The following is a 53,652-nucleotide window of genomic DNA, read 5'->3' on the forward strand; positions in this document are numbered from 1 at the left end:
TCCTCATGGCCGACAGCCCCGACCTGGCGGTGGTCGGCGAGGCGGGCACGGGCGAGGACGCGGTCCGGATCGCCCGCGGCCTGCGGCCCGACGTGGTGGTGATGGACGTCCGGATGCCCGGCATGGACGGCATCGAGGCCACCCGGATCGTCACGGCCGGCCCCGGCGCACCCCGCGTCCTCGTCCTCACCACCTTCGACGACGACGAGTACGTCTACGGCGCGCTGCGCTCCGGGGCGAGCGGCTTCCTGGTCAAGGACATGGCCCTGGACGACATCCTCGCGGCGATCCGGGTGGTCGCCGCCGGGGACGCCCTGATCGCGCCGGGCGTCACCCGCCGGCTGATCGAGGAGTTCGCGGCCCGCCCGGAGCCCGGCGTCCCCACGCCGCCCCCGGCGCGCGCCCTCGCCGGGGTCACCGCGCGGGAGCGCGAGGTGCTCGCCCTGGTCGGCCGGGGCCTGTCCAACGGGGAGATCGCGGAACGGCTCCACATCAGCTCGGCCACCGCCAAGGCGCACGTGGCACGCCTCTTCGCCAAGCTGGACGCCCGCGACCGGGTGCAGCTGGTGATCCTCGCGTACGAGGCGGGCCTTGCGCCGTGACACCATCGGTGACGTGCTCGACATCGGCTACTCCCTCTCGCGTCGCTTCCCCGACCCGCCGCAGACCGACTACCGCCACGCGGACGTCCACGCGCTGCGCCACGACCTGTTCTGCGGGGACGTGTACCTGGCCGACACCAAGACGGACCGCGAGGTGTCCACAGCCTGGGGATGGGTGCCGGTGCTCGACTTCGCGTGGGCCCTGTGCGACATCGTCGAGCAGCTCGACCAGGACCCGCGCGGCAACCGCGCCTCCCAGCCGCAGTACGCGGAGCTGGACTTCACCGAGTCCAGTGACCGCATGCTCTTCGAGCGCCGCTTCGGCTGGGTGGACGTCGAGGCCGACTGGATGCCGGGCGACGAGCCGCCGGTCACCTTCAACCACAAGCTGCTGCGCCGCGAGTCCCGCGACTTCCTGCACGACCTGATCGCCGACCTCACGGACATGCACGAGGGCCTCGCCGACAACCCGGCGATCTGGTCCCTCCAGGCCCGCTTCCCCCGTCTGCCGTAGCCCCCGCGCAGGCGCACCGTCCCCCTACTCCTCCACCCGCACCCCCAGCTGCGCCGCGAGCACCGGCGCCAGGTCGAGCAGCTGGGCCGTCGAGATCACGGCCCCGGACAGCGAGTCCAGCCCCCGCGCGATCTCCAGCCGCTGGACGCCCCGCAGGTCCACGTCCTTCAGCCGGGCCCCGCTGAAGTCCGCCCCGGTGAGCACGCAGTCCACGAACTCCACCCGTTCGAGCACCGCGCCCCCGAAGTCGGGCTCGCTCAGCACACACCCCTCGAACACGACGTCCTTGAGCTTCGCCGCCCGCAGGTTCAGGTAGTCGATCTTCCCGCCCCGCACCACGACCCTCTCCAGCACCGCCCCGTGCAGCTGCGCCCCGCCGAGCCGCGCCTCCACGAGCTCCACGTCCCGCAGCTGCGCCCCGGCCAGGACCGTGCCCACCCCCCGTACCCCCGTGAGCACCGAATCGAGGAACCGCGCGCCCGTCAGCCGCGCCTCGTCGAGCCCGCAGTCGCGCAGCGCGCAGTCCAGGAACCGCGCGCCCGCCCCCGACTGCCCCGCCAGGTCGAGCCCGGCCAGTTCGAGACCGTCGTAGTCCCCGTCCGCCTCGATCCCGCCCTCGTACGCCTCCAGGGGAGGCAGTCGCACCTCGGGCCGCCGCGCCCCCGCCACGGCCGCCTTCTTCTTCCGATTCGTCGCCATGACCCCATGGTGAGGTACGCCACTGACAACGCCCCGATGTCACAAACGCACCCCCGCTCCCCGTCACGCCTACGGGACCGTACGGAACGGGTCACCACGAGGGAGACGGACATGCGGAAGCTCACGATCATCGGCGGCGGCTTCGCCGGACTCACCGCGGCGATCACCGCCGCCGAGGCCGGACTCAAAGTGACCGTGCGCGAGGCGCACGACACCCTCGGCGGCCGGGCCCGTACCGCCGAGGGCCCGTACGCCACCAACGAGGGCCCGCACGCCCTCTACCGTGGCGGCCCCCACTGGACCTGGCTCCGGCAGCGCGGCCTGCTCGGCCCGCTCGCCCCGCTGCCGGCCGCCGACGCGCTCCGGCTCCGCTTCCACCGGGCGGGCGCCCTGCGCCGCACCCCGCCGCCCGGACTGCTGCGCCAGTCGCTCCGTACCGCCGACCGGGCCCCCGCCGACCTCGACTTCCTCACCTGGGCCACCCGGCTCGCGGGCGAGCGGACCGCGCGCGAGGCCGCCGCCTACGCGGCGGTCGCGCTCTTCCACCACGACCCCGGCGCGCTCTCCGCCCGCTTCGTGCAGGAACGCCTCCACCGGGCCGCCGCCCTGCCGCCCGAGGCGCGGTACGTGCGCGGCGGCTGGGGCCGGCTGATCGAGCGGATGGCCGCCCGCGCCTGGGAGACGGGCGTACGGATCGAGACCTCCTCACGCGTCGGCGGCATCCCGACGGGCGAGGGCCCGGTGATCGTCGCGACCTCCCTGCCGGCCGCCGCCCGCCTCCTCGGCGACCCGGCGCTGACCTGGGAGAGCGGCCGTACGGTCCTGTTCGACCTGGCGCTGCGCACCCGGAGGGGGGACCCGTTCGCGATCTCCGACCTGGACGCACCCGGCTGGATCGAGCGGTTCACGGCCCAGGACCCGTCGCTCGCCCCGGCCGGGCAGCAGCTGGTCCAGGCGCAGCTGCCGATCGCCCCCGGCGCGACGAAGGCGGACGGCGTCGCGCACGCGGAACGGCTGCTCGACCTCGGTTTCCCGGGCTGGCGGGAGCGGACGGTGTGGCGGCGGGAGGCGGTGTCCCAGGGGCGTACGGGAGCGGTGGACCGCCCCGGCACGACCTGGCGCGACCGGCCGGCCGTCGACCGGGGCGACGGCGTGTACCTGGTGGGCGACCAGGTGGCGGCGCCGGGCGTGCTGTCGGAGGTGTCGTTCACGAGCGCGGTGGAGGCGGTGTCGCTGGCGCTGCGCACGGAACGCCTTGACCTCAAGCGCGCTTGAGGTCGGAGGCCCGTCGGCGGAGGCGGCGGACGCCCACCGCGCCCTGGAGACCAGGGGCACGAAGGGCAAGGCGGTACTGATCCCCCGAGCGTGATCCCTGAGCCGGAATCCCTGAGTGCCCTGAGGGTCCTCGGGGTCCTCGGGGCGCGCCCCCAGGGGCCCGGCCCGGCCCTCAGGGTCCTCAGGGCCGGGCCCTCAGACCCCGATCACGTCCCAGGAGTGCGCCTTGTACTCCTTCAGGAAGTCGGGGTGGTCCTCCCACATCCGGGCGACGGAGCGCAGCACGTCCCAGTTGTGCTCCAGCGCCTGGTCCACGACCTGACGCAGCTCCGGCGCCGACTCCCGCTTCTCCACGAGCCCGTTGACGGCGGACGCGGCCTGCACGGTGTAGCGGGTGGCGCGCAGGGCGCGGGAGGTGTCGTCCATCCCGAAACCGTGGTCGCTGCCGTTCGCGGGGTCGAAGAGCGGGGTCAGCCGCGCCTCGATGAAGGCCGTGATCCGCTGGAAGCGCTGCTCGATGTCCTTGTCCATACCCCCTTTCCTACACCCCGTGCGCACCGAGCTCCGCCAGGGCCCCGTCGGTCAGGCGATAGACCGTCCACTCGTCCTGCGGACGCGCGCCGAGGGACTCGTAGAAGTCGATCGAGGGCTTGTTCCAGTTCAGTACGGACCACTCCAGGCGCTCGTAGCCGCGCTCGACGCAGATCCGGGCCAGTTCGGTGAGCAGTGCCTTGCCGTGGCCGCCGCCGCGCGCCTCCGGGCGGACGTACAGGTCCTCCAGGTAGACGCCGTGGACGCCGCGCCAGGTGGAGAAGTTGAGGAACCAGAGGGCGAAGCCGACCGGTTCGCCGTCCTCGGTCTCGGCGATGTGCGCGTAGGCGGCCGGGCGGTCGCCGAACAGGGCCTCGTGGAGCTGCTCGGGGGTGGCGCGGACCTCGTCGAGGGCCTTCTCGTACTCCGCGAGGTCACGGATCAGGGAGTGGATGACGGGAACGTCGGAAGCGACGGCTGTACGGATCATGGCCCAAGACTGCCCCGGGTCAGGCCCTTCCGGCCAGCAGGATCCGCGCGACGGCGACCTGATCGGGGGCGAGCGCGGGCTCCCCGTCCTCGACGTCCCAGAGCCCGTTCTGCAGCACCCGCCCCAGCGTCCACGCCACCGCGCGCCGCCGCTCCCCGACGACCTCGGCAAGGAGGTCGAAGCGCCACAGCACCTCGGCCGGGTCCGGGTCGAACCGGTCCATCAGCGCCGGCAGCAGCTCGAAGCCGGGGTCGCCGGCGAGGGGCTTGGGGTCGATCGCGAGCCACGGTTCCCGCTGCGCCGCGAGCACGTTCCCCAGGTGCAGGTCCCAGTGGAGCAGCCGGTCCCCGGGTTCGCCCGCGACCTCCCGTACGGCCGCCGCGCAGTCCCGCAGGACGGCCGCGTCGGCGGCGCCGAGGCGTTCCGCCGCGCCCGGCAGCGCGTCGAGCATCGCGGCGGTGAGGTCGCCGAGGCCGCGCAGCCCGGCGGGTGCGGGGACGGCCGAGAGCCGTGCGAGCAGCCCGGCGACGACGCCGAGCGCCTCGCGGGTGTCGGGGAGGGAGGTCAGCGGCCGGGCCTCGTCGAGCCGTTCGAGGAGCATCGTGCCGGTGGCGGGGTCGTGGTCGAGGAGGCGTACGGATCCGTTCCCGGCCCAGGCGAGAAGGCCGACCGGTTCGCCCTCGGTCTCGTCGTCGAGGATCTGCATCTTCAGCGCGGCGGGCGCGCCGTCGGAGGCCCGTTCGACGGGCAGGACCAGGGAGGCCACCCCGTGCATCGAGGGGCCGGTGAGACGCAGTCCCCACCGGCCGAGGAAGTCCTCGGCCAGCGCGGGCAGCCCGGCGACGAAGACCCGCCCGGCCTCCCCGTTGTACTTCGCCTGCGACCGGGCCAGTTCCTCGGGTACGTGGATCACGCCACGACCTTAGGGGGTGCTGGGCCCCCAGGGCTCAGGTGCCCCCAGCACCCTGGGAGAGTCCTTCCGGAGCAACGGAATCCGCACGTGGGACGCCACTGACACGCACCCTCGAACCCAGCGCCGGCCCCGTACGGGAAGCGCCGCCGAAGCGCCCGTATCCAGGGGCCCAAGGCCCCGGGTAACGTCCGGCCCACGAACCCGGAAGAGGGATACACATGAGTACGGTCAACGGCGGCATTTCGTTCTGGTACGCGCAGGAGGGCGCCCCCGCGCCCCGCGAACCGCTCCCCGGGGACATCACCGCCGACGTCTGCATCGTCGGCGGCGGCTACACAGGCCTGTGGACCGCCTACTACCTCAAGAAGGCCGTGCCCTTCCTGAACATCACCGTCCTGGAGGCGAAGTTCTGCGGGTACGGGGCCTCCGGCCGCAACGGCGGCTGGCTCTACAACGGCATCGCCGGGCGCGACCGCTACGCGAAGCTCCACGGCCACGAGGCCGCCGTCCGCCTCCAGCACGCGATGAACGCCACGGTCACCGAGGTCGTCGACGTGTGCGAGCAGGAGAAGATCGACGCCGACCTCCACCAGGGCGGCGTCCTCGAAGTCGCCCTCTCCCCCTCCCAGCTCGCCCGCCTCAAGGCGTTCCACGCCGCCGAGGTCGACTTCGGCGAGACGGACCGGGAGCTGTACGGGGCCCGCGAGACCGCCGAACGCATCCGCGTCGCCGGCGCCGTCGGCTCCTCCTGGAGCCCGCACGGGGCACGCCTGCACCCGGTGAAGCTGGTCCAGGGGCTCGCGGACGCGGTCGAGGCGCTCGGCGTCACCATCCACGAGTCGACCCCGGTCACCGAGATCAAGCCGAAGCACGCGCTCACCCCGTACGGGACGGTCCGTGCCCCCTACGTGCTCCGCTGCACCGAGGGCTTCACCGCCTCCCTCGCGGGCCAGCGCCGCACCTGGCTCCCCATGAACTCCTCGATGATCGCGACCGAGCCGCTGAGCGACGAGCAGTGGGCGTCGATCGGCTGGGACGGCCGCGAGACCCTCGGCGACATGGCGCACGCGTACATGTACGCCCAGCGCACCGCCGACGGCCGCATCGCGCTCGGCGGCCGGGGCGTCCCGTACCGCTTCGGCTCGAAGACGGACAACGACGGTCGCACCCAGCCGCAGACCATCGAGGCCCTGCGCGAGATCCTGGTGCGCTTCTTCCCGCAGCTGGCGGGGGTACGGGTGGACCACGCCTGGTCCGGTGTCCTCGGTGTCCCGCGCGACTGGTGCGCCACGGTCACCCTGGACCGCTCCACCGGCCTGGGCTGGGCCGGCGGCTACGTCGGCTCGGGCGTCGCCACCGCGAACCTCGCGGCCCGCACCCTGCGCGACCTCATCCAGCAGGACTCGGGCCAGTCGGGCCCCACGGACCTGACGGCGCTCCCGTGGGTGAACCACAAGGTCCGCAAGTGGGAGCCGGAGCCGCTGCGCTGGCTGGGAGTGCAGACGATGTACGCGGCGTTCCGGGGCGCGGACCGCCGGGAGGCGACGGGCCACACGGCGCGGACGGACCGGGTGGCGGTGGTGGCGAACCGCCTGAGCGGCCGCTGAGAATTCCGACCGGTCACCGGGGGCGGCCACCGCCACGCACCACCGATCGGCCGACCGCCCGGCCGCTCACCACCCACCGGACCCACCGTCCGGTGGCCGGTGGGTCCGGTGGCCGACGGTCACCCGCCCCACCACCGGGTGCGCGGCGGTCACCCGCCCCACCACCCGGTGCGCGGCGGTCACCCATCCCTCCGGTGACCGCCGCGTCACTCCACCTCGATCCCGAAGTCCCCCACCAGCTCCTCAAGACCGCCCCCGTACCCCTTCCCGCCGAGGACGAAGCCCCAGTCGCCCCCGGCGCGCCGCCGGAAGGACCCCAGGACGAGCGCCGTCTCGCCGGGGCGGCCGTCCGAGACGACGAGCCGTTCGAGTTCGACGCCGGAGTCGTCGCGCAGCCGGATGCCCGCATCGGTGAACTCCCCGAGATCGGCATCGGGGTTCACCTCGGGGTCGACGGCGGCGACGAGGACGAGACGGTCGGCGTGCGCCGGAAGCCGGTCGAAGCCGACCCTGACGGCCGCCCGGTCGCCGGGCGGGGCGGCCACGGCGGCGACCGAACCATCGGGTGTGGAGGGGGTGTTGAAGAACACGAACCACTCGTCGCCGAGGACGCGGTTACCGGCGCAGACGAGGGCGCAGACGTCGAGGGCGGTGGACCCGGACCAGACCATGCCGAGCAGGTTGAAGTCGGAGTCGGCCTCCACGGAGGCGGACGGGGAGGCGGAGACGGCGGCGACGAGTTCGAGGTTGAGCCGGTCGAAGGCGGCCCGCTCGACGACGACGGAGGCGACGCAGACGCGTCCGGCGCGCCCGGTGGCGGGGTCGACCCCGCCGATGTGTGGCCGTTGAGGGTGACGGTCTCCAGGGTGCCGAACCGGTCGGCGGCGAAGAGTTCCCGTACGGCGAGGAGGACGCTCTGGGCGAGGACGTCGCGGTAGAGGGCGCGGCGCTGGGTGACGGGCCGGGGAACTTCCTTCTCCTGGTCGGTACCGGGCGGGTACTTCACGCCCCTGGCGTCGGCGTCGCGCTGCTGCCGGTAGGCGGCCCGCTGCTCGTGAGCGACAAGTCTCCCGGACGGAGGGCGTGTTGTCCGCCGGCGGGGCGTACTGTCGGCGGGGTGGAGGAGACAGCCATGGGCCAAGCGCCGTACGTCCGGTTCCAGGGAACGGTGAGGCACCCACGGGGCCACTTCCCGGGCGTCTTCGTCCTCGCCAACGAACTGGCACGCCAGGGAAGGCTGTCGGAGGCGGAGTACCGCTTCTGGAGAACGAACAACGACTGGTACGACACCCACTACACGAACCCGACGGACGTGGACCCCCGGATCTACGCCCCGGAGGTGAACCCGGGAGCGGTGGCCTGGTTCAAACCGACGGCCCACCACCTGATCACCCGAGTGGACGGCTACCTGACCCTGCTGGCAGCCCACGGCATCGAATGCCACCGCCTGGAATCCAGGAACCCGGGGAGAATCCTGTACGAGGACGAACACCAGATCGTGGTGGCCCCTGCTTCCCCGTAGAACCGAAACCGAAGCTGCGGGGAGGGCTTGATGTGGCAAGGGGCCGTTGGTCGGCGCTCCCGGTTACGCCTGGTGGTAGTCGTCGATGGGAGCGCGTGCTTCGTCGAACAGGGCCGGTCCGTCCTGCGCCACCGTCGGCCAGGCGCCTGACTTCGGGTTGAGTTCGATGAGTTGCTCGGTGGAGAGCGCGTAGACGACCCGGCCGAGTCCGGAGCGGATGATGCCGCCGGCGCACATGGAGCACGGCTGGCAGCTGGTGTACAGGGTGGTGCGTACGGCGGTGTCAGGGGCGAGTTCACGCGCCGCCCAGCGGGCGAGTTTCAGTTCCGGGTGGGCGCTGATGTCGTTGTCGCGGCGCACCGTGTTGTGGGCTTCGGCGAGGATCGCGCCGTCCGGGCCGGCCAGCAGGGAGCCGTACGGCGCGTCGCCGAGGGTGGTGGCGCGGGCCGCGATGGCGATCGCGCGGCGCAGGAGAACCGCGTCGGCGGTGGTGATCACGATGGGTTCCTCCACTGGGTGGCCACGGCGGTGAGCGTCTGCCAAGCCGCGTGGGGCCGGCGGGTCTCCTCCGGGTCTCCGTGGTACGGGTCGAGCAGGACGGTGTCGGCGCCGAGCCGGCGCAGTTGGTCGAGGTCGTCGAGGATCTGCTCGAGGGTGCCGGTGCCGGCGAGCCGCTCGGGGTCGTTGATCGGTGTGGTGGTCAGCCGCAGGGCGATCCGGGGCGCGAGCGCCGGCAGCGAGTGGTTCGCCAGGGCCGAGCGCAGTTCCGGAAGGGTGACCCGCAGCGGGTGCCACGCGTCGCCGAACCTGATGGCACGTCGGATCGCCGCCTCGCTGTTGCCGCCGACCCAGATGGGGATCGCGGCGGTGAGGTCGTCGGCCTCCTCGCGCCAGGCCTTCCGCAGGGTGACGAGGTGCTCGTCGGTCAGCCTGCCGCGCGCGGTGAACGGCACGCCGAGCGCCTCGAACTCCTGACGCGCCCCGCCGATGCCCACCCCGAGCACGAGCCGGCCGCCGCTGAGCTGGTTGAGGTTGGTGGCCATGCGCGCCACCAACAGCGGATGCCGGTAGGGCAACACGAGCACGGTAGTGCCCAGCCGCAGCCTGGTGGTGATGCCGGCCAGCCAGGACAGTGTGGTGAACGGCTCGTAGAACGGCTCCGGGTACCGCACAGCCACGTCCGGGGTGACGGCCACGTGATCCGACACCATGAGGAGGTCGAAGCCGAGCCCCTCCACGATCCGGGCCCACTCGCGCAGCACACCGGGATCCGTTCCAGGCCCGAAGTTCGGTACGTTGACGCCAAGTTGCATGATCGTAGGCTATCCCTGCGATCACGGAGCATGGAAGCCACTTCTCCCGGCTACACCCGTGTTCTCCCGGTGAATTGCCGGTAGATTCGGGCCATGGCAGTGAATCTTGACGACGTCGACTGGGCGATCATCGACGAGTTGCAAAGGGAGGCACGCATCTCCCTCAGCGAGTTGGGGCGGCGTGTGAGCCTCAGCTCCTCGGCCACCACGGAACGGGTGCGGCAACTGGAGGCGATGGGCATCATCGTCGGCTATCACGCCGTGATCGACCTGGCCAAGGTCGGCTACCCCGTGCTCGCCGTCGTCCGGTTGAAGTACCCGGGCAACCACCACCAACCGTTGCGCCGGCTGCTCGCCGAGCGACGGGAGATCCTGGAGTGCCTACGCACCACCGGCGACGACTGCTACACCCTGAAGGTGGCCGCGACCTCCATGGAGCATCTCGAGACACTCATGGACGAGCTGGCCGGGTTCGGCAGCACGACCACGAGCGTCGTCTACAGCCAGACGCTCCCCTGTCGCGGACCCACCCGACCTGAGCATCGGTGAGGTGGCGCAGCGCAGTGGTCCGAGCGTCCACGCGGTGCGGTTCCACGAACATGGGGATCGGCTCCGTGAGGTCCTGGGCGACACCGACACCGACACCGACACCGAAGCTTGATCGACAGCTCCTGTTGCTGGGCACACGCAAACGGCCCCGGACGAGGAGTCCGAGGCCGTGCAGGGCGCCGCCCGGGGAAGAAATCCCACGTCGGCGACACCTCGCGCAGAGCCCCCTGTCGGGTTCGAACCGACGACCCCCGCTTTACAAGAGCGGTGCTCTGGCCAGCTGAGCTAAGGAGGCAGCCAGTGCAGTGTAACCAACGCGGCCGCGGCGACGGTCGGAAATCTCACGGGGCCTTGAGTGCTGACAGAACGGGCACCGGCAGGTAGCGTCACCTGCGGTTCACCCAGGTGGACTAGACCTCAATCCTTCCTTTACTCGGATCGTCCGGCACGTTCCTGCCGGTGAAGGGACACACCACCATGGCTTCCGTCACTTTCGACAAGGCGACCCGGATCTACCCCGGTGCCACCAAGCCCTCCGTCGACCAGCTCGACATCGAGATCGCCGACGGCGAGTTCCTCGTCCTCGTCGGGCCCTCCGGCTGTGGCAAGTCGACCTCCCTGCGCATGCTCGCGGGCCTCGAGGACGTCAACGCCGGCTCCATCCGCATCGGTGACCGCGACGTCACGCACCTGCCGCCCAAGGACCGGGACATCGCCATGGTGTTCCAGAACTACGCGCTGTACCCGCACATGACCGTCGCCGACAACATGGGCTTCGCCCTCAAGATCGCCGGCGTCAACAAGGCCGAGATCCGCGCCAAGGTCGAAGAGGCCGCGAAGATCCTCGACCTCACCGAGTACCTGGACCGCAAGCCCAAGGCGCTCTCCGGCGGCCAGCGCCAGCGTGTCGCCATGGGCCGCGCCATCGTGCGTGAGCCCCAGGTCTTCCTCATGGACGAGCCGCTGTCGAACCTCGACGCCAAGCTCCGTGTCTCCACCCGTACGCAGATCGCCGGTCTGCAGCGCCGTCTCGGCATCACGACCGTGTACGTCACGCACGACCAGACCGAGGCGCTCACCATGGGCGACCGCGTCGCCGTCCTCAAGGACGGTCTGCTCCAGCAGGTCGACTCCCCGCGCAACATGTACGACAAGCCCGCCAACCTCTTCGTCGCCGGCTTCATCGGCTCCCCCGCCATGAACCTGATCGAGGTCCCGATCACCGACGGCGGCGTGAAGTTCGGCAACAGCGTCGTCCCCGTCTCCCGTGACGCCATCGCCGCCGCCTCCGCCAACGGCGACACCACCGTCACCGTCGGCGTCCGCCCCGAGCACTTCGACGTGCAGGGCCCCACGGGCAAGGACGGCCTCGCCGTCACCGTCAACGTCGTCGAGGAGCTCGGCTCCGACGGCTTCGTGTACGGTTCCACCCGCGTCGGCGGCGAGGACAAGGACCTGGTCGTCCGCGTCGGCGGCCGTGACGTCCCGTCCAAGGGCACCACGCTGCACGTCGTGCCGCGCGCCGCCGAGCTCCACGTCTTCTCGACGTCGACGGGCGCCCGCCTCAGCGAGTGACCCCGTAACGAAGGCACCCCAGCCCCGCTGGCCGAACGGCCCCGCATCCACCCGGATGCGGGGCCGTTCGCCCATCTGCCGCGCAAGTGGTGGTTTACCCTGGAAAACCCCGGCATTCTGGGCCCACCCCCACCCTCCGCGTCAACACGGGATTCGAAAAGCCGCCTCGAACCATCCCTCGCGAGAGTGACTAAATGTCGCCATATCACTACCGGCCGCTACGCTCGCCTGCGTGACGCACACTGCCCGCCGTATCGGCCGCTCTCTCGCCCTCGTCCTGCCCGTCGTCCTGGTGCTCTCCGGAACGCTCGCGGTGTCCGCCGTTCCGTGGGCCGGCCAGGACTCCGGGACCCAGCTGACGGCCTCCTCCTCCGACGTCTCCGTCCGCGCCAAGCCCCGCGCCCCGCAGGACGTCCTGCGCGACCAGCTCCTCGCCGAGCTCCAGGAGAAGGACCCGGGCACGGCCCTCACCCACCTCCAGCGCGAGGTGGAGAACCGGCCCTCGCTCGCCAAGCACTGCATGTCCATCGCCCGTTCCCTCGGCCGGGCCGCCGTCGAGCAGTACGGCCCCACCCGCGCCCAGTCCTTCTCCCGCCCGGTCTGCGACACCTCGTTCGCGACCGGCGTGATGCGCGCGAGCTGAACCGCCGGACGCTGAGCGCCGTCGCGCGTCCGGACCTCGCGCGTACGGGGCGCCTATCGTTCCCCGTATGCACACCTCTCCGACGCAGGCCGTGGTCCTGGCGGGCGGCCAGGGCTCACGGCTCCGCCCGTACACCGACGACCGCCCCAAGCCGATGGTCGAGATCCCGGGCACCGGGACCCCGATCATCGGCCATCAGCTTTCCTGGCTGGCCGCCGAGGGCGTGACCGACGCCGTCGTCTCCTGCGGCCATCTCGCCGAGGTGCTCCAGGAGTGGCTGGAGGGCGCCGACCTCCCCCTCAAGGTGACCACGGTCGTCGAGACCGAGCCGCTGGGCCGCGGCGGCGGCCTCAAGTACGCCGCCGGGCACCTGCCCGCGCCCGACCAGCCCTGGTACGCCACCAACGGCGACATCTGGACCCGGTTCTCGCTGCGCGAGATGGCCGCCTTCCACACCGAGCGCGACGCCCTCGCGACGCTCGCCCTGGCCCGCCCCCGCATCCCGTGGGGCGCCGTCGAGACCGACAACTTCGGGCACATCACCGACTTCATCGAGGCGCCGCCCTCGCCGTTCCTCATCAACGCGGGCGTGTACGTCTTCTCCGCCGCGTTCACCGAACTCCTCCCCGACCTCGGCGACCACGAGCGGACCACCTTCCCCCGTCTCGCCCGCGAGCGGCGCCTCGCCGGGTTCCCCCTGCCCCAGGGGGCGTACTGGAGGGCCATCGACACCGCCAAGGACCTCACGGAGGCCGCGAAGGAGCTCGCCGCCCAGCGGGGCTGAGCCGGAGCCGCACAGACAGGCACCGGCACAGGGGAAGCCGGCACAGAGAGAACAAGAAGGCGGCACCGCGCAGAACGCGGTGCCGCCCTTTCCGTACGTACGGGGCCGGTGTCCTCAGCCCAGCAGGCCGCCGATCGGGTTCTTCGCCCCACCGGTCGTCGAGCCGGGCTCCGACGGCGTGTCCGTCGTCCCCCCGGACGAGCCGCCGCTCGACCCGCTCCCCGTGCTGCTCGGGGTGTCGCTCGTGGACGGCGGCGGCGCGGGCTTGGACTGCGCGGGCGTACGGGTGGTGCCCGTGCCGCTGCCCTCGGTGGAGGTCGGGCGCCGCTCCTGCGTCCGGGGCGACTCGCGGGTCGTCTCGGTGGGCCGGCTCGTCTCCTCGGTCTTCTCTCGCTTCGCGGGGGCCTCGCTGGTCGCGGCGGGCTCGGGCGCGGTGGACGCGGCCTCGGAGGGGGCGCGGCGGGTCGGCTCCGTGGGGAGCGGGCGGCCGGGGAGGTGGTTGATCGGGTCGTCGTTGGGGCCCGGGACGGTGATCATCTCGGTGGAGCGGACGGCGCCGCCGAGGACGGAGCCGATGAGGAGGGTGAGGCCGACGACCACGGAGGCGAGGAGGGTGCTGCGGCGCACGACGCGGCGGCGCAGGTCCCAGAGTTCGGCGCGGGGGCCGAGGGTGCGCCAGGCCTCGCCCGCGAGGCGGCCGTCGAGGGAGTAGACCGGGGCCCCGGCGATGATCAGCGGCGACCAGGCGGCCAGGTAGATGATGTCGGCGGAGTCGTAGACCGGGACGGTCTTCCAGCTGACGGTCAGGATGAGCGCCGCGGAGAGCAGGGCGCCGACGACGGCCGCGACGCGCTGCCAGAGGCCGAGGACGGTGAGGACGCCGACGACGACCTGGAGGAAGGCGACGGTGAGTCCGGCGCCGACCGGGTGCTGGAGGGCGAAGTCCCGCAGGGGTTCGGCGAGGGCCCAGGGGTGGAGGGAGTTGAGCCACTTCACCATGGAGCCGCGCTCGCCGCCGTCGAAGTAGACGGGGTCGCAGAGCTTGCCCATGCCCGCGTAGATGGAGATGAAGCCGAGGAAGACGCGGAGCGGGAGGAGGACGACGCCGAGGTTCATCCGGCGGCCCGGGTAGTAGGCGTGCCGGACGCTGTCCTGACCGTGGCGCTGGGCCGTCCGGCCGGGCGTCTCGCCGTCCTCGTACGCCTCCGGTCCGGTGGTCCCGGGCCGCATCTCGTACAGGTCGTCGTACGCGCCCTCGGCGCGGCGCATCGGCGGCAGCAGCGGGCCTTCGGCGGGCACCACGGGGGTGGGCATGGTGTCGTCGAAGCGCGGGACGGCCTGGGTGGAGCCGGCGGCGGGACCGCCCCGGCCGCCGTGGCCGACCGCGGGGTCGAGCGTGGAGACGGACGACTCGCGTACGGCCTGGAGGAGACCGGTCGCGCCCGGTGCGGACTTCCCGCTCCACACGACGGGGCGACGGCGCGGTCCGCCCGCTCCCGCCGCTCCGGACAGGGCTGCGATGCGGGCGCCGGCGCCGAACTTCGGCTGCGGGGCCGGCGCGAGCCGCACACGGAAGCTGGCGTGGTTCACGATCACCTGGGCGGGATCGGAATCCACCTTGACCATGCTCAACGCGGGCTGATCGTCGAACCCCGGCCGGGGCGTTCTGGTGTCCACACTCATCTAACCGAGTGATCTGGGTTTAGGACACTGCCTTGACGGATCGCAAATGTCCGAGACCCGTCAAGATCAACGCCGGAACGGGAACCTCCAGCAGGTCACGGGTCGTCACTTCTTCCTAGAATCAGAAGAGTTGACCCGGCCCACGCACGAGGGAGCGCAGCCATGACCGATCCCGCCCCGCGACCGGGGACCGAACAGAGCCCGGACGCCGCACTCGACCGCGTACCGGCGCCCCGGTCCCCCCAGGACTCCGCGCCCCCCACCGCCGCCGGAACCCCCGACACCCCCGCCGCTTCCCTCGCTCCCGTACGGGAGTCCCACCAGCTCGTCTTCGGGGACCTCCACGACTACCCGGTGATGGCCCAGGCCCTCGACAACCAGTGGATGCCCGCCGATCTGGCGAGCGCCCGCCAGCGCGCCTCCGCGCCCGCACGGCCGCCCGTGGAAGCCGTCGAAGCGGCCTCCGCCGAGCTGCGCCGCTCGCTCGTGAACAGCGGCACCCTGGTGGTCAACCGCGCCTTCTTCCTCAACAACGAGGCGCTGTACGCGAACTACCTGCCGTCCGCCGACCCGGTGGAGCGGGAGGCGTTCGTCCGGCTCCTGAACGACAAGGCGCTGATCCCGTACCTGTACACCGAACGGCACCCCGCCGAGGGCTTCGCCTGGGCCCACGACCGGTTCGTCGGCCGCGCCTGGCGCGAGCTGGTGACGAACGAAGCCGACCCCGCCCTGGTCCGCTTCGACTGGGACGACGAGTCCAACCGCGGCAAGGCCGGCCAGATCGGCAACTTCTTCTCCTCGAACCTCTCCCTCCTGCGCCGGCTGGAGGCCGGACAGCTCGCCAAGGACCTCGGCATCCCGGAGGAACTGGCCCGGTCCATGCGCGAGGGCGTCCTCAAGGACATGTACTTCTGGGCCGGCGAGCAGGACAACGACCGGGACATCACCCGCAACGCCGTCTACGAGCGGTTCATCACCCGGCCCGGCACCGATCCGTACCAGAACCTGCTGCGCGAGGGCGATCACGTCGTCCCCACCAAGCAGCTGGTGGACCTGCTCTACAGCCTGGGCGTGCCCCGGGCCGCCGGGGTGATCCCGCTGACCCCGCCGGACTCCCCGCCCCGCTCGACGCTCCAGGAGCTGCGCACCGACCTGCGCCCCCGCGACGACGACCCGGAGGCGATCGGCCTGCTGCTGCGCGATCTGTTCGCGGACGCGCTGCACCGGGCCGTGGACGGCCCGAACTCGTACGCCGGGCTCTCCCTCGCCGACATCAACCGGCTGCGGCGGGAGGAGGAGTGGCGGGCGTACGTGGACTCCCTCGACGCCTTCGTCCGGGGCGGCGGCTTCGACAACGGGCGGATCCCGTCCCCGGAGGAGTTCGCCGCGGGCACCACCGAGGTGGCACGGCGGCACGCGCGGATGCTGAAGACCGCGCGGGCGACGAGCGCCAGCGGCAGCGGCGGGTACACCCGGGACATCGTCACGGCCCTGGTGGTCGAGGCCGGCGGGGTCGCCCTGCAGATCACCAGCGGCGAGGAGGTGTCGCTCGTGGCGGGGCTGGTCCAGGGGCTGACCGCGGTCGCCGGCACGCTGACGATCCGGCTGGAGTTCTTCGACCGGGGCGCGAAGAGCCGGCGCGGAGGACTCGGGCACTCGCTGACATTGCCGTCCCTGCGGCTGGGCAACCTGAAGCGGGACTGGGAAGCGATCCTGGGGGCGTACGGCGGCCCGGTCGTCCGGACGGGGCGGCCGGTCGGCGGACTCCGCCAGGCCGACCAGCAGCGTCAGCCCGACTGAGCAGGGGCACGGGAGCGGGCACCCGCACCGGGCACCGGAACGAACCGGCCGGAGGGGCCGGGAAAGGCAGGGCCCATGAGCAGGGAGCCCGCGAACCGCTACGCGCGACTGCGCGCCGAGCGGCCGGAGCTGTTCCGCAACGAGCCGGGCGGCATCGAGATCCTCAGCGACCCTGCGGCGGTCGCGGCGGCCGGCGGGGTGCTCTACCAGGACCCGTACGTCCTGCTCGTCCGGGACCCGGTGCGCTTCCCGGACGGCCGGGAGGGCACGTACATCCGCTCGATGAGTGCGGCGCCCGAGCCGGGCTGTGTCGTACTGCCGCTGCTCGGCGACCGGATCGTGCTGATCGAGCACTACCGGCACGCCACCCGGTCCTGGCAGTGGGAGCTGCCCCGGGGCTTCGGCACCCGGGGCCTCACGGGCGAGGAGAACGCCGCGAAGGAGCTGGACGAGGAGATCGGGGCGCGGGTGCGTGAGCTCATCCCGCTCGGCGAGCTGCATCCGGACAGCGGGATGACGGGCGACCGGGTGCTGCTCTTCGCGGCCCGGATCGACGGGATCGGCCGGCTGGCGGAGTCGGAGGCGATCCGGAGTTCGCTGACGCTCCCGTTCGCGGAGGCGGAGGCGATGATCGCCGACGGCCGGGTCACGGACGGCTTCACCATCGCCGCGATGACGCGCGCCCGCCTGGCAGGCCTGACGGCCTGAGGCGGGCGCGGGTACGCATGCGGGTACCGATACGGCGGGTCGGGCGCTGAACCGGATCGGGCCGGGTCAGCGCCTGAGCCGGGTAGGGCGCTGAGCCCGGTCGGGCCGGGGCCCGATGCCGCGGGTCGGGCACCGAGCCCGGTCGGGCCGGGTCAGCACCTGTCGCGGCAGGTCAGCCCATGCGGCGGCGGGCCGCCTCGTACAGCACCACGCCCGCCGCGACACCGGCGTTCAGCGACTCGGCGCCGCCCGGCATCGGGATGCGGACGAGGTAGTCGCAGGTCTCGCCGACCAGGCGGGACAGGCCCTTGCCCTCGGAGCCGACGACGATGACGACCGGGCCGGACAGCGCCTCCAGCTCGTGGACCTTGTGCTCGCCGTCGGCGGCGAGGCCGACGACGGTGATGCCGGCCTTCTGGTACGCCTCCAGGCAGCGGGTCAGGTTGGTGGCGCGGGCGACCGGCGTACGGGCGGCGGTGCCGGCCGAGGTCTTCCACGCACCGGCGGTCATCCCGGCGGCGCGCCGCTCGGGGACGACGACGCCGTGACCGCCGAACGCGGCGACGGAGCGGACGACGGCGCCGAGGTTACGCGGGTCGGTGACGCCGTCGAGCGCCACGATCAGCGGGTCCTCGTGGTGGTCGTACGCCGTCGCGGCGAGGTCCTCGGGGTGCGCGTACTCGTACGGCGGGACCTGGAGGACGAGACCCTGGTGGTTGAGGCCGTTCGTCATCCGGTCGAGCTCGGGGCGCGGCGCCTCCATGATGTTGATGTTGCCGCGGCCGGTGGCGAGGTTCAGGGCCTCGCGCACGCGCTCGTCGTTGTCGATGAACTGCTGCACGTACAGCGTCGAGGCGGGCACGCCGTCGCGCAGGGCCTCGAAGACCGGGTTGCGGCCGACGACCATCTCGGAGGTGCCCTTGCCGCCGCGGCGGGCGACGGGCTTGCGCTTGGTCACGTTCCGGGCCATCGCGTTGGAGACGCGGAACGCCTTGTGGCCCTTGCGGTTCTCGGCCTTGGGGGTCGGGCCCTTGCCTTCGAGGCCCTTGCGCCGCTGGCCACCGCTGCCGACCGTCGCACCCTTCTTGTTGGACGTGCGTCGGTTCCTGCGCTGGCTGTTCCCGGCCATGACTACCTGTTTCCTCTACTGACGTACAAAGTCTGTAATTGAAGTGTGCCGCCCGGTGTCCCGAGCGGCACGTCTTCTAACGGTTGCCCAGCGTCCAGCGGGCGCCGTCGGGGCTGTCCTCGATGGCCAGCCCGGACTGGTTGAGCTGGTCGCGGATCGCGTCCGCCGTCGCCCAGTCCTTCCGCTCGCGGGCCGACTCGCGCTGCTGGAGCACGAGCCGTACGAGGGTGTCGACGACGCCGTGGAGCTCCTCGCCGCCACTCGTGTCCTCGGCCCAGTGCGGGTCGAGCGGGTCGAGGCCGAGGACGCCGAGCATGGCACGGACCTCGGCGAGGCGGGCGATGGCCTCGTCCTTGTCGTCCGCGGCGAGGGCGCTGTTGCCCTGCCGGACGGTGGTGTGGATGATCGCGAGCGCGTGCGGCACGCCCAGGTCGTCGTCCATGGCCTCGGCGAAGGCCGGCGGCACCTCGTCGGCTGGGGCGACGGTCGCCCCGGCCTTCTCGGTGGCGCGCTGGACGAAGCCCTCGATACGGGCGAACGCCGACTCGGCCTCGCGCAGGGCTTCCTCGCTGTACTCGATCATCGAGCGGTAGTGCGGGGTGCCCAGGTAGTAGCGGAGGACGATCGGGCGCCAGTTCTTCACCATCTCGGACACCAGCACGCTGTTGCCGAGCGACTTCGACATCTTCTCGCCGCTCATGGTGACCCAGGCGTTGTGCACCCAGTACCCCGCGAAGGAGTCGCCGAAGGCCTTGGCCTGGGCGATCTCGTTCTCGTGGTGCGGGAAGATCAGGTCGAGGCCGCCGCCGTGGATGTCGAAGGCGGAGCCCAGGTACTTGTGGGCCATGGCCGAGCACTCCAGGTGCCAGCCGGGCCGGCCGCGGCCCCAGGGGGTCTCCCAGTCGGGCTCGCCCGGCTTGGTCGCCTTCCACATCGCGAAGTCGCGCGGGTCGCGCTTGCCGGTGATGCCGTCCTCTGAGGGCTGGCGCAGGTCGTCGATGTCCTGGTTGGACAGCTCCAGGTAGCCAGGGAAGGAGCGCACGTCGAAGTAGACGCTGCCGTCGGCCTCGTACGCGTGACCGCGCTCGATGAGGCCGCGCATCATCTCGATCATCTCGGGGACGTGCCCGGTGGCGCGCGGCTCGTAGGTGGGCGGCAGGCAACCGAGGGCCTCGTAGCCCGAGTTGAACGCGCGCTCGTTCTCGAAGCCGATGGACCACCAGGGGCGGCCCTGGTCCGCACCCTTGGCGATGATCTTGTCGTCGATGTCGGTGACGTTGCGGATGAACGTGACGTCGTAGCCGCGGTACGCGAACCAGCGGCGCATGATGTCGAAGTTCAGCCCCGACCGGATGTGCCCGATGTGCGGGGCCGCCTGGACGGTGGCGCCACAGAGGTAGATCGAGACGCAGCCCGGCGTGAGCGGGGTGAAGTCACGGATCTGCCGGGCGCTGGTGTCGTACAGGCGAATAGTCACCACTCCAGGGTAGTGGGCGTGTGGTAGTGCCCCGATACCCAATCCGCGTCTCCGATGACGTTTTTCACCCGGCACCGGGGCCTGCCGGCCCTTCAGGGGCCCCCGGGCCGCGCCCGGACGGGGGCTGACGGGCGTCCACCCGGTAGACGAGGGCGGTCGCGAGCGCCGCCAGGCCCTCGGCGCGACCCGTCAGGCCGAGCCCGTCCGTGGTCGTGCCGGAGACGGAGACCGGCGCCCCGGCCGCCTCGCCGAGCGCCTTCTGGGCCTCGTCGCGCCGCTTGCCGACCTTGGGGCGTACGCCGATGACCTGGACGGCGATGTTGCCGATCTCGTACCCCTCGGCGCGGACGATCCGGGCGGCCTCGGCGAGCAGGGTGACGCCGGAGGCGCCGGACCACTCGGGGCGCGAGGTGCCGAAGTGGGCGCCGAGGTCGCCGATGCCGGCGGCGGAGAACAGGGCGTCGCAGGCGGCGTGGGCGGCGACGTCGCCGTCGGAGTGCCCGGCGAGGCCGTACCCGTCGCTGTCGGGGCCTTCCCAGAGGAGGCCGGCGCACCAGAGTTCGCGGCCCTTCTCGAAGGCGTGGACATCGGTGCCGATGCCGGTACGGGGGAGATTCATCGGCTCAGAAGCCATCGTTGGCCCTCCTGCGGGCGAGTACGGCCTCGGCGAGGACGAGGTCGAGGGGACGGGTCACCTTGAAGGCCTCTTCGTGGCCGGGCACGACGACGACCGGCGCGCCGAGCCGCTCGACCATGCCGGCGTCGTCGGTGGCGCCCTCACCCGTCGGGGCGATGGTGGCGTGGGCGTTGACGAGGGTGTCGTGGTCGAAGCCCTGCGGGGTCTGGACGGCGCGGAGCCGGGCCCGGACCGGGGTGGCGACGACCTGCTCGGGGTCGCCCGGCTTCTCGGCCGGCTCGACCTCCTTGACGGTGTCCGCGAGGGGCAGCGCGGGGACGACGGCGACGGCCCCGTCCCGTACGGCCTCGATGACGGCGTCCACGGTGTCGACGGGGACGAGCGGGCGGGCCGCGTCGTGGACGAGGACGGTGGTGACGCCCTCGGGGAGCGCCTGGAGGCCGAGGTGCACGGACTCCTGGCGGGTGTCACCGCCGGGGACGACGAGGTAGTCGGTCCGGTCGGGGAGGGCGTGGGTGTCGAGGAGGTTCTTGACCTCGGCGGCACCGTCGGAGGGGGCGACCACGACGACCAGCGAGACGGCGCGGGAGGCGGCCATCGCCCGGACGGCGTGGATGAGCATGGGGGTGCCGTTCAGCGCGCGCAGCGCCTTGGGGGCGCCCGGACCGAGGCGTACGCCCCGTCCGGCCGCCGGGATCACCACAGCGGTACGAGGAGGACGCGCATCGTCTGACATCGGTTGCACTCCGGCAGGTTTGTTTCCGCGGCCGACATGGGTATGGCCTCACCGTGCCGGACGCCGAGCCTTGACCGGGCCCTTTCCGTGACGACGGTCGAGGCTTCGACGCCCAGGGCACAGGGGTTCGGACATGAGTGAGCAAGAGGGGGACGGGGACGCACGTACAAGCGTGCGCGTACGTGGCGTACGCGCACATGACCATGCGTACATGAATATGCCGCAGCGCCCGGCAGCAGCACTGTGTGGATCACAGTGCGCCAACGGGCACCACGGCATCATTTCACTTGGTAGCGCGCTCGGATGTCGTCAGAGCACGCTCAGGACGCGAGGACCTCGTCGAGGAGAGCCTCGGCCTTGTCCTCGTTCGTGTTCTCCGCGAGGGCCAGCTCGCTGACCAGGATCTGCCGAGCCTTGGCGAGCATGCGCTTCTCACCGGCGGAGAGACCGCGCTCGCGCTCGCGCCGCCACAGGTCGCGGACTACTTCGGCGACCTTGATGACATCGCCGGAGGCGAGCTTCTCGAGATTTGCCTTGTAGCGACGGGACCAGTTCGTCGGCTCTTCTGCGTACGGTGCGCGCAGCACCTCGAAGACCCGGTCCAGCCCGTCCTGACCGACCACGTCGCGAACACCGACGAACTCCGCATTGTCCGCCGGCACACGAACCGTCAGGTCGCCCTGCGCGACCTTGAGCACCAAGTAGGTCTTGTCCACGCCTTTGATCTGGCGAGTTTCGATGGCCTCGATCAGCGCGGCCCCGTGATGGGGATAGACCACGGTGTCGCCAACCTTGAACGTCATGTGACAGGTACCCCTTCCGTGGCTATCCAGGGTAACACGGATACAGCTTCTTCTGAATGGCGTTTTCGCAGGTCAGGGCATATCTCAGGGCTTGACAACAGCAACACGATCGTGCTGCGGAGGGCTTCCGGAAGGCGGTATTCGCAGGTCGGAGCGGCTGCGCGGACGGAGAGAAACGCGCACACTACACCTACTCGGAGGTCCTCGAAGATGGGGCGATGCCCCGGTTTGTCTGCTTCGGAGCGACCTTCTTCGCCTACTCCGTTCGAGGATCGTCCACCCGTACGGATGCATCGCGGGGTGATTCCGCAATTGATCAGCCGAGCAGGGTCCGGGATTTACCGGAGGTACGGCTCCGGGGAATGCGGGGGCGCCTCGAATTGATCAAGGCGCTTATGTGAACAACAGGTCAATGGGTCGTGATCCAGCCACATCGGCCGACACGCGGCGGGGCGGCCCGCTCGGCCGCCGGACCGCCCCCGAGACGCCCGTGGGCGCTTAGGGGCGGGTCGAGTGCGGGACGGAGAGTAGGGCTCGGTAACCTAAGCGCGCTGACGCACCTTTGGTCGGACCTTGGTTCCGAAGCCTGTCCATAGCTAGCCCGTCCGTACGTCATAGGAGATGCCGCCGCCGTGAGCCGCAGCCTTCGACGCGGCGCCCTCGCCGCCACCGCCATCGTGTTCTCCATCGCCGCGCTGTCCGCCTGCGGGGCGGGCAACGACGCACAGACGCTCGGCGTCCGGCCGGACAACGCCGCCGTCACCGTGGACGACGTCAAGATCCAGAACGCGCTGGTGATCACCCAGCCCGTACTCGGCGCCAAGGGCCCGGCCGCGGTCTCGGCCACCGTCTTCAACAACGGCCGCCTGCCGCAGACCCTCGACGCCATCAGCCTGCCCGGCAGCCGCGCCCTGGTGAAGCTGACGCCGGCCGGGGGCACCGGCCCGATCACCGTCCCGGCCGGCGGCTCCGTCGTGATCGGCGGCGAGGGCAACGCCTCCGCCATCATCGAGAACGGCAGCGAGTCCGCCCGCGCCGGCGACGCGCAGGAAGTCGTCTTCAAGCTGAGCCGGACCGGCGACGTGAGCCTGAGCGCCTTCGTCGTCCCGGCCACGAGCTACTTCAAGGACTTCGGCCCGACCGTGATCCCGGCGCCCCCGGGCACCGGGCCCTCCGCCTCCGCGACGCCCTCGGGCGAGGCGAGCCACGCGGCCGGTCACTGACCGTACGTCCACGTGAAGGGCGCCCTCCCCGACCGGGGAGGGCGCCCTTCACGTATGCGTGGCGTGCGAGGCCGGAGAGCCGCGTCCGCGCCACGGATCGGCCTCGTGACCGGGGTCTACGGCTCGAACTTGTAGCCCAGGCCCCGGACCGTGACCAGGTAGCGCGGGGCGCCCGGGTCCGGCTCGATCTTGGCGCGCAGGCGCTTGACGTGGACGTCGAGGGTCTTCGTGTCGCCCACGTAGTCCGCGCCCCACACCCGGTCGATGAGCTGCATACGGGTCAGCACACGGCCCGCGTTGCGCAGCAGCATCTCCAGGAGGTCGAACTCCTTCAGCGGCAGGTCGACCTTGCCGCCCGCGACCGTCACCACGTGGCGGTCGACGTCCATCCGGACCGGGCCGGCCTCCAGGGCCGCCGGGGTGACCTCCTCCGGCTCCCCGCGGCGCCGCAGCACCGCGCGGATGCGGGCGACCAGCTCCCGCGAGGAGAAGGGCTTCGTCACGTAGTCGTCGGCTCCTATCTCCAGCCCGACGACCTTGTCGATCTCGCTGTCCTTGGCGGTCACCATGATGACCGGGACGTTCGAGCGGCCGCGCAGCTGACGGCACACCTCGGTACCCGGCAGCCCGGGAAGCATCAGGTCGAGGAGGACGAGGTCGGCCCCGTTGCGCTCGAACTCGTCGAGACCGTCGGGCCCGGTCGCCGCGACGGCGACCTCGAAACCCTCCTTGCGAAGCATGTAGGACAGGGCGTCGCTGAAGGATTCCTCATCCTCGACGACGAGCACTCGGGTCACGGAAGGACCTCCGGGGCAGGAAGCGGTTCGGTCATGAGATCAGGGGTGGGGGACGAGGCGGGCCGGCGGTCCCGTACGGCGCCCGCCTCGGGCAGCCGCAGGGTGAAGGTGGAGCCCTGACCCTCGGTGCTCCAGACGGTGACCTCCCCGCCGTGGGAGGCGGCCACGTGCTTGACGATGGCCAGTCCGAGTCCCGTACCGCCGGTGGCACGGGAACGGGCCGGGTCGACCCGGTAGAAGCGCTCGAAGACGCGCTCCTTGTCCTTGTCGGGGATGCCGATGCCCTGGTCGGTGACGGCTATCTCGATCAGGTCGCCGGACGGGGCGGCCACATGGCGGGCGGCGATGCCCACCCGCGTACGGGCCGGTGAGTAGTTGACCGCGTTCTCGACGAGGTTGCCGAGGGCGGCGGCGAGCTGGCCGCGGCTCCCCCAGACGCGCAGATCGGCGTCGCCGCCCGAGACCATGGTGATCTGCTTGGTGGAAGCGGTGTGCCGGGAACGGTCGATCGCCTCGGCGACCAGTTCGTCCACGGACACCGGCTCGGAGTCCTCCAGCGGGTCGTCGTTCTGCACGCGGGAGAGGTCGATCAGCTCCTGCACGAGGTTGGTGAGGCGGGTCGCCTCAATCTGCATCCGGCCGGCGAAGCGGGTGACCGCCTCGGGGTCGTCCGAGGCGTCCATGACCGCCTCGGAGAGCAGGGAGAGCGCCCCCGTCGGCGTCTTGAGCTCATGGCTCACATTGGCGACGAAGTCGCGCCGTACCGCTTCGATACGGCGGGCCTCGGTGAGGTCCTCGACCAGCAGCAGCACGAGTCGCGAGCCCAGCGGGGCGACCCGGGCGGAGACGGCGAGGGCCTCACCCCGTCCGGTGCCGCGCCGGGCGAGATCCAGCTCGACCTGCCGTATCTCCCCGTCGCGGCGGGTGTCGCGGGCCATGTTGAGCATCGGCTCCACGGCCAGCTTCCCGCCCCGGACCAGGCCGAGTGCGTACGCCGCCGAGCTGGCCTTCACCACGGAGTCGCTCTCGTCGAGCACCACCGCGGAGGAGCGCAGCACGGACAGCACGGTATCGACGCCGGGCGGGAGCACGGCGTCGGTGTGCAATGAGGTTCGGGTGGGTCTCGCCTGGTCGCGTTCGCTCCAGCGGAACGCCAGCATGGCGATCACGCCGGTGCACACTCCGGCGATCGCGGCCAATGCGGCGACCGCCGCGTTCACGTCCATGCCTCAAGGTTATGCGGGCCGACGGACACTCTCCCAGCCGTCCGAGTGGCTGCTCGAACACTCGTCGCTCAGAGTTCACCCTCAGGACCGGGCCGGTTCACTTGTCCTGGGAGGGGTGGTGGCGCACGTAGCCCAGAGTTCACCTAGGGGAAAGAGATGGTTCATGTGTGCGGGTGGAACCGGACGCGTACAGGGCCGAACGTGGGAGCGTGGGGGTCCGAAGCCCCACCCGGACCCCGGAGCATTGCGTAGAGAGGGACATCCATGCGGGACGCGTACCACGAGGAACTTGACTCGATCGGCGAGGGCCTGGTCGAGATGGCCCGACTCGTCGGGTCGGCGATCGGGCGCGCCACGACGGCGATGCTCGACGCGGATCTGAAGCTCGCGGAGAGCGTGATCGCCGCGGACCAGAAGGTCGACGACCTCCAGCACGACCTGGAGGCACGCGCGATAGCGCTGCTCGCCCGGCAGCAGCCGGTGGCGACGGACCTGCGCATCGTGGTGACCTCGCTGCGCATGAGCGCCGACCTGGAGCGCTCGGGCGACCTGGCGCAGCACGTCGCGAAGCTGGCGCGGCTGCGGTTCCCCGAGACGGCGGTGCCTCGGGACCTGCACGCGACCATCCTGGAGATGGGGCAGCTGGCGCAGCGCCTGATGGCGAAGGCGGCGGAGGTCATCATCACCAAGGACGTCGACCTGGCGCTCCAGTTGGAGCAGGACGACGACGAGATGGACCTGCTGCACCGGACGCTGTTCCAGCACCTGATCGACGACCGCTGGAAGCACGGCATCGAGACGGCGGTCGACGTGACGCTGCTCGGCCGCTACTACGAGCGTTTCGCGGACCACGCGGTGTCGGTGGCGAAGCGTGTCGTGTACCTGGTGACGGGCGAGCACGCGGACGAGCTGCAGGCGGCGGACGCGCCGGTGGAGGGGGCGTAGCCCTGTCGCGGTGGGGGGGGTGGGGTCCACCGTAGGGGCCCGCGCGCGGGCGCCGATGCGCCGTTGATGCGCCGGTCCGAGTGGGCATGCAATGGGGGGAGGCGATGTGCGCCTCGAAAGGGAGGGACCTCCATGGCCGAATCCCCCATGACGACCGACTCCGGGGCGGAGGCGCCGCGCGACGCGGTGCAGCTGCCCGTACTGGGCGCCTGCGGGTGCGGCTCGGGCTGCGGCTGCGGCTGCCAGTCGGGGTCGCCGTGCCAGTGCGGTGGCTGCTCGGGCTGACCTGAACCGAGGGGGTGGGGTGCGGAATCGTCCGCGCCCCACCCCCTTGCCCTTCCTACGCTCCTCGCACTTCGTCCAGCTCGAGTACGCCGACGGTCTCGTCGCCGCTGGTCTCGCCGGTCGGGCGGAAGCCGAGCCGGTGGTAGAAGGCGCCGGGGCCGTCCTCGCCGGGTTCCCAGGTGACGTACAGCCGCTGTTCGCCGCGGCGCAGCAGTTCGTCGCGGACGGCGTCGACGGCGAAGCGCCCGTACCCCTTGCCCTGTGCGTCGGCGGAGATGTTGAGCCGCCAGAGACCGCTGCGGCGGTCGTCGGGGTCCTTCTTCTCGTTCCACCGGATGCCGAGGAAGGCCATCAGGAAGCCGACGAGCCGGTCGCCGTCGAAGATCAGCCGCGGCCAGGCGGTGGCACCGAAGGCGTAGGCCTCGGCGAGGGAACGGGCGACGGGGGCGACGTTCCGCTCCTGGTGGGGGTGGACGCGCAGGGCGAGGGCGGCGTCGATGTTCGCGGGGGTGATCGGCTCCAGGCGGAGTGACGTGCTCATGGGCTGGACGGTAACGAGTCGGCGGGGCGGACGCGGGTGAATATCGGGCGCCGGCGTGCTGTGCGCGTATGGGGGTCGGGGGAGCGCGGGCGGGCGGTCGGTCCAGGGGGGGGGAACGGGCCGGTCGGGCGAGCGGCACGGTCGAGCGGAAGCGACGGCGGCGTTACGGCGTGAACACCTGCTCAAGGCGGTGGATGGCGCCGTCGTCACCGACCGTGTACCGGAAGACGAGACCCGAGTCGGGGTGGGCGTCGACCCAGTCGATCAGCTCCTGGACCCCGATGCGCTTGTTCTCGGCGCTGGTGACGACCGGGTCGGTGACGATGACGTACGCGGCCTGGTCGAGGGCACGAAGAAGCCCCCGCCCCACGGGGAAACCGCGGGACGGGGGCCTTCTCGTGCGTCAGGGCTACTTCTTGCCCTGGTTCTTGACCGCCTCGATGGCCGCCGCCGCGGCCTCCGGGTCGAGGTAGGTGCCGCCCGGGTTCAGGGGCTTGAAGTTCTCGTCCAGTTCGTATGCGAGCGGGATGCCCGTCGGGATGTTGAGGCCCGCGATGTCCGCGTCCGAGATGCCGTCCAGGTGCTTCACCAGGGCGCGGAGGCTGTTGCCGTGGGCGGCGACCAGGACCGTGCGGCCGGTGAGGAGGTCCGGGACGATCGCGTCGTACCAGTACGGGAGCATCCGCTCCACGACGTCCTTCAGGCACTCCGTGCGCGGGCGCAGCTCCGGCGGGATCGTCGCGTAGCGCGGGTCGTGCGCCTGCGAGTACTCGCTCTCGTCCGAGAGGGCCGGCGGCGGGGTGTCGTACGAGCGGCGCCACAGCATGAACTGCTCCTCGCCGAACTCGGCGAGCGTCTGCGCCTTGTCCTTGCCCTGGAGCGCGCCGTAGTGGCGCTCGTTGAGGCGCCAGGAGCGGTGGACCGGGATCCAGTGGCGGTCCGCGGACTCCAGCGCGAGCTGGGCGGTGCGGATGGCGCGCTTCTGGAGGGAGGTGTGCAGCACGTCGGGCAGCAGGCCGGCGTCCTTGAGCAGCTCGCCGCCGCGCGTCGCCTCCTTCTCGCCCTTCGCGGTGAGGTTCACGTCCACCCAACCGGTGAACAGATTCTTCTCGTTCCACTCGCTCTCGCCATGGCGGAGGAGGATCAGCTTGTACGGTGCGTCGGCCATGCGTACGAGCCTAATGGACCTCTGACGATTGACGCGCGCAGTCAATTCGCTGGCGTCCGGCACATGAGATGCGTAAGTTACGACTGCCGTCAGTGGGACTTACATATTCAGGGGGCCTGCCACACATGTCCATCGACTCGCTCAGACGATCAGCCCGCGAGACGGTCTCCGGGCTCCCGCAGGGCTTCTGGTGGCTCTGGCTGTCGACCTTGGTCAACAGGACCGGGGCTTTCGTCCTGACTTTCCTCTCCCTCTATCTGACGGTCGAGCTCGGGCACTCCGCCTGGTTCGCCGGACTCGTCGTCGCCCTCCACGGCCTCGGCGGCGTCGCGGGATCCCCGCTCGGCGGCGCGCTCACCGACCGCTGGGGCCGCCGCCCCACCATGATCACCATGCACCTCGCGGCCGCCGCCAGCGCCGCCGCCCTCGCCGTCGTCACCAGCGCCTGGGCCATCGCGACCGTCGTCCTCCTGATGGGCGTCGCCATGCAGGCCGTCCGCCCCTCCATCAACGCCACCATCGCCGACATGGTCCCCGCCCACGAGGTGCGCCGGGCGTTCGCCCTCAACTACTGGGCCCTCAACCTCGGCTTCGCCATCGCCTCCATCGGCGGCGGCGCCGCGATCTTCCTCGGCTACCGCACCCTCTTCGTCGTCGACGCCGTCGCCACCACCCTGTGCGCGGTCATCGTCTTCCTCCGGCTCCCCGAGACCCGCCCCGAGGCCCGCACCGACAAGGCTGGCGAGCCCGTCGTCGAGGCGAAGGTCAGCATGCTCACCGTGCTGCGCGACGCCCCCTTCCGCACCCTCGTCCTGCTCAACCTCCTCGTCTGCCTCGTCTTCACCGCCCCCTGGATCGGTCTGCCGCTCACCATGGCGGACCAGGGCCTCTCCCCCTCCTCGTACGGCGTCGTCATCGCCGTCAACGGCGTCGTGATCGTCGGCTTCCAGCTGCTCGTCAACCGGCTCACCGACAAGCGCTCCCCGGTCGTCCTGCTCACCCTCTCCTCCCTCCTCTTCGCCCTCGGCACCGGCGCCACCGCCCTCGCCGGCTCCTCCGTGGTGGCCTTCGCCGCGACCGTCGTCGTCTGGACGGTCGGCGAGATGATCCACGTCCCCACCAACGCCGCCGCCACCGCCCGGCTCGCCCCCGAGCACGCCCGTGGCCGCTACCAGGGCGTCATGGGGATGTCCTGGGCCGTCGCCGGTTTCGTCGCCCCGATCGGCGCGGGCGCGATCGTCGACGGTCCCGGCCCGACCGTCCTCTGGGCGGCGACCTTCACCATCGGCGTCATCGCCGCCGTCGGGTACTCCATCCGGCTGCGCAAGGCCCTCTCCGAGGAGACGGCCACCGGAGCGGACACCGCCGCTGACGACGCCGCAGAGATCAATGGCGCCACCGGCACAGAGCAGCCCGTCGCTCCCGTCAGCGCCTGAGTGCCCGCTGCGCCTCGTACAGGGTCCCCGGCCGTACCGATCCCGGGCTTCCCCGGAGTGGGCGCCACCCCGGAGTGGGTGAGCGGCGCCACCCCGGAGACGAGTCGGGGGTCCCACTCGGGGCGTACGTCGAGGGGGAGCGGACGTTCCAGGGTGGCCTTCCCGCCGCGTACGGCGGTGATCCTCACGGGCCGCTCGTAGGGGACGTAGCTGGTCAGCTTCGTCTTGTCGTCCCAGGTGTACGCCTCCGCTCCCGGGCCGCCGCCCGCCATGTGCTCCAGGAGGGTGTGGCCGGCATCGTCGGCCAGCCGGAGGACCACCAGTTGACCGCACGTCAGGGCGGAGGGGTCCTCGACGGTCACTGAGCGGTCGCACCCCGGCGGGCCGGGCGGACGGCGGTGAGCGTGGTCCACTCCTCGCGCAGGTACTCGTCGATCCGAGCGGTCAGTCGCCGCGCTGCTCGGACGGCTTCCGGGACGGCTTCTGGGACGGCTTCTGGGACGGCTTCTGGGTCAGGTTCTTGAACGCGTCGAGGTTCCGGGTCGACTCGCCGCGCGAGACCCGCCACTCGTACTCCCGCCGGATCGCCGAAGCGAACCCCAGTTCGAGAAGCGTGTTGAAGTCGCCGTCCGCCGCCTCCAGGACCGAGCCGAGCAGCCGGTCGAGTTCCTCGGGCGTGACGGCGGAGAGCGGCAGCTTGCCGGCGAGGTAGACGTCGCCGAGGCCGTCGACCGCGTAACCCACCCCGTACAGCTTGAGGTTGCGTTCGAGCAGCCAGCGGTGGACGCCCGCCTCGTTCTCGTCCGGGTGGCGGATGACGAAGGCGTTGAGGGAGAGGGAGTGGCGGCCCGCCCGGAGCGAGAGCGTGGTGAACAGCTTGCGCGTGCCCGGGAGCTTCACGACGTACGAGCCGGGCTCCGGGGACTCCCAGTCCAGCTCCGCGTCGTTGAAGGTGTCCTCGATGATCCGCCGAACGTCCTCAGCCATGGTGGGAGCGTACGCGACGGCGGTTCTCCCGCAGCCGGTGGTCGTGCATGGCGGCCGTGTACACGTCCGCCGTCCCCGAGGCCGCCGTGTCCCAGCCGAAGGACCCCGCGTGCAGGGCCGCCGCCGCGCCCATCCGGTCCACGAGCGAGGGGTCGGCCACGAACCGGCCGAGCGCGCGGGCGTAGTCCGCCGGGTCGTGCCCCTGGACGAGGAAACCGGTCGAGTCGTCCCGTACGGCCACGGGCAGACCGCCGACCGAGGCCGCGACCACCGGGGTGCCGGCCGCCTGCGCCTCGATGGCGACCAGGCCGAAGGACTCGCTGTACGAGGGCATGACCAGGACGCTCGCCGCGCGGAACCAGTCCGCGAGCCGGTCCTGCCCGACCGGCGGGTGGAAGCGCACGACGTCCGCGATGCCGAGCCGGGCGGCCAGCTTCTGCAGGCCCTCCGGCTTCGCGAGGCCGCTGCCGCTCGGACCGCCGACCACCGGCACCACCATGCGCGAGCGCAGCGACGGGTCCTGGTCGACGAGCAGCGCGGCGGCCCGGAGCAGGATGTCCGGCGCCTTCAGCGGCTGTATCCGCCCGGCGAAGACCGGGATGAAGGCGTCCTGCGGCAGCCCGAGCCGGGCGCGGGCGGCGGCGCGGCCGTCGGCGGGGCGGAATCGGTCGAGGTTGACGCCCGGGTGGACGACCGCGATCTTGCCGGGGTCGGCCTCGTAGAAGCGGGCCAGCTCGTCGGCCTCCTCGGCCGTGTTCGCGATCAGCCGGTCGGCGGCGGAGACGATCTGCGTCTCCCCGATCACCCGGGCCGCGGGCTCGGGGGTGTCGCCCTCGGCGAGCGCCGCGTTCTTGACCTTCGCCATGGTGTGCATGGCGTGGACGAGCGGGACGCCCCAGCGCTCGGCGGCGAGCCAGCCGACGTGGCCGGAGAGCCAGTAGTGGGAGTGGACGAGGTCGTAGTGGCCGGGGCGGTGACCCGCCCACGCCTGCATCACGCCGTGCGTGAAGGCGCAGAGCTGCGCGGGCAGCTCCTCCTTGGCCAGGCCCTCGTAGGGGCCGGCGTCGACGTGCCGGACGAGGACGCCGGGGGTCAGCTCGACGACCGGGGGCAGCCCGCCGGTCGTGGCCCGGGTGAAGATCTCGACCTCGATGTCGATGGCGGCGAGTCGTTTCGCCAGCTCGACGATGTAGACGTTCATGCCGCCCGCGTCTCCCGTGCCCGGCTGGTGCAGCGGGGAGGTGTGGACGCTGAGCATGGCCACGCGGCGCGGGGTGCGGTTCCGGCCGGGGAGCCGGAGCCGGGTCGGCGCCGGATGCCGGTGCCGGGTTCCGGCGAACCGGGACACGTACTGGCTCACGTCGGCGGTCCTTCCGCTCGGGGGCTGACATGTCGGCCCTTCGGAGGCCGAACACGTCATCCTTGAGATGTCGGGGCGGTGCTCGGGCGCCGCGGGCATGACGGCGGGAGGACGTAGTACGTCCTCCGGCCCCGTCAACACCGGAATGGGTCCTTTCATTTCCTCCACCGGTGCCGCTTTGCCAATTAATTACCGGGGTGCGCCGCCCCCGACCCCCACCCCGTAACCTTTTCGGCATGGCCCCGCGCACCACCCGCCCCGTCGGCAACCCGACCCGCGGGACCACCAACCCCAACCGGCTGCGCCGCATGGACCGCTGGATCGCCGCCGTCCACGGCCCCGCCCTGCGCCGCTCCCCCGAGCCGCCGCTCGCCGTCGACCTCGGTTACGGGGCCGCCCCCTGGACCGCCGTCGAACTCCTGGCCCGGCTGCGCACCGCCGAACCCCGTACCCGCCTCTACGGCATCGAGATCGAACCCGCCCGGGTCGAGGCGGCGAAGCCGTACGAGCACGAGGGCCTCTCCTTCCTGCACGGCGGCTTCGAGGTGCCGGTGCCCGGCCGGGTCGCCCTGATCCGGGCGGCGAACGTGCTGCGCCAGTACGACGAGGAGCGGGTCGCGGCCGTCTGGCGGCGGCTGTGCGGGCGGCTCGCGCCCGGCGGACTGCTCGTCGAGGGGACCTGCGACGAGATCGGACGCCGGCACGTGTGGGTGGCGCTCGACGCGGACGGGCCCCGGACGGTGACCTTCGCGACCCGGCTCGGCTCGCTGGAGCGCCCCTCGGACCTGGCGGAGCGGCTGCCGAAGGCGCTCATCCACCGCAACGTGCCGGGCGAGCCGGTGCACGCCTTCCTGCGGGACTTCGACCGGGCGTGGGCGGCGGCGGCCCCGTACGCCTCGCTCGGCGCGCGGCAGCGGTGGATCCGCTCGGTCCGCGACCTGGCGGCGGACTGGCCGCTGACGGACGGGCCGCGGCGGTGGCGGCAGGGAGAGGTGTCGGTGCGGTGGGAGGCGCTGGCGCCTCGGTGGTGAGCCCCGGGGGCTCGCGCCGCCACCGCGCTTCCCTCTCCTTCCCCAACTCCCGCTGAATTTCCCGTACGTCGGGAACGCCACGCGCGCACCACTCGTCCCCCGTGAGGGAAGCAGGCCGACAGGCCCCGGTTTCCCCTGTTGCTTTGCGGTTTCGCATGGCACTATCGCCAAGGTCACCGTCAAGTTACTGACGGTAAATCAGATCTGGTCACTCGAGGGGGAGCTCGTGAACCGACGCCGCCACGCCACCGCCGCGATCACCGTGATCTGCGCCCTGACCGTGCTGGCCTCTCCCGCACTGACGCTCCAGGCCTCGGCCGCGCCGCTGCCGCCTCCGCCGCCGAAGAAGAGCCTGGAGGAGGTGCGCAAGGAGATCGAGGTCCTGTACCGGCAGGCCGCCGTCGCCACCGACGCGTACAACCTCGCGGAGGAGAAGACCAAGGAGCAGTCCGCCGAGATCGTCCGGGTCGCCCGGATGATCGTGGAGGGCCGCGAGAAGATCGAGGACCTCAAGGCCAAGGCGGGCGCAGCCGCCCGCGCCCAGTACCGCAACGGCGGGCTCCCCGAGGGCGCGCAGCTCGTCCTCACCGATGACCCGCAGCTCTTCCTCGACACCGCGGGACGGCTCAAGGCCGGGGCGAAGGCCACCACGGACCTCCTCGGTGAGATGGACCGCACCCAGGCCCAGTTGGACGTGTACGCGAAGGACGCGGGCGTCAACTGGACCAAGCTGGAGGCCAACCGCGTCCGGCAGGCCCAGGCCAAGAAGCAGATCAACGACCGGATCGAAGCGGCGAAGAAGCTGGAGTCCACGCTCGCCGCCGAGGAGCGGGAGCGGCTGCGCCGCCTTGAGGAGCAGGCACAGTACCGGGCCCAGACGACCTGGCTCGGCACGGGCGTCCTCGCCGGTCTGAAGGCCGACACGACGCCGGAGGCCAAGAAGGCGATCGAGTTCGCCACGGCCCAGATCGGCAAGCCGTACGGGTGGGGGGACGAGGGCCCGAGTTCGTACGACTGCTCGGGGCTGACCCAGAGCGCCTGGGGTTCGGCCGGGCGGCCGATCCCCCGCACCTCGCAGGAGCAGTGGCGCCTGCTGCCGCACGTGAACATCAAGGACATGCGGCCGGGCGACCTGATCGTCTACTTCAAGGACGCGAGCCACATCGGCATGTACGTCGGCAACGGCGCGATCGTGCACGCACCGCGCCCGGGACGGAACGTGACGATCGCGGGAGCGGGCTCGATGGAGATCCTGGGGGTCGTACGCCCGATGTGACGGGCGGGCGCGCTTGTCGAAGGACGGGCGCGCGTGCCGGTGGACGGGCGCGCGTGCGGACGGGCGGGTGGGCCGACGGCCGGGCGAGGGGACATGCGCCCGGCCGCTGTCGTGGGGCCCGTACCCGCCGGGCCGCGTTCGTGGAGCCCGCGTACTCACCCGGCCGCCCTCGCCGAGCCCGTACCCGCCCCCGCTCGCCGTCGCCGAGCCCGTGCCCGCCCCCGGTCGCCGTCGCCGTCGCCGGGCCCGTACCCGCCCCCGGCGTGACGTTTCTCATTGGGTTTCGGGGTGGCCCGGCGGCCCCGCGGGGGCGAGTACCTCCCCTTCCGCGGCATATGCCAAGCCCGGCGCGGCCTTCGGTCGGCTGATCACCATTCCGCTCCCCACCGCCCTACCGCTATGGTCCGGGACGGGCGGGGCGCCACCCGGCGCACCGCGCACCTCGGGGGGAGGGAAGGGAACCCGGACCGATGCCCGTATCCGTACCGCGTCAGAGAAACGTCTCTGCCGTTGCGGGACCCGGCGACGTCACCGTCACGGACGCCACCGCCATGGACGCCACCGCTATGACAGGCACAGTCACAGGCACCGACCGCACCGATCTCACTCTCCTGGTCGTCGAGGACGACCCGGCGGGTGCCCTCGCCGTACCCGAACTGCTCGACGCGGCCGACGCCGCCGGCACCCGGGTCCGCATCCGGACGGCGCGCAACCTGACCGAGGCCGAGCGGCTCCTCACCGACGACGTCCACTGCGTGCTGGTCGACCTCTCCCTGCCAGGCCCCCGCGCCGCCGCCGGCGACGACCCGCTCGCCCCGCTGCGGCACATCCTGCGCCTCGCCCCGCGCCACGCCGTGCTCGCGCTCGCGGCCTCCGCCGACGCGGAGCTGGCGGCCGAGGCGGTACGCGTCGGGGCCCAGGACCACCTGTTCCGCGAGGAGCTCGACGGGCGGCTGCTGAGCCGGGCCATCCGGTACGCGGTCGAGCGCAAGCGGGCCGACGCCGTACAGGTCAAGCTGGCCGAGTCACGGCTGCGGGCGCAGGAGAACGCCCGCCTGGAGCGCGGACTGCTCCCGACGCCCCTCCTGGACGGCTCCGACCTGCGGTTCGCCGCCCACTACCGGCCGGGCCGCTCTCGCGCCCTGCTCGGCGGCGACTTCTACGACACCGTGCGCACCCCCGACGGCACCGTCCACGCCATGATCGGCGACGTCTGCGGGCACGGCCCCGACGAGGCCGCGCTCGGCGTCGAGCTGCGGATCGCCTGGCGGGCCCTGACCTTCGCGGGACTGTGCGGGGACGAACTGCTCTCGACGATGCAGCAGGTCCTGGAGCACGAGCGGGAGAGCGACGAGATCTTCGCGACGCTCTGCACCGTCGACATCGCACCCGACGGACGCCGCGCGGGCCTGTGCCTGGCCGGCCACCCGTCCCCGCTGATCGCCCGGCAGGGGCGGGCCGCCCGGCTGCTCCCGTACGAGGACGGCGGCCCGGCCCTCGGACTGCTGCCGCGCGCCCGCTGGCCGCGCCGGCAGGTCGAGCTGGGCGGGGCGTGGAGCCTGCTGATGTACACGGACGGACTGATCGAGGGCCGCTCGGCGGGCCCCGGTTCGCCGCGGCTCGGCCAGGACGGGATGGTCGGGATGATCAACCGGCAGCTGGCGGCGGGCCTGCGCGGCGAGGAACTGCTGGAGGCGGCGGTCACGGAGGTCCGCTCGCTGAACGGCGGCGAGCTGACGGACGACGTCGCGGTCCTGGCGCTGGAAAGGGACAGGACCCGGGGGCAGTGATCCCCTCGGGCCCTGTGTCCGGCTGGTTCTGTGTCCGGCCGGCTGGTTCCGTATCCGGCTCGACCTGTGTCCGGTCGTCCAGCGCCGGCCGGTTCCGTGTCCGGGCGTAGTGCTGCTATCGGCCGCCGTTGTAGGGGCCGTACGGTCCGTCGCTGCTCGAGCCGCCGCCACGGCGGCCACCACGGCCGCCGCCCGAGACCTGCGCGAGCGCGGGACGGACGTCCACCATGAAGACGATGGCGGCGATCAGGCCCGCGATCTGCAGGAACAGCATCGGCAGCAGCAGGTTCAGGACGAGGTTGATGCCCAGGATGATCAGCCAGAACTTCTTCGTCTGCTTCTCGGCGGCGCGGTAGGCGTCCTCGCGCGCCATGGCGGCGAAGACGAGCGCGGCGACGGCGAAGCCGGTGAAGACCAGGAAGATCACCAGGGAGAGGAGGGAGTCGAATCCCGCGCGCAACATGCTGAGCACCGCCTAGTGAAGAGGGGAAGAGCGCCTCGCGGTCAAGGTACCCGGTTCAACGCACCGGGTACCCGTAATGGTGCCCGGACCTACTCCTTCTCGGCGGTGACGCCCGCCTTCTTGGCGGGGGCCTTGCGCGCGGCGGCCTTCTTGACGGGCGCCTTCTCGGCCGCCACGGGCTCGTCCCCGGCCGCGCTCTCCTCGGCCTTCGGCTCCCCCGCCTTGGTCTCCCCGGCCTTGGTCTCCCCGGCCTTCGTCTGCTCCGGCTCCACGACGACGGCGATCTCGACGATCTCGTCGGCGGCCTCGCCGCGCCAGGCCTTGACGGCCTCCTCGCCGTGGGCGGCGACCTCCTCGTACTTCTCGCGCGCCTTGACCGCGTACTCGGCGGCGACGCCGACCCCGCGCAGAGCGAGGTCCTGGGCGGTCTCACCGAGCTTCTTGAGGTCCGTGTCGAGACCGCCGACGACATCGGCGAACTTCGACTGGACGGTGGCCTGGGCCTCCTTGGCCTGCGTGGTCACCTTCTCCTGCACGGCCTTCGGGTCGGCCTTCCGTACGGCCTCGATCCGCGCGGGCGCCTCGGCGGCGAGCTGCTCGATCAGGCCGGGAACCTTCTTGGCCTGCTGTGCGACGAGGTCGGCGGTGCCGGCAGCGAAGTAGAGAGGGGTACGCAGTTCGTCGATGATGGCCATGCTGGTGGTCCTCCCGGTGGTGACGTACGAGCGAGGGTCTGGGGTCACGGACTAGCTCTGGGGTGAGGGGGCATCGGGCGCGGCGGCTTCGGCCCGGCCCGCTTCGGCCGGTGCGGCTGTCGCGGCGGCTTCGGCCCGGCCCGCTTTCGCTTCCGCCTCCGCCGCTGCTGCGGCGGCTGCGGCGGCGGCCTCGACGGCGTTCTCCTTGCGGAAGGAGTCGTAGATCTGGAGCAGCACCTGCTTCTGCCGCTCGTTGATCGAGGGGTCGGCCAGGATGACGGCGCGCGTCTCCAGCTCGTCCCGCTCCTTCTCGTCGAGGATTCCGGCCCGTACGTAGAGCGTCTCGGCGGAGATCCGCAGCGCCTTGGCGACCTGCTGCAGTACCTCGGCGCTGGGCTTCCGCAGCCCGCGCTCGATCTGGCTCAGATACGGGTTCGACACCCCGGCGGCGTCGGCGAGCTGCCGCAGGGACAACTGCGCGGTCCGCCGCTGCTCGCGGAGGTACTCACCGAGGTTGCCGAGATTGCCGACGTTGAGCGATGCCATGCTCCGACCATGCCAGCCTTTGCTAACTATTGCAAGCAGGCGCTTGCAAGAGTCACCCTGGTCCCCGCGCGGACCTGTCGGCCGGGCCGGTGTCAGTGGCACCCCGTACGGTCTGCGCATGATCGACCGGTGGGCAGGGGTACGGGAACGGATCGCGGCGTTGGGCACTCAGCCCGAGCGCGATCGGGTCTTCGGGGCGTTCGGGCACCGGTGGGCCTTGGAGGAGCCGCTCACCGAGCTGGAGCTCTCGGGGCTCGAGGCCCAGATGGGTGTGCGGCTGCCGGAGGAGTACCGGACCTACCTCCTCCATGTCGCCGCGGGCGGCGCGGGGCCGGCCTACGGCCTCTTTCCCGTGCGGCGCGTACAGGACCGGTGGCGCTGGGAAGGCGACGGAGCCGACCTGGCGGACCTCTCCACGCTCGCGGAGCCCTTCCCCGCACGGGGACCGGACCCCAAGAGCCTCGACGGGCTTCTCACCCGGCGCCCCGAGGAAGAGGACTTCGAGGAGATCGAGGACTTCGACGACGCCATCGAAGCGTGGGACGAGGAGTGGTACGCCCTCGTGTACGCCCCGGAACGCACCGCCGGTGCCATCGCGATCTCCCATCTGGGCTGTGCGCAGCGGGAATGGCTGGTCCTCAGCGGCGTTCACCGGGGCACGATCTGGTCCGACCTCCGGGCGGACGACGGCGACGTGACGCCGCTCCTCGACGGTGACGGGAAGCCGGTGACGTTCGCCCGCTGGTACACCGCCTGGCTGGAGGAAGCCGAGCGTCTCGCGGCGGCGTCTCCGTCGGATGCCTGAGACCTGTTCCGAGGCTCCGGCGAGCGGAACGGGACCGGTCGGCAGGGTCGCGCGCATGCGGGTGGGACTGGATGCGGTCGACTGGGCCGGGCTGGAGCACAACTACGGGTCCGCCGAGGACGTACCCGGTCTGCTGCGCCGGTGCGGCGGGGTGGACGCGGGCGGTGGGGGCGACCCTGGCGAGACCGGCGGCGCGGGCGGCGCGGGCGATACGGGTGCGGCTTCATCGACGACGAGGACATCCGCACCGCCGTCGGAGAGCTGCTCATCGCCTGCGGCTGAGGTACGGCGCGCCGCCCCACGTGCCATCCTGGGAGCGTGACGCTGGAGGATCTCGTACGGCTGCGCCGGGCGCGGGACGTGATGGACCGCGATTACGCGCTGCCGCTGGACGTGCCCGCGCTCGCCTCCGTCGCCCTGATGTCGACCGGGCACTTCGCCCGCGGTTTCCGGGCGGCTTTCGGCGAGACGCCGTACAGCTATCTGATGACCCGCCGTGTCGAGCGTGCGAAGGCGTTGCTCCGGCGGGGTGATCTGAGCGTGACGGACGTCTGCTTCGCCGTGGGGTGCACCTCGCTCGGTTCCTTCAGTTCCCGTTTCACGGAGCTCGTCGGCGAGTCGCCGTCCGCCTACCGGGCCCGCCGGCACGACGACGGCGCCGCGATCCCGGCCTGCGTCGCGAAGGTCCGTACCCGGCCGGTACGGAAGCCGTGACCGGCTCTCTCTCCGTACGGCCCCCATCGGTCAGGATCGGAGAAGCGGGATCAGCCGTTCCGCCGTAGCTTCGATCGCATGAACGTCAAGCTCTCGCAGTGCTTCATCGCCGTCGACGACCACGACAAGGCCCTCGCCTTCTACCGCGACGCCCTCGGTCTGGAGGTGCGCAACGACGTCGGTTTCGAAGGGATGCGCTGGGTGACCGTCGGGTCCCCCGCGCAGCCCGACGTCGAGATCGTCCTCGAACCGCCGCTCGCCGACCCCAACGCCTCCCCCGCCGACCGCAAGGCCGTGGCCGAGCTGCTCGCCAAGGGCATGCTGCGCGGCGTGATCTTCTCCACGGAGGACGTCGACGCGACCTTCGAGCACGTCCGCGCGGCCGGTGGCGAGGTCCTCCAGGAGCCGGTCGACCAGCCGTACGGCGTCCGCGACTGCGCCTTCCGCGACCCCGCCGGCAACATGCTCCGGTTCACGCAGCCCCGCGCCACCTCGTAACCCACCTGCCCGGCGGCCCTCCCTCGCGCCAGCATGTGACCCGGTCGAACAGGGAGGGTCCGCATGACAGTTGTACGCATCCGGCGGGGGTGTTCCGTACGCCGCCCGGCCCGTCCGCTCCGCCCGGGAGCGGTCGTGGTGAGCCCCCCGCCCCGGCGTCGCGGGGATGTCCTCGACGAGGACGAGCCCGGCGGTACGGCGGTCCCGAACCCGCGTTTCTCAGGGCCTGCGACCGGGGACGGGCGGCAGATGCTCGCGATGTTCCTCGCGGACCAACGGAAGACCCTGGTCCTGAAGTGCGCGGGCCTCGACGAGGAGGGGGAGTCGATCGCCCGGCGGGCCGCCGAACCGTCGACGCTCTCTCTGCTCGGCCTCGTCCGGCACCTCACCGACGTCGAACGCCACCGGACGGGGTGAGGGGGCGGCGAGGAGGGGGCGCAGGCCGGACGGCCACCTCACTCCACCGGGTCCACCGGGTCCACCGGACCCACCGGACCCACCGGACCCACCCCCTCCCCCACTCCGCAAGCGCCTCGAAGTCCGCCGCCCCGAGTCCCCGGCCGGGGTCCACCCGATGGAGCAACGCCCGCCCGGGATGGTGGCCGGCGACCCAGGCCCGGTCCGCCGCACCGATCTCGTCGTCCACCCCACCGTCCTGCGCCGTCGCCCCGAACAGGTGTCCGCGCCCCTCACAATGGCGGCATGAGAGCCGATCGACTCGTCGCCGCCCTGCTCTTCCTCCAGACCCGGCAGCGCGTCACCGCCGCCGAACTCGCCGCCGAACTGGAGGTGTCCGAGCGCACCGCACGCCGGGATCTCGAAGCTCTCGCGAGCTCCGGGATCCCGGTGTACTCGCAGGCGGGCCAGGGCGGCGGCTGGTCGCTCGTCGGCGGAGCCCGTACCGACCTGACCGGTCTGACCGCCCCCGAGATCCGCGAACTCTTCCTGCTCACCGGCCCGGACGCCGAGGCGAGCCCGCAGACCCGGACCGCCCTGCGGAAGCTCGTACGGGCCCTCCCCGCGCCCCTCAGGGAGGGAGCCGAGGCCGCCGCCCGCGCGGGGATATCCGACGGCACCGACTGGTCGGGCGCGGGGACGGAGGAGCCCCGACTCGGCCCGCTCCAGCGGGCGGTGGTCGAGTCGAGGGAGGTCAGGATCGGGTACGCGCGCCCCGGCCGCGAGCCGAGCGAGCGGACCGTCCACCCGCTGGGGATCGCCGCGAAGGCCGGGGTCCGCTACCTCGTCGCGGACACCGCGCACGGTCTGCGCACCTTCCGGGTCGGCCGCGTCACCTCCGTGACGGAGACCGGCGCCCCCGCCGTACGGCCCGAGGGCTTCGATCTGGCCACCGCGTGGCGGGCGCTCGCCGCCCGGATGGAGGACCGGCTGATCGCCGCGACGGTACGGGGCCGGGCCGCGCCCGGCACCGAACAGGTCCTGGAGGGCCTGCTCAACGGGCGCGTACGGTACGGGGAACGCGCCCCCGACGGCTGGATCCCCATCGAGGCCGACGGCCCCTCACCCGAGGTGATCGCCGCGCGGCTGGCGGGCCTGGGAGCCCGGGTGGAACTCCTGTCCCCACCGGAGGCCCGTACGGCCCTGGCCCGCATCGGCGCGGAACTCACGGCGATGTACGGGCGGGAGGAGGCCGAGGAGAGGCCGGGGCCGACCGGTCCGCAGGCCCCGCCGACGGCTACCCCCTCAGCCACTCCGGCAACTCCTCCTCGTGCACGAGCGTCAGCCGCGACACCGCGCGCGTGAGCACCACGTACAGCCGGTTCGCGCCCCGCGCCTCGGCCGCCACGATCGCGGCCGGTTCGACCACCACGACGTGGTCGAACTCCAGCCCCTTCACGGCACTCGCCGGCAGCACGGTCACCCGCTCCCCGGCCTTCCCCGCCGCCTGCCCCAGCGCCTCCAGACACCCCGTCACCGCCTGCCCCACCTCCCCGAACAACTCCGCCGCCGTGATCACCCCCACCGAGCCCTCCGCCGCCAGTGCCGCGCGTACCGCCTCGCCGGTCGCCGTGCGGAGGTCCGTCGTCCGGTGGACCGTCACCTCGCCGTCCTTCCTCACCGACCGGCCCGCCGGCACGTCCGCGCCCAGGTGCGGAAGGAGCCGGTTCGCGAGGTCCACGATCGCCGCCGGGACCCGGTAGCCGAGGGTCAGCGGCACCACGGGCGCCCCGGCCCTGCCGAGGTGGGCGAGCTGTTCCGTCCAGTCGCGGGCCGCCCACGGAGTGGTGCCCTGGGCCAGGTCGCCGAGGACGGTGAGCGAGCCGAACTCGGTGCGGCGGGCGATCGCCCGGCACTCCATGGGCGAGAGGTCCTGGGCCTCGTCGACGACGACATGGCCGTAGCTCTCGGGGCGTTCGATCAGGCCCGCGAGCTCGTCGAGGAGGACGAGGTCGGCGGCGGTCCAGCGCGCCGAACGGTACGAGCGCGGCGGGCGCTCCCAGCGGATCGCCGCCCGCTCGGCCTCGCTCAGCGCCGGGTCGGCGGGGTCCGCGAGGAGGCCCGCGAGGACCTCCTCGGGCGTGGTCCTCGGCCAGCACGCGTCAAGGAACACGGTGACCGGCCGCGCCCGTTCGATCCGCCGCGCCCAGGCCGCGCCCATGGGCCCCCAGCGGCGTTCGGCACGCAGTTGGAGGGCCCGTACGATCCGGGCGCGGACCCGCTCGCGGCCCGTCGCGTAGGGCGGCGCCTCCTCCCGTACCGCCGCGACGATCTCCGCGAGCCGCGCGGCCGGCAGCCGCCAGTGGTACGAGCCGTCCGGCACCGCGAGGTCGTCCGCGGGGGCCGGGTCGACCCGGCCGTACAGCGCGCGGTGCAGCACCTCCGCCATCCGGGCGTCGTGCTTGACCAGCGCCGCCGCCCCGCCGTCCTCGGCGCGTACCGGATGGCGGGCGATCTCGTCGTCGAGGGTGGCCTGCCGGATGCCGGTCTCGCCGAGCGAGGGCAGCACCTCGGAGATGTACGAGAGGAACGCCCGGTGCGGACCGAGGACGAGGAGACCGGAACGGCGGATCCGCTGCGGATGCGTGTAGAGCAGGTACGCGGCCCGGTGCAGCCCCACCGCTGTCTTGCCGGTGCCGGGCGCGCCCTGCACGCACAGGGAGGCGGCCGGGTCGGAGCGTACGAGGTCGTCCTGCTCGGGCTGGATGGTGGCGGCGATGTCCCGCATGGGCCCCACCCGGGGGCGCTCGATCTCCCCGGCGAGGAGGGCGCTGACCGTCACCGCCCCGCCGGCCGTGAGCTGTTCGTCCTCCAGGGCGGTCAGATCCTCCGACGCGCCCCGGCTGTACGGGGCCCAGCCGAAGCGGCGGCGCCGGAGGACGCCCTGCGGATCGTGGGCGCCGGCCTGGTAGTAGGCGCGGGAGACGGGGGCGCGCCAGTCGACGACGAGGGGCGGGGCGGCGTGGTCCTCGGCGATGCGGCGGCGGCCGATGTGGTGGCTCTGGCCGTCCTCGCGGTCCAGGCGCGCGAAGAACAGCGGTCCCGGCGGCTGCTCCCGCATCTCCTTGGCGCGGCTGCGGAGGTGGCGGCCGAGCGCCTCGGCGTCGGCGCCGGAGGCGGCGGTGTCCTCGCCGGTGACGACCTGCCCGGCGACGTCCTCGGTCATACGGATCAGGGCGGCGCGGCAGGCGTCGTGGTGGGAGCGTTCGCGGGCGAGCTCAAGGTCCAGTGACGTCATTCCGAGAAGCCTAACGGAAAACGTTACCGGGTTACATTTTTTACTCGTCTACGAATGCTCGGACGCAGGGATCACCCGCCGTACGGGTCCTCCCGTACGGGTCCGTCAACGCTCCTTCAGTACGGGAGCCCCTCCCGCAGCGCCCGGAAGGCCAGTCCGGCGGCGGCCACCGCGTCGGCCTCCACCTGCTCGGCCGTCTCCCCGGCCGCGATCCGGGCCGTGTTCTCCTCGGCCAGGACGCGGAGCACGGCCACGATCTGGCCGGCGGCGAGCCGCGCGCCCAGGGGGTCGCCGCCGAGCGCGCCCGCGAGGACCGCCTCCGACCTCCGCTGGTACGCCTGCATGCGCGCCGCCAGGGCCGGGGTGTCGTACAGGAGCCGGAGGTACGCGAGGACCGCCGGATGGTCGCAGAGTCCGGTGACCGGGTCGCGCCGGGAGAGCCCGTCGAGGAAGTGGGCATGGAGCGCGTCCAGCGGGGCGGTCCCGGCCCGGCGCCCGGCGGTCACCACCCGGGCCGACTCGTCCTCGTGGTCCGCGAACCGGTGCAGGACCAGGTCTTCCTTGGCGGGGAAGTAGCGGAAGAGGGTCGGCTTGGACACCTCGGCGGCGGCGGCCACCTCGGCGACGGAGACGGCGTCGAAGCCCCGCTCCAGGAACAGCGCGATGGCGGCCTCCGAAAGGGCCTGCCGGGTCCGCTCCTTCTTCCGCTCACGCAGACCGGGCGCGGACGCACCGCCGCCCCCGGCCGTACCGGCCGCACCGGACGTTTCCGCAGACTCCGAGGTCACGACATACCCCTTTCCACCTGCGGCCATCCTAGTGAGGCGGCCGTACGGGGCTCAGAAGATGTCGGGCGAGAAGGCCCGCAGCGGGGTGCGGAACAGCAGGTCGGCGCGGGCCGCCGCGCCCGCCGTCAGCTCGTCCACGCGCCCCAGCCGGGAGAGCCGTACCGCCGACTCGTCACCGAACGCGAGCGGGCCCAGCTCGGCGATGTCGAAGGCGAGATCGGCGGACTCGGCGGTACGGGCGCAGGAGACGCCGTCCGGGGAGGCGTCGAGGCGGTAGCGCCCGCCGGCGAATCCGCCCGCGTCCCGCACGTCGAGCACGAGACCGTCCGTCACCGGGTACGTACGGGTCTCCAGGACTCGGACGACGTCCAGGACACGGACCCACAGCATGTCCGCGTGCGTCACGACCTTCGCGGCGCGCGGGTCGGGCAGGAGCATCGGCAGCGGGTCGTCGGGCGCGCGGAAGCCGGAGCGGACGGTGGAGATCCAGTCGATGGAGCAGAGGTAGTTCCAGAGGGCGCGCTCGGCGGCCGGGGTGCACGCGATCAGATCGCGCACCTTCGCGGTGTTCACCGGCTGCTTGGCGTCGTCCCACTTCCCGTCGGAGCCGTAGGCGACGTATCCCTCGGCCTCGCCGGACTCGTTGCGGTAGAGCGCGTAGTACGGCTCCGTCCATGGCTCGGTCTGCACGCCGAGGCCGGTGCCGAACTCCCAGTCTCGGGTGCTGCGGTGGGTGACCCCGGCGCGGAGGCCGGCGAGCCGGCGGTGCACCTCGGGCCCGGCCTTGCGGATCTCGTCGGCGTCGGTGAGATCGATCCGGCCGCCGTCCTCCGGGCGGCCCGAGCGGCGCGGGTCGAGGCCCGCGCGGCGCAGGTCGACGCTCCACTCGGTGGCCCAGCTCGCCGGGCCGAAGCCGAAGCGCCCGTAGATCGGGTACTCGGCGGCGATCAGGGTCGCGAGGGCGTCGCCGCGCTCCCGGGCGGCGCCGAGGTCGTGGCCCATCATCCGGCCGAGCAGTCCGCGCCTGCGGTGCGTCGGGGAGACGGTGACCTGGGTGATGGCGTCGGCGGTGAGCGTGCCTCCGCCGACCGTGCCGACCTCCTGCCGGAACGACCGGAAGGTGGCGACGACGCGGTCACGGTCGAAGGCGGCGAGCGTCCGCCCGAGGTCGGCGTGGGCCAGCCGGTCGGCGGCCTCCGCGTCCGAGACGACGGGCGGGCGGAGGAACCCGGTGCGCAGGGCCCGAAGCCAGTCGGGGAACTCGGACTCCGCCACCGTGCGTACGTCGACAGTCATCCCTCGACCCTACGCACGGTGGGGGCACGACCGCACCCGACTTTTCCGGGGGTCCGCGCGCGCGGGGCGGGGTGCGGGCGGACAGGCGCTCCGCCCGCCTCGTGGCCTCAGGCCAGCAGGTCGTCGACCTGGGCCTCGCCCTCGCGGTAGCGGCGGGCGATCTCCGCGCTGCATCCGTCGGCGGTCCGCTGGAGGTGCTGGCGGCGCCGCGAGATCTGCTGCTCGTACCCGGCGAGCCGCCCCATCCCCGCGTGCAGCTCGTCGTCCGTGCGGGCCGTCAGGTCCGACAGCTCGACCTCCGACAGCATCTCGGCCGCGAGCCGCCGGTACTCCTCGCTGCGGGGCGTCGACAGGGTCACGTGCCGGGCCGAGCTGCGGTGCCGCGAGGGCACGTCGGCGAGGATCTCGGAGAGCCGGTCGAGGACCGGGGCCTCCGGGTCGGTCCGCCGCGCCAGCTCGGCGCGCAGGATGTCGATCCGGCCCTGGAGCATCCGGCGTACGTAGCTCAGGTCGGCCTCGTCGCTCTGGGCGTCCCGGCGCAGCGCGCGCAGTTCGGGCAGCCGCAGTGCGCCGAGGTCCGGTTCGGCCCGGTCCGGCAGCGCCGGTTCGGCGGTTCGCTGCACGGGTGGGCGTGTGACGGGGCCGGCGCCCGGTCCTCCGCCCCCGGTTCCGGTGCGGATCAGCGGTACGGGGCCGGACGGCGTCGGCCCGGTGCCAGGTGCACTCATGAGAATCGTCCCCTCGACCGGTGCGGAGCCGCACCGCCTGACACGCATGGTGCCACTCCTCTACGCGCACGTGCAGGCGCTCTGCACCCGTTCGGCCCCTCATCCGTCGGACTGGGAGCGGATCGGTAGGTTGGGGCGTATGCGTGCAGTGGTGCAGAGGGTGGACGGCGCGAGCGTCGTCGTCGCAGGGGAGACCGTCGGTGAGATCGCCGGGGAGGGCTTGTGCGTGCTCGTCGGGGTGACGCACGACGACACCCCGGAGAAGGCGGCCCAATTGGCCAGAAAGCTCTGGTCCGTCCGGGTACTGGACGGCGAGAAGTCATGCTCGGACGTGAACGCGCCCCTGCTCGTCATCTCCCAGTTCACCCTCTACGGAGACGCCCGCAAGGGCCGCCGCCCCACCTGGAACGCGGCGGCCCCCGGCCCGGTCGCCGAACCCCTGGTGGACGAGGTGGTGGCAAGACTCCGCGACCTGGGCGCCCACGTGGAAACGGGCCGCTTCGGAGCGGACATGCGCGTCTCCCTCACGAACCACGGCCCGTTCACGGTACTGATCGAGGCGTGACGCCCTGCGCCGCCCCACGCCCGACCGTCCTACGGCTCGACCACCGTCTCCTGTGCCGCCGCCGTCGTGCCCGCGATCAGGGGTGCGTCCACCGGGACGTTGCGCTTCACCAGGGCCAGGGCGATCGGGCCCAGTTCGTGGTGGCGGACCGCCGTCGTCACGAAGCCGAGCTGGCGGCCCTCCTCGCCGTCGGACGCCAGGCGGAGCGGGGTGCCGTGGGCCGGCAGCAGGACCTCGCTGCCGTCCAGGTGCAGGAAGACCAGGCGGCGCGGCGGCTTCCCCAGGTTCTGCACCCGGGCGACGGTCTCCTGGCCCCGGTAGCAGCCCTTCTGGAGGTGGACGGCGCTGCCGATGAGGCCGACCTCGTGCGGGATGGTCCGGTGGTCGGTCTCGAAGCCGAGCCTCGGGCGGTGCGCCTCGACGCGCAGCGCCTCGTACGCGAGGATGCCGGCGGCCGGCCCGTGCGAGGCGGCGAAGGACTCCAGGTCGGCGCGGGGCAGGAACAGATCGCGGCCGTGCGGGGTCTCCCGTACGGCGACTCCCTCCGGCACCTCGGCGATGGAGCCTGCCGGGAGGTGGACGACGGCGATGTCCTCCGTACGGTCGGCGACCTCGACGCGGTAGTAGAACTTCATCGACTCCAGGTACGCGACGAGTTCCTCCCGCGTCCCCGGCTCGACGTGCGCCCACAGCGTCCCGCCGTCGTCGACGAGGTACAGCGCGTGCTCGATGTGCCCGTTCCCGGACAGGATCAGCGCCTCGGTGGCGCGGCCGGGCGCCAGGTCCGTCATGTACTGGGTGACGAGCAGGTGCAGCCAGCTCAGCCGGTCGTCACCGGTGACGGCGACGACACCGCGGTGCGAGAGGTCGACGAAACCGTGTCCGTCGGCGAGGGAGCGCTGCTCACGGAACAGGTCGCCGTAGTGCGCGGCGACACCTTCGTCGCGGCCTTCGGCGGCGACGGCACCAGGGAGGGACAGCAGAGGGCTGGTCGTTGAATGTCGCTGCATGAGAAAAGCCTACGACTCGGAGGCCCGGTCCTTCAGGGCGCGGTCCTCGTCGGCCCGGGCGCGCTCCTCAATCCTGCCGGGCGCGCTCCTCCGCCGCCTTCTTCGTGCAGTCCGCGCAGCGGCCGAAGATCGCGAAGTGCTTCATGTCCGTCTCGAAGCCGAAGGTCTCCCGGAGCTTCCCGGTGAACTCGGCGGCGACCTCGACATCCGCCTCGATCACCCCGGAGCAGTCCCGGCACACCAGGTGCAGGTGGTGGTGCCGGTCGGCGAGGTGGTACGTCGGAGCCCCGTGCCCCAGATGGGCGTGGCTCACGAGCCCGAGCTCCTCAAGGAGCTCCAGGGTCCGGTAGACGGTGGAGATGTTCACCCCGGAGGCCGTCCTGCGGACCTCCACCAGGATGTCGTCGGGCGTCGCGTGCTCCAGCGCGTCGACGGCCTCCAGGACGAGCTGACGCTGCGGCGTCAGCCGGTAACCGCGCTGCCGCAGGTCGCTTTTCCAGTCGGTGCTCACCACGCCCCCCAGTGTAGGAGGGCGCGGCGCGCCGCCCCAGACCTCCTAGCGGAAGAAGGCGATGCCGTCGTCGGGCATGTCGGGAAGGTTGCGGGCCATCTCCGCGACCTCCTCCGGCGTGACGACCTTCTTGAGGTGCGCCGACATGTACGGCCGCAGCGGGACCTCGGGGGTCGCCTTCTCGCCCACCCACATCAGGTCGCTCTTGACGTAGCCGTAGAGGCGCTTGCCGCCGGAGTACGGGCCCGAGGCCGCCGTCCGGGCGACGGCGTCCGTCGCCAGGTCGATCTGCGGCTTCTGGTCGGCGAGCTCGCCGTACCAGATCTCGATGATGCCCTGGTCGCGGACCATGACGATCTCGACCTGGCGGTCCTTGTCGATCCGCCAGTAGCCGCTCTCGCTCTCCAGCGGGCGGACCTTGTTGCCCTCGGCGTTCAGGACCCAGGAGTGGGACGTGTACTCCAGGAAGTCCCGGCCGTCGTGGCTGAACGTCACGGACTGGCCGAAGTTGCACTTCTCGGCGCCGGGGAAGTCGGCGACGCCCGCGCCCTCCCACGTGCCGAGCAGGAACGCGAGGGGGACGAGGCCCGGGTTGAGGTCGGAGGGGATCTCGATCATGAGCGGCTCTGGCGTTCTCTAGGAAGTGGTTGGCGAGAAGGGGGTTAGCGCTGGCCCTGGTACAGCTTCTTCACGGCCAGACCGGTGAAGGCGAGCACGCCCACGCAGACCAGGACCAGCAGCGTTTCGAAGAAAAAGATCACAGGGTGCTCCTCGACTGAGCGGTGAAGGCGGAACGGGCCGGACCCCAGCTTAGTGGGCGGGGGCCCGGCCCACTCGGTGAGGTGGGTCTAGCGGAGCACGGCTACCCGAGCAGCTGGTTCTGCAGCGTGACCGTCTGCTGGAACGGCACGCCGAGCGCCTCGCCCTTACGGGTCTGGGTGATCAGCGCGAGGGTGTCGCCGGCCTGGACGTAGGCCCAGCGGACCTGCTCGGGCCCGTAGGGCTTCTTCTCCCGGTAGGAGTACGCGCGCGTCTCCGGTACCTCGATGTCGTCCGCGAAGGTCTCCGGGACGACGTTCTCGACTCCGTCGGGCAGCGCCTTCGGGCCGTCCGTGAAGTCGATCTGCAGGGCCTCGTCCTGGTACGCCTCGGCGTACGCGACGGAGCTGAACCGGAGCAGATGGATGGTGGTCCGGGTGCCGTCCGGGGTCGTCCACCCCCGGGCGGCGACGTGCCGCAGCGTGGAGTCCGCCAGGCTCTGCCGGAGGGCGCCGCGGAACTCCTTCCCGTAGAGGGAGAGGTACGCCTCCGTGGACACGAACCCGCCGTCCAGCTTCGGGTCGGGCGTCGCCCCGGCCGGCGGGGGCAGCAGCAGCTCGCGCACATCGGCGTAGTGGATCTCGCCGTCGTTGGCCGCGGTGAACGGGCGGGGCCGGTCGGCCGGCAGCGCCGGGAGGCGGAGCTTCGGGTACTCCCAGCGCCCGTCGTGCTCGGTCGCGAGTCCGGGGACCTCGTCCCGGTCGAGCCCGGTGATCCCCAGGGCCGTGCCCGCGCCGACGCCGCCGCACACGACGACGGCGGCCGTCCACCGGGCGACGGCCCACAGGACGCGCCGGGTCCGCCGGGGGGCGGGGGCGGGAGCGGCGTCGTCCACGACCGGTTCCGGGGCGGGCCGCACCGCTTCCGCGGCAGGCTCCACCACGTCGGCCACCGTCTCGGCCGTCTCGGCCGTCTCGGCCGTCTGCTTCGTCGACTGCTGGGTCATACGTACTCCCCCGGGGACTCGATGTGGCGGAGCTGCTTCTCGACGAGGGCCGCCACGGCCTTGGTGTCGAGGGGCGGGACGCCGTACGCCGTGACGGAGACCATCACCTCGCCGTCGTACGCCACGCAGATCACCGCCCGGAGGTCGGGGGTCCGCTCCTCGCCGTCGTCCTCGGGGGTCCCGGGCTCGGGGCTCAGGTGGCAGAAGGCGTTCCGCGCGTGGTCCTCGATCTTCGGGCCCTTGTCCAGGTCGAGCAGCTCGGCCAGGTCCTTGCGGACCTCGAAGAACTTCCGGACCGCCTTCTTGTCCTTCATCCGCAGGATGGACACCTCCGCCTGGAGGCTGTTGTCCACCCGGGCGTACGAGCGGACCGCCATGCCCTGGATGCCGAGCGCGTCGACCGCCTTCTCGTACGTCCGGCGCTCCTTGCCGTAGACGCCCTTGCTGCTCTTCTTGAAGAGGGCCGCGGCCTGCCTGGCGCCCAGTTCGTCGTCGTTGCCGTAGCCGGCGAGGTCCGCGCCGAGCACGTAACCGTCGGGTACGGGCAGCAGGAGCTTGCTCATCGGCGTGGAGGCGCGGCCCTTGTCGACCGATGCCGCCGGGTCCTCGGGGGTGGCGGTGGCGGAGGGCTCCCGCCACCCGACGGTGGGCGCCGTGCGGTCGGCCCCGTCGACGGTGGTGGCGGTGTACGCGACCCCGCCGCCCACCGCTCCGAGCACGAGCACGGCGGTCAGTACGTTCTTCAGGAGGCGGCGAGCGCGGCCCCCGGACTTCTCGGTCACAGGCGCCCCAGCTGCCGCTCGGCCAGGGAACGGATCTCGTCCCCGGAGATCTTCCGCGTGTCGGAGATGATGATGGTGATGGCGATGTCACCGCGCTGGATGAAGGCGCGGGCGTCGTAGTCGTCCAGGTAGCCGGCCCTGCGGTCCACCGGATAGACGAAGTAGCGCCCGTTCCCCGAGCCCTTCACCGGCTCCCCGATGGAACCGGACTTGCTCTCGCGCATGGCGATGCTCTGCTGACCCCGCACGTGCTCGTACGCGCCCATGCCCGAGTTCGAGCGGTACTGGGCCAGTTCGATCTTGACCCACCGGTGCTCGCCCGACCGCCAGGTGCGCACGGCGGCCCGCCGGAAGCCCTGTTCGAGCTGGAAGTCCAGCGCCCCGTCGGGCCGGGTGAAGTCGTTGGCGTACTCGACCAGCGACTGCCAGCCGTCCTCCTCCCCGGCCCGCGCGCCCGCGGGCCGGGGCAGCAGCAGCTTCCGCAGGTCGCCCTGCGCCTTGGTCTGGAGGTCCTCCTTCGCCGACAGTGCCTCCGGCTCCTGCCCCTCGGGGAGCGGCTCGGCCGGGTAGGCCAGGCCGGGCTGGTTCAGCGGCGGGAGCGCGACCGGCTCGCGGTCGGCCTGGACGCGGTAGCCGACGGCCGTGCCGCCGACGAGGCCGAGGACGGCGGCGACGGCGATCAGTCCGACGGTACGCAGGACACGGCGGCGCGGTCGTACGGGCGACGGCTCGGGCGACGGCTCGGTGGGCGGTGTGGCCGGAGACACATCCGGTGCCGCGTCCCCGGTGCCGACCGGAGGCGCGGTTTCCGTCGCCGCCTCCGGGTCCGGCGGTGGTGCCGTATCCGTATTTTGGATACTTTCTTCGATGCTCAAGAGTCCCCCCACGAGACCAGAAGCGCGGATTCCGTCACCCGCGCACCCAGCTGACACATGAGGGGCGCGGGGGGTTGCACCGCCGCGCATTACAGTTCCGCATATGGCGAAGAAGCTCGTGATCAAGGTGACCGCGGGGGCCGACGCCCCCGAACGCTGCTCCCAGGCCTTCACGGTGGCCGCCGTCGCCGTCGCCAGTGGCGTCGACGTGTCGCTCTGGCTGACCGGCGAGTCCTCGTGGTTCGCGCTCCCGGGCCGGGCGGCGGAGTTCGAGCTCCCGCACGCGGCGCCGCTGCCGGACCTGATCGACTCGATCCTGGCCTCCGGGGGCCGCATCACGGTGTGCACCCAGTGCGCGGTCCGCCGTGGGATCGAGGAGAAGGACCTGCTGGAGGGCTTCCGCATCGCCGGCGCGCAGGTCTTCGTTCAGGAAGCCATGGCCGACGAGACCCAGGCCCTCGTCTACTGACCTCTGACGGCCGGTCGGCCGACCCCTGACGGCGTCCGGCGCCTCAGCGCTCCCTGGGGGGCTTCTTGCCGTCGAGTTCGTCCCACCACTCGTCCGACTTCGGGTCCCCCGAGGGGTCGTCCCACCAGCGGTCCTCGGGGCCCCGCCGGTTCGCGACCATCGCGGCGACCGGGGGGATGACCATGGCCACCACGCACATGCCGATCGCCACCGGCATCGAGAAGAGCCGCACGACGGCCCAAGCGCCCACGAAGAGTGCCAGGCAGGCGCCCATCATCCAGAAGTAGACGTGCCTACGGCGTGCGTACACACCTCAAGCCTACGACCGGGAGCGTCACCCGTCACCGGCACGGGAACGGGAGCGGGCAGACCGAAGGGCCGTGCCTCTAGTCCTGGAAATGGCGTCCAACCCCCCAGGAGGCACGGCCCTTCGGCCGGTTCAGCGGTGCGGGATCACACCGCGATGGCGACCTCGGCGAGGCCACCCTGCTGCGCCACGACCTGGCGGTCGGCGGTGCCGCCGGGGACCAGGGCGCGGACGGTCCACGTGCCCTCGGCCGCGTAGAAACGGAACTGGCCGGTGGCGGAGGTCGGGACCTCGGCCGTGAACTCACCGGTCGAGTCCAGGAGGCGGACGTAACCGGTGACGGGCTGGCCGTCCTTGGTCACGAAGCCCTGGATGGTGGTCTCACCGGGCTTGATCGTCGAGGCGTCGGGGCCGCCGGGCTGCGCTCCACACATGTCGTTCTGTCCTTACGGTCGAGGGGTCCGGAGGAGGGAGGGTCCGGGGTTACTTGTTGGCGCCGAGCTCGATCGGCACGCCGACGAGGGAGCCGTACTCGGTCCACGATCCGTCGTAGTTCGTGACGTTCGGGACCTCGAGCAGCTCGTGCAGGACGAACCAGGTGAGCGCGGAGCGCTCGCCGATGCGGCAGTAGGCGATGGTGTCCTTCGCCAGGTCGACCTGCTCGGCCTCGTAGAGGGCCTTGAGCTCGTCGTCGGACTTGAAGGTGCCGTCGTCGTTGGCGTTCTTCGACCACGGGATGTTGCGGGCGCTCGGCACGTGGCCCGGGCGCTGCGACTGCTCCTGCGGGAGGTGCGCCGGGGCGAGCAGCTTGCCGGAGAACTCGTCGGGCGAGCGGACGTCGACCAGGTTCTGCGTCCCGATCGCGGCCACGACGTCGTCGCGGAAGGCGCGGATCGAGTTGTCCAGGGCCTGGGCCTTGTACGCGGTGGCCGGGCGGGCCGGGATCTCGGAGCCGTCGACCAGGTCGCGGGAGTCGAGCTCCCACTTCTTGCGGCCTCCGTCGAGGAGCTTCACGTCCTGGTGGCCGTAGAGCTTGAAGTACCAGTAGGCGTACGAGGCGAACCAGTTGTTGTTGCCGCCGTAGAG

Annotated in this window: 60 protein-coding genes, 1 tRNA gene and 2 pseudogenes (2 of these 63 only partly in view); 25 read left to right on the forward strand and 38 right to left on the reverse strand. The window is 72.1% G+C overall.

Annotated elements, in window-relative coordinates; all coding sequences use genetic code 11:
* On the forward strand, positions 1-602 hold the 3' portion of the coding sequence (locus ABT154_RS26130) for a response regulator (RefSeq protein WP_351859626.1). The gene continues 112 nt to the left of window position 1, outside the view; the window shows 602 of its 714 coding nt (coding positions 113-714); the start codon falls outside the window, past its left edge; the stop codon is at positions 600-602.
* A 13-nt stretch (positions 603-615) separates the two neighbouring features.
* Positions 616-1,116 (forward strand): hypothetical protein, encoded by a 501-nt coding sequence (locus ABT154_RS26135; RefSeq protein ID WP_317876698.1) that lies wholly within the window; start codon positions 616-618, stop codon positions 1,114-1,116.
* A 24-nt stretch (positions 1,117-1,140) separates the two neighbouring features.
* On the opposite strand, the gene ABT154_RS26140 is transcribed toward ABT154_RS26135, so the two are convergent.
* Positions 1,141-1,815, reverse strand: a complete 675-nt coding sequence (locus ABT154_RS26140; RefSeq protein WP_351859628.1) for a pentapeptide repeat-containing protein — start codon at positions 1,813-1,815, stop codon at positions 1,141-1,143.
* A gap of 111 nt (positions 1,816-1,926) precedes the next feature.
* Between ABT154_RS26140 and ABT154_RS26145 the strand changes: the two genes are divergently transcribed.
* A complete protein-coding gene (locus ABT154_RS26145; protein WP_351859630.1) occupies positions 1,927-3,090 on the forward strand; it encodes an NAD(P)-binding protein in 1,164 nt (387 codons plus the stop codon).
* A gap of 195 nt (positions 3,091-3,285) precedes the next feature.
* Here ABT154_RS26145 and ABT154_RS26150 read toward each other — a convergent pair whose 3' ends face one another.
* From ABT154_RS26150 to ABT154_RS26160, 3 genes are read right to left on the reverse strand one after another with little or no spacing between them, the layout of a single operon-like run.
* Positions 3,286-3,621 carry a hypothetical protein gene (locus tag ABT154_RS26150; protein WP_332435630.1) on the reverse strand — a complete coding sequence of 112 codons (336 nt, stop codon included), beginning with the start codon at positions 3,619-3,621 and terminating at the stop codon, positions 3,286-3,288.
* A 10-nt stretch (positions 3,622-3,631) separates the two neighbouring features.
* Entirely contained in the window at positions 3,632-4,111 is a 480-nt protein-coding gene (locus ABT154_RS26155) for a GNAT family N-acetyltransferase (RefSeq protein ID WP_351859632.1), read from the reverse strand.
* Positions 4,112-4,130: 19 nt separating this feature from the next.
* Entirely contained in the window at positions 4,131-5,024 is an 894-nt protein-coding gene (locus ABT154_RS26160) for an aminoglycoside phosphotransferase family protein (protein ID WP_351859634.1), read from the reverse strand.
* Between the two features lie 218 nt (positions 5,025-5,242).
* Between ABT154_RS26160 and ABT154_RS26165 the strand changes: the two genes are divergently transcribed.
* Entirely contained in the window at positions 5,243-6,631 is a 1,389-nt protein-coding gene (locus ABT154_RS26165) for an NAD(P)/FAD-dependent oxidoreductase (RefSeq protein ID WP_351859636.1), read from the forward strand.
* A gap of 206 nt (positions 6,632-6,837) precedes the next feature.
* Here the strand turns inward: ABT154_RS26165 and ABT154_RS33985 are convergent.
* Positions 6,838-7,326 (reverse strand): annotated as a pseudogene (locus ABT154_RS33985) (TerD family protein); the annotation flags it as partial.
* Between the two features lie 143 nt (positions 7,327-7,469).
* On the opposite strand from ABT154_RS33985, the gene ABT154_RS33990 reads away from it, so the two are divergent.
* Positions 7,470-8,153, forward strand: a complete 684-nt coding sequence (locus tag ABT154_RS33990) for a hypothetical protein (protein ID WP_502969588.1) — start codon at positions 7,470-7,472, stop codon at positions 8,151-8,153.
* A gap of 63 nt (positions 8,154-8,216) precedes the next feature.
* Here the strand turns inward: ABT154_RS33990 and ABT154_RS26180 are convergent, their stop codons facing one another.
* A complete protein-coding gene (locus tag ABT154_RS26180) occupies positions 8,217-8,651 on the reverse strand; it encodes a nucleoside deaminase (protein WP_351859640.1) in 435 nt (144 codons plus the stop codon).
* Positions 8,648-9,466 carry an LLM class flavin-dependent oxidoreductase gene (locus tag ABT154_RS26185; protein ID WP_351859642.1) on the reverse strand — a complete coding sequence of 273 codons (819 nt, stop codon included), beginning with the start codon at positions 9,464-9,466 and terminating at the stop codon, positions 8,648-8,650. The genes ABT154_RS26180 and ABT154_RS26185 overlap by 4 nt, the downstream gene beginning before the upstream one ends.
* Positions 9,467-9,559: 93 nt before the next feature.
* On the opposite strand from ABT154_RS26185, the gene ABT154_RS26190 reads away from it, so the two are divergent.
* Positions 9,560-10,015, forward strand: coding sequence for an Lrp/AsnC family transcriptional regulator (locus tag ABT154_RS26190; protein WP_351859644.1), 456 nt, complete (start codon positions 9,560-9,562; stop codon positions 10,013-10,015).
* A gap of 221 nt (positions 10,016-10,236) precedes the next feature.
* Here the strand turns inward: ABT154_RS26190 and ABT154_RS26195 are convergent.
* Positions 10,237-10,310: transfer RNA gene (locus ABT154_RS26195), tRNA-Thr, on the reverse strand.
* A gap of 182 nt (positions 10,311-10,492) precedes the next feature.
* On the opposite strand from ABT154_RS26195, the gene ABT154_RS26200 reads away from it, so the two are divergent.
* The 3 genes from ABT154_RS26200 to ABT154_RS26210 all read left to right on the forward strand — a co-directional run bounded on the left by ABT154_RS26200 (position 10,493) and on the right by ABT154_RS26210 (position 13,017).
* Positions 10,493-11,590 (forward strand): ABC transporter ATP-binding protein, encoded by a 1,098-nt coding sequence (locus ABT154_RS26200; protein ID WP_351859645.1) that lies wholly within the window; start codon positions 10,493-10,495, stop codon positions 11,588-11,590.
* A 232-nt stretch (positions 11,591-11,822) separates the two neighbouring features.
* Positions 11,823-12,233, forward strand: coding sequence for a hypothetical protein (locus ABT154_RS26205; protein WP_351859647.1), 411 nt, complete (start codon positions 11,823-11,825; stop codon positions 12,231-12,233).
* 67 nt (positions 12,234-12,300) lie between these two features.
* Entirely contained in the window at positions 12,301-13,017 is a 717-nt protein-coding gene (locus ABT154_RS26210) for a nucleotidyltransferase family protein (protein WP_351859648.1), read from the forward strand.
* A 114-nt stretch (positions 13,018-13,131) separates the two neighbouring features.
* On the opposite strand, the gene ABT154_RS26215 is transcribed toward ABT154_RS26210, so the two are convergent.
* On the reverse strand, positions 13,132-14,700 hold the full coding sequence (locus tag ABT154_RS26215) for a DoxX family membrane protein (protein ID WP_351859650.1): 1,569 nt from the start codon (positions 14,698-14,700) through the stop codon (positions 13,132-13,134).
* A gap of 162 nt (positions 14,701-14,862) precedes the next feature.
* Between ABT154_RS26215 and ABT154_RS26220 the strand changes: the two genes are divergently transcribed.
* The gene (locus tag ABT154_RS26220) at positions 14,863-16,500 is read left to right on the forward strand and encodes a hypothetical protein (protein ID WP_351859651.1); all 1,638 of its coding nucleotides are present in this window, start codon (positions 14,863-14,865) and stop codon (positions 16,498-16,500) included.
* Positions 16,501-16,575: 75 nt separating this feature from the next.
* A complete protein-coding gene (locus tag ABT154_RS26225; protein ID WP_351859652.1) occupies positions 16,576-17,208 on the forward strand; it encodes an NUDIX hydrolase in 633 nt (210 codons plus the stop codon).
* A 172-nt stretch (positions 17,209-17,380) separates the two neighbouring features.
* Here ABT154_RS26225 and rlmB read toward each other — a convergent pair whose 3' ends face one another.
* The 5 genes from rlmB to ABT154_RS26250 all read right to left on the reverse strand — a co-directional run bounded on the left by rlmB (position 17,381) and on the right by ABT154_RS26250 (position 21,990).
* A complete protein-coding gene (gene rlmB, locus ABT154_RS26230; protein WP_351859653.1) occupies positions 17,381-18,337 on the reverse strand; it encodes a 23S rRNA (guanosine(2251)-2'-O)-methyltransferase RlmB in 957 nt (318 codons plus the stop codon).
* A gap of 76 nt (positions 18,338-18,413) precedes the next feature.
* On the reverse strand, positions 18,414-19,814 hold the full coding sequence (gene cysS, locus ABT154_RS26235) for a cysteine--tRNA ligase (RefSeq protein WP_351859654.1): 1,401 nt from the start codon (positions 19,812-19,814) through the stop codon (positions 18,414-18,416).
* A gap of 64 nt (positions 19,815-19,878) precedes the next feature.
* Entirely contained in the window at positions 19,879-20,448 is a 570-nt protein-coding gene (gene ispF / locus ABT154_RS26240; RefSeq protein WP_351859655.1) for a 2-C-methyl-D-erythritol 2,4-cyclodiphosphate synthase, read from the reverse strand.
* Positions 20,438-21,187: a 2-C-methyl-D-erythritol 4-phosphate cytidylyltransferase gene (ispD, locus tag ABT154_RS26245; RefSeq protein WP_351859656.1), complete on the reverse strand. Its 750-nt coding sequence runs from the start codon at positions 21,185-21,187 to the stop codon at positions 20,438-20,440. The genes ispF and ispD overlap by 11 nt, the downstream gene beginning before the upstream one ends.
* A 320-nt stretch (positions 21,188-21,507) precedes the next feature.
* Positions 21,508-21,990: a CarD family transcriptional regulator gene (locus tag ABT154_RS26250; RefSeq protein WP_003953493.1), complete on the reverse strand. Its 483-nt coding sequence runs from the start codon at positions 21,988-21,990 to the stop codon at positions 21,508-21,510.
* Between the two features lie 632 nt (positions 21,991-22,622).
* Here ABT154_RS26250 and ABT154_RS26255 point away from each other — a divergent pair.
* Positions 22,623-23,213: a DUF461 domain-containing protein gene (locus ABT154_RS26255; protein WP_351859657.1), complete on the forward strand. Its 591-nt coding sequence runs from the start codon at positions 22,623-22,625 to the stop codon at positions 23,211-23,213.
* Positions 23,214-23,329: 116 nt separating this feature from the next.
* Here ABT154_RS26255 and phoP read toward each other — a convergent pair whose 3' ends face one another.
* Together phoP and phoR are read right to left on the reverse strand one after the other, a co-directional pair.
* On the reverse strand, positions 23,330-24,001 hold the full coding sequence (gene phoP, locus ABT154_RS26260) for a two-component system response regulator PhoP (protein ID WP_466728736.1): 672 nt from the start codon (positions 23,999-24,001) through the stop codon (positions 23,330-23,332).
* A 5-nt stretch (positions 24,002-24,006) separates the two neighbouring features.
* Positions 24,007-25,236, reverse strand: a complete 1,230-nt coding sequence (gene phoR / locus ABT154_RS26265) for a two-component system sensor histidine kinase PhoR (RefSeq protein ID WP_317873245.1) — start codon at positions 25,234-25,236, stop codon at positions 24,007-24,009.
* A 264-nt stretch (positions 25,237-25,500) separates the two neighbouring features.
* Between phoR and phoU the strand changes: the two genes are divergently transcribed.
* Together phoU and ABT154_RS26275 are read left to right on the forward strand one after the other, a co-directional pair.
* Complete coding sequence (gene phoU, locus ABT154_RS26270; RefSeq protein WP_317873246.1) at positions 25,501-26,181, forward strand: phosphate signaling complex protein PhoU; 681 nt, start codon at positions 25,501-25,503, stop codon at positions 26,179-26,181.
* A 132-nt stretch (positions 26,182-26,313) separates the two neighbouring features.
* Positions 26,314-26,466, forward strand: coding sequence for a hypothetical protein (locus ABT154_RS26275; protein ID WP_351859660.1), 153 nt, complete (start codon positions 26,314-26,316; stop codon positions 26,464-26,466).
* Between the two features lie 55 nt (positions 26,467-26,521).
* Here ABT154_RS26275 and ABT154_RS26280 read toward each other — a convergent pair whose 3' ends face one another.
* The 3 genes from ABT154_RS26280 to ABT154_RS26290 form a co-directional block, all read right to left on the reverse strand.
* Positions 26,522-27,007, reverse strand: a complete 486-nt coding sequence (locus ABT154_RS26280) for a GNAT family N-acetyltransferase (RefSeq protein WP_351859662.1) — start codon at positions 27,005-27,007, stop codon at positions 26,522-26,524.
* A gap of 163 nt (positions 27,008-27,170) precedes the next feature.
* Complete coding sequence (locus ABT154_RS26285) at positions 27,171-27,377, reverse strand: hypothetical protein (protein ID WP_351859663.1); 207 nt, start codon at positions 27,375-27,377, stop codon at positions 27,171-27,173.
* Positions 27,378-27,416: 39 nt separating this feature from the next.
* On the reverse strand, positions 27,417-28,175 hold the full coding sequence (locus ABT154_RS26290; RefSeq protein WP_351859665.1) for a phosphoglyceromutase: 759 nt from the start codon (positions 28,173-28,175) through the stop codon (positions 27,417-27,419).
* A 125-nt stretch (positions 28,176-28,300) separates the two neighbouring features.
* Here ABT154_RS26290 and ABT154_RS26295 point away from each other — a divergent pair, with 125 nt between their 5' ends.
* Positions 28,301-29,611 (forward strand): MDR family MFS transporter, encoded by a 1,311-nt coding sequence (locus ABT154_RS26295; protein WP_351859667.1) that lies wholly within the window; start codon positions 28,301-28,303, stop codon positions 29,609-29,611.
* Between the two features lie 65 nt (positions 29,612-29,676).
* Here the strand turns inward: ABT154_RS26295 and ABT154_RS26300 are convergent.
* The 3 genes and pseudogenes from ABT154_RS26300 to mshA all read right to left on the reverse strand — a co-directional run.
* Positions 29,677-30,032: pseudogene (locus ABT154_RS26300) on the reverse strand (hypothetical protein); the annotation flags it as partial.
* Positions 30,033-30,055: 23 nt separating this feature from the next.
* Entirely contained in the window at positions 30,056-30,598 is a 543-nt protein-coding gene (locus ABT154_RS26305; RefSeq protein ID WP_351859669.1) for a type III secretion system chaperone family protein, read from the reverse strand.
* On the reverse strand, positions 30,591-31,958 hold the full coding sequence (gene mshA, locus ABT154_RS26310) for a D-inositol-3-phosphate glycosyltransferase (protein ID WP_332435589.1): 1,368 nt from the start codon (positions 31,956-31,958) through the stop codon (positions 30,591-30,593). The genes ABT154_RS26305 and mshA overlap by 8 nt, the downstream gene beginning before the upstream one ends.
* A 236-nt stretch (positions 31,959-32,194) precedes the next feature.
* Here mshA and ABT154_RS26315 point away from each other — a divergent pair, with 236 nt between their 5' ends.
* The 3 genes from ABT154_RS26315 to ABT154_RS26325 all read left to right on the forward strand — a co-directional run bounded on the left by ABT154_RS26315 (position 32,195) and on the right by ABT154_RS26325 (position 36,055).
* Positions 32,195-32,989: a class I SAM-dependent methyltransferase gene (locus ABT154_RS26315; protein ID WP_351859671.1), complete on the forward strand. Its 795-nt coding sequence runs from the start codon at positions 32,195-32,197 to the stop codon at positions 32,987-32,989.
* 226 nt (positions 32,990-33,215) lie between these two features.
* Positions 33,216-34,265: a C40 family peptidase gene (locus tag ABT154_RS26320; protein ID WP_351859673.1), complete on the forward strand. Its 1,050-nt coding sequence runs from the start codon at positions 33,216-33,218 to the stop codon at positions 34,263-34,265.
* A gap of 551 nt (positions 34,266-34,816) precedes the next feature.
* Positions 34,817-36,055, forward strand: a complete 1,239-nt coding sequence (locus tag ABT154_RS26325; RefSeq protein ID WP_351859675.1) for a PP2C family protein-serine/threonine phosphatase — start codon at positions 34,817-34,819, stop codon at positions 36,053-36,055.
* A 115-nt stretch (positions 36,056-36,170) separates the two neighbouring features.
* Here ABT154_RS26325 and ABT154_RS26330 read toward each other — a convergent pair whose 3' ends face one another.
* The 3 genes from ABT154_RS26330 to ABT154_RS26340 form a co-directional block, all read right to left on the reverse strand.
* Entirely contained in the window at positions 36,171-36,518 is a 348-nt protein-coding gene (locus ABT154_RS26330; RefSeq protein WP_317873257.1) for a DUF2516 family protein, read from the reverse strand.
* Between the two features lie 89 nt (positions 36,519-36,607).
* Positions 36,608-37,213, reverse strand: a complete 606-nt coding sequence (locus ABT154_RS26335; RefSeq protein ID WP_351859677.1) for a hypothetical protein — start codon at positions 37,211-37,213, stop codon at positions 36,608-36,610.
* 51 nt (positions 37,214-37,264) lie between these two features.
* Positions 37,265-37,759, reverse strand: coding sequence for a helix-turn-helix domain-containing protein (locus ABT154_RS26340; protein WP_351859679.1), 495 nt, complete (start codon positions 37,757-37,759; stop codon positions 37,265-37,267).
* Positions 37,760-37,877: 118 nt separating this feature from the next.
* On the opposite strand from ABT154_RS26340, the gene ABT154_RS26345 reads away from it, so the two are divergent.
* The 5 genes from ABT154_RS26345 (at position 37,878) to ABT154_RS26365 (ending at position 41,537) form a co-directional block, all read left to right on the forward strand.
* Positions 37,878-38,564, forward strand: a complete 687-nt coding sequence (locus tag ABT154_RS26345; RefSeq protein ID WP_351859682.1) for an SMI1/KNR4 family protein — start codon at positions 37,878-37,880, stop codon at positions 38,562-38,564.
* 318 nt (positions 38,565-38,882) lie between these two features.
* On the forward strand, positions 38,883-39,278 hold the full coding sequence (locus tag ABT154_RS26350; RefSeq protein ID WP_351859684.1) for a helix-turn-helix transcriptional regulator: 396 nt from the start codon (positions 38,883-38,885) through the stop codon (positions 39,276-39,278).
* A 78-nt stretch (positions 39,279-39,356) separates the two neighbouring features.
* Positions 39,357-39,776, forward strand: coding sequence for a VOC family protein (locus ABT154_RS26355; protein ID WP_351859686.1), 420 nt, complete (start codon positions 39,357-39,359; stop codon positions 39,774-39,776).
* A 63-nt stretch (positions 39,777-39,839) separates the two neighbouring features.
* Entirely contained in the window at positions 39,840-40,193 is a 354-nt protein-coding gene (locus ABT154_RS33995) for a mycothiol transferase (RefSeq protein WP_502969589.1), read from the forward strand.
* A 285-nt stretch (positions 40,194-40,478) separates the two neighbouring features.
* Entirely contained in the window at positions 40,479-41,537 is a 1,059-nt protein-coding gene (locus ABT154_RS26365) for a helix-turn-helix transcriptional regulator (RefSeq protein ID WP_351859688.1), read from the forward strand.
* Here ABT154_RS26365 and ABT154_RS26370 read toward each other — a convergent pair.
* The 4 genes from ABT154_RS26370 to ABT154_RS26385 form a co-directional block, all read right to left on the reverse strand.
* Positions 41,470-43,470: a HelD family protein gene (locus ABT154_RS26370; protein ID WP_351859690.1), complete on the reverse strand. Its 2,001-nt coding sequence runs from the start codon at positions 43,468-43,470 to the stop codon at positions 41,470-41,472. The two genes, ABT154_RS26365 and ABT154_RS26370, sit on opposite strands and share 68 nt — an antisense overlap.
* A gap of 116 nt (positions 43,471-43,586) precedes the next feature.
* Entirely contained in the window at positions 43,587-44,258 is a 672-nt protein-coding gene (locus ABT154_RS26375) for a TetR/AcrR family transcriptional regulator (RefSeq protein ID WP_502969590.1), read from the reverse strand.
* Between the two features lie 51 nt (positions 44,259-44,309).
* Positions 44,310-45,554 carry a GNAT family N-acetyltransferase gene (locus ABT154_RS26380; RefSeq protein ID WP_351859693.1) on the reverse strand — a complete coding sequence of 415 codons (1,245 nt, stop codon included), beginning with the start codon at positions 45,552-45,554 and terminating at the stop codon, positions 44,310-44,312.
* A gap of 107 nt (positions 45,555-45,661) precedes the next feature.
* On the reverse strand, positions 45,662-46,282 hold the full coding sequence (locus ABT154_RS26385; protein ID WP_351859694.1) for an RsiG family protein: 621 nt from the start codon (positions 46,280-46,282) through the stop codon (positions 45,662-45,664).
* A 139-nt stretch (positions 46,283-46,421) separates the two neighbouring features.
* Between ABT154_RS26385 and dtd the strand changes: the two genes are divergently transcribed.
* Positions 46,422-46,847, forward strand: coding sequence for a D-aminoacyl-tRNA deacylase (gene dtd, locus ABT154_RS26390; RefSeq protein WP_351859696.1), 426 nt, complete (start codon positions 46,422-46,424; stop codon positions 46,845-46,847).
* 29 nt (positions 46,848-46,876) lie between these two features.
* Here the strand turns inward: dtd and ygfZ are convergent, their stop codons facing one another.
* From ygfZ to ABT154_RS26420, 6 genes are all read right to left on the reverse strand, one after another.
* Positions 46,877-47,857 (reverse strand): CAF17-like 4Fe-4S cluster assembly/insertion protein YgfZ, encoded by a 981-nt coding sequence (ygfZ, locus tag ABT154_RS26395; protein WP_351859698.1) that lies wholly within the window; start codon positions 47,855-47,857, stop codon positions 46,877-46,879.
* A 67-nt stretch (positions 47,858-47,924) separates the two neighbouring features.
* Complete coding sequence (locus ABT154_RS26400; protein WP_351859700.1) at positions 47,925-48,371, reverse strand: Fur family transcriptional regulator; 447 nt, start codon at positions 48,369-48,371, stop codon at positions 47,925-47,927.
* Between the two features lie 42 nt (positions 48,372-48,413).
* Positions 48,414-48,986 carry a heme-binding beta-barrel domain-containing protein gene (locus ABT154_RS26405; protein ID WP_351859702.1) on the reverse strand — a complete coding sequence of 191 codons (573 nt, stop codon included), beginning with the start codon at positions 48,984-48,986 and terminating at the stop codon, positions 48,414-48,416.
* A 244-nt stretch (positions 48,987-49,230) separates the two neighbouring features.
* A complete protein-coding gene (locus ABT154_RS26410) occupies positions 49,231-50,133 on the reverse strand; it encodes a hypothetical protein (protein WP_351859704.1) in 903 nt (300 codons plus the stop codon).
* Positions 50,130-50,915, reverse strand: coding sequence for a hypothetical protein (locus ABT154_RS26415; protein WP_351859706.1), 786 nt, complete (start codon positions 50,913-50,915; stop codon positions 50,130-50,132). Before ABT154_RS26415 ends, ABT154_RS26410 begins: the two co-directional genes overlap by 4 nt.
* A complete protein-coding gene (locus ABT154_RS26420) occupies positions 50,912-51,682 on the reverse strand; it encodes a hypothetical protein (protein ID WP_351859708.1) in 771 nt (256 codons plus the stop codon). Before ABT154_RS26420 ends, ABT154_RS26415 begins: the two co-directional genes overlap by 4 nt.
* A 211-nt stretch (positions 51,683-51,893) precedes the next feature.
* Here ABT154_RS26420 and ABT154_RS26425 point away from each other — a divergent pair, with 211 nt between their 5' ends.
* Complete coding sequence (locus tag ABT154_RS26425; RefSeq protein ID WP_351859710.1) at positions 51,894-52,259, forward strand: DsrE family protein; 366 nt, start codon at positions 51,894-51,896, stop codon at positions 52,257-52,259.
* 43 nt (positions 52,260-52,302) lie between these two features.
* On the opposite strand, the gene ABT154_RS26430 is transcribed toward ABT154_RS26425, so the two are convergent.
* From ABT154_RS26430 to ABT154_RS26440, 3 genes are all read right to left on the reverse strand, one after another.
* Positions 52,303-52,569, reverse strand: a complete 267-nt coding sequence (locus ABT154_RS26430) for a DUF3099 domain-containing protein (RefSeq protein ID WP_351859712.1) — start codon at positions 52,567-52,569, stop codon at positions 52,303-52,305.
* A gap of 143 nt (positions 52,570-52,712) precedes the next feature.
* The gene (locus ABT154_RS26435) at positions 52,713-53,000 is read right to left on the reverse strand and encodes a DUF1416 domain-containing protein (RefSeq protein WP_073819964.1); all 288 of its coding nucleotides are present in this window, start codon (positions 52,998-53,000) and stop codon (positions 52,713-52,715) included.
* A gap of 49 nt (positions 53,001-53,049) precedes the next feature.
* Positions 53,050-53,652: the 3' portion of a sulfurtransferase gene (locus ABT154_RS26440; protein ID WP_351859715.1), read on the reverse strand. 243 nt of this gene lie beyond the right edge of the window; 603 of the gene's 846 nt are visible here — the last part of the coding sequence; its start codon lies beyond the right edge, outside the window — the gene reads right to left on this strand; it ends in the stop codon at positions 53,050-53,052.

The organism is Streptomyces sp. NPDC001728, from assembly GCF_040297565.1.
GTDB lineage: Bacteria > Actinomycetota > Actinomycetes > Streptomycetales > Streptomycetaceae > Streptomyces.

Coding starts and splice junctions, on each gene's coding strand:
- ABT154_RS26140 (WP_351859628.1), bottom strand. CDS start 1,815: ATGGCGACGAATCGGAAGAAGAAGGCGGCCGTGGCGGGGGCGCGGCGG.
- ABT154_RS26145 (WP_351859630.1), top strand. CDS start 1,927: ATGCGGAAGCTCACGATCATCGGCGGCGGCTTCGCCGGACTCACCGCG.
- ABT154_RS26150 (WP_332435630.1), bottom strand. CDS start 3,621: ATGGACAAGGACATCGAGCAGCGCTTCCAGCGGATCACGGCCTTCATC.
- ABT154_RS26155 (WP_351859632.1), bottom strand. CDS start 4,111: ATGATCCGTACAGCCGTCGCTTCCGACGTTCCCGTCATCCACTCCCTG.
- ABT154_RS26165 (WP_351859636.1), top strand. CDS start 5,243: ATGAGTACGGTCAACGGCGGCATTTCGTTCTGGTACGCGCAGGAGGGC.
- ABT154_RS26185 (WP_351859642.1), bottom strand. CDS start 9,466: ATGCAACTTGGCGTCAACGTACCGAACTTCGGGCCTGGAACGGATCCC.
- ABT154_RS26190 (WP_351859644.1), top strand. CDS start 9,560: ATGGCAGTGAATCTTGACGACGTCGACTGGGCGATCATCGACGAGTTG.
- ABT154_RS26200 (WP_351859645.1), top strand. CDS start 10,493: ATGGCTTCCGTCACTTTCGACAAGGCGACCCGGATCTACCCCGGTGCC.
- ABT154_RS26210 (WP_351859648.1), top strand. CDS start 12,301: ATGCACACCTCTCCGACGCAGGCCGTGGTCCTGGCGGGCGGCCAGGGC.
- ABT154_RS26215 (WP_351859650.1), bottom strand. CDS start 14,700: ATGAGTGTGGACACCAGAACGCCCCGGCCGGGGTTCGACGATCAGCCC.
- ABT154_RS26220 (WP_351859651.1), top strand. CDS start 14,863: ATGACCGATCCCGCCCCGCGACCGGGGACCGAACAGAGCCCGGACGCC.
- ABT154_RS26225 (WP_351859652.1), top strand. CDS start 16,576: ATGAGCAGGGAGCCCGCGAACCGCTACGCGCGACTGCGCGCCGAGCGG.
- rlmB (WP_351859653.1), bottom strand. CDS start 18,337: ATGGCCGGGAACAGCCAGCGCAGGAACCGACGCACGTCCAACAAGAAG.
- ispF (WP_351859655.1), bottom strand. CDS start 20,448: ATGGCTTCTGAGCCGATGAATCTCCCCCGTACCGGCATCGGCACCGAT.
- ispD (WP_351859656.1), bottom strand. CDS start 21,187: ATGTCAGACGATGCGCGTCCTCCTCGTACCGCTGTGGTGATCCCGGCG.
- ABT154_RS26250 (WP_003953493.1), bottom strand. CDS start 21,990: ATGACGTTCAAGGTTGGCGACACCGTGGTCTATCCCCATCACGGGGCC.
- phoR (WP_317873245.1), bottom strand. CDS start 25,236: ATGGACGTGAACGCGGCGGTCGCCGCATTGGCCGCGATCGCCGGAGTG.
- phoU (WP_317873246.1), top strand. CDS start 25,501: ATGCGGGACGCGTACCACGAGGAACTTGACTCGATCGGCGAGGGCCTG.
- ABT154_RS26275 (WP_351859660.1), top strand. CDS start 26,314: ATGGCCGAATCCCCCATGACGACCGACTCCGGGGCGGAGGCGCCGCGC.
- ABT154_RS26280 (WP_351859662.1), bottom strand. CDS start 27,007: ATGAGCACGTCACTCCGCCTGGAGCCGATCACCCCCGCGAACATCGAC.
- ABT154_RS26290 (WP_351859665.1), bottom strand. CDS start 28,175: ATGGCCGACGCACCGTACAAGCTGATCCTCCTCCGCCATGGCGAGAGC.
- ABT154_RS26295 (WP_351859667.1), top strand. CDS start 28,301: ATGTCCATCGACTCGCTCAGACGATCAGCCCGCGAGACGGTCTCCGGG.
- ABT154_RS26305 (WP_351859669.1), bottom strand. CDS start 30,598: ATGGCTGAGGACGTTCGGCGGATCATCGAGGACACCTTCAACGACGCG.
- ABT154_RS26315 (WP_351859671.1), top strand. CDS start 32,195: ATGGCCCCGCGCACCACCCGCCCCGTCGGCAACCCGACCCGCGGGACC.
- ABT154_RS26325 (WP_351859675.1), top strand. CDS start 34,817: ATGGACGCCACCGCTATGACAGGCACAGTCACAGGCACCGACCGCACC.
- ABT154_RS26330 (WP_317873257.1), bottom strand. CDS start 36,518: ATGTTGCGCGCGGGATTCGACTCCCTCCTCTCCCTGGTGATCTTCCTG.
- ABT154_RS26335 (WP_351859677.1), bottom strand. CDS start 37,213: ATGGCCATCATCGACGAACTGCGTACCCCTCTCTACTTCGCTGCCGGC.
- ABT154_RS26340 (WP_351859679.1), bottom strand. CDS start 37,759: ATGGCATCGCTCAACGTCGGCAATCTCGGCAACCTCGGTGAGTACCTC.
- ABT154_RS26345 (WP_351859682.1), top strand. CDS start 37,878: ATGATCGACCGGTGGGCAGGGGTACGGGAACGGATCGCGGCGTTGGGC.
- ABT154_RS26355 (WP_351859686.1), top strand. CDS start 39,357: ATGAACGTCAAGCTCTCGCAGTGCTTCATCGCCGTCGACGACCACGAC.
- ABT154_RS33995 (WP_502969589.1), top strand. CDS start 39,840: ATGACAGTTGTACGCATCCGGCGGGGGTGTTCCGTACGCCGCCCGGCC.
- ABT154_RS26365 (WP_351859688.1), top strand. CDS start 40,479: ATGAGAGCCGATCGACTCGTCGCCGCCCTGCTCTTCCTCCAGACCCGG.
- ABT154_RS26370 (WP_351859690.1), bottom strand. CDS start 43,470: ATGACGTCACTGGACCTTGAGCTCGCCCGCGAACGCTCCCACCACGAC.
- ABT154_RS26380 (WP_351859693.1), bottom strand. CDS start 45,554: ATGACTGTCGACGTACGCACGGTGGCGGAGTCCGAGTTCCCCGACTGG.
- ABT154_RS26385 (WP_351859694.1), bottom strand. CDS start 46,282: ATGAGTGCACCTGGCACCGGGCCGACGCCGTCCGGCCCCGTACCGCTG.
- dtd (WP_351859696.1), top strand. CDS start 46,422: ATGCGTGCAGTGGTGCAGAGGGTGGACGGCGCGAGCGTCGTCGTCGCA.
- ygfZ (WP_351859698.1), bottom strand. CDS start 47,857: ATGCAGCGACATTCAACGACCAGCCCTCTGCTGTCCCTCCCTGGTGCC.
- ABT154_RS26405 (WP_351859702.1), bottom strand. CDS start 48,986: ATGATCGAGATCCCCTCCGACCTCAACCCGGGCCTCGTCCCCCTCGCG.
- ABT154_RS26410 (WP_351859704.1), bottom strand. CDS start 50,133: ATGACCCAGCAGTCGACGAAGCAGACGGCCGAGACGGCCGAGACGGCC.
- ABT154_RS26425 (WP_351859710.1), top strand. CDS start 51,894: ATGGCGAAGAAGCTCGTGATCAAGGTGACCGCGGGGGCCGACGCCCCC.
- ABT154_RS26435 (WP_073819964.1), bottom strand. CDS start 53,000: ATGTGTGGAGCGCAGCCCGGCGGCCCCGACGCCTCGACGATCAAGCCC.